Source organism: Micromonospora radicis, assembly GCF_003583405.1.
Lineage (GTDB): Bacteria > Actinomycetota > Actinomycetes > Mycobacteriales > Micromonosporaceae > Micromonospora > Micromonospora radicis.
In genome coordinates this window covers 114492-170788 of record NZ_QXEC01000002.1, presented here as the reverse complement: position 1 = coordinate 170788, position 56297 = coordinate 114492, and the positions used below count along the sequence as shown (strand labels likewise).

Below are 56297 nucleotides of genomic sequence, written 5' to 3'. Positions count from 1 at the left end.
TCGCCCTGGTCACCATGGCTACGCCAGCCACCGCAGCCGACCGGCTGCCCGTCCAGCCGGGCGATCAGGAACGCACCCTCGGGCGGGGTGAACTCGCTGGCGTCGACCGGCGTCTCGTCGCCGCTGCCGCCGTACCGGGCACCCAGGTCGGCCAGCGCGGCGGTGATCAGCCGCTGCGCCGCCGGGGAGTCGAACGGCACCAGGTGGATCTCGATCTCCTGCACCCGTAAAGGGTACGACCACAATGACTCCTTACCTCGCCGGGTGCCGGTCAGCGGAAGTGGTCCCAACCGGCCGGTCCGTCGAACGGTCGCCCGTCCACCGTCACCCCGGAGCCCTCGGCGACCCGGCCGATCACCCGCCAACCCTCGGGCAGCACCGTCGCCGGACCGAAGGTGGCGGCCAGCGCGTGGTCGTCGCCGCCGGCCAGCAACCAGGCGTACGGGTCGACACCGAGGGCCTGGGCCGCGTCCCGCATCTGCGGTGCCACCTCGAAGGCGTCCCGGTCGATGTCGACGGCGACACCGCTGGCCCTCGCCACGTGCCCGAGGTCGGCGAGCAACCCGTCCGAGACGTCGATCATGGCGGTGGCGCCGAGCCGGGCGGCCAGCGGGCCGGCCGGGTACGGCACCTCCGGCCGCCGGTACGCCTCCACCAGCACCCGCGGGGTGCGGAAACCACGGGAGAGCACGGTGAACCCGGCCGCCGCGTAGCCGGTGCGGCCGGCCAGGGCGACCAGGTCGCCGGGGCGGGCACCGGCCCGGGTGACCGGGGCCCGACCGGCCAGGTCACCCAGCGCGGTCACCGCGATGGTCAGGGTGGGGCTGGCCGACATGTCCCCGCCGACCACGCTGGCACCGACGGCGGCGGCCTCGGCGCCGAGCCCGTCGGCGAGTTCCTCCACCCAGCCGGTCTCGACGTCGGCCGGTATGCAGAGCGCCACCAGCAGCGCGGTCGGGTCGGCGCCCATAGCCACCACGTCGGCCAGGTTGGCCGCCGCGGCACGCCGGCCGATGTCGTGCGCCCCGGACCAGTCCCGGCGGAAGTGCCGCCCGTCCACCAGCACGTCGGTCGAGGCGACCACCCGGGCGTCCGGGGCGGCAACCACGGCCGCGTCGTCGCCGGGGCCGAGCAGCACGGTGGATCCGTACGACAGCCGGGCGGTCACCCGGTCGATCAGGCCGAACTCCCCGACACCCGCGACGCTCACGCCGGCTCTCCGTCCCGCTCGCTTCGCTCGCTCACCGCTTCTCCTTGACCACCGATAGGGATCACACCTGGTCCGTAAGGTACTTTCTCCCTTCGGGCCGCCTGGCAGGCGGCGACGGAGGGAGGTCGAGTCGTGGTACAGGCGTACATCCTCATCCAGACAGAGGTCGGCCGGGCGCGTGACGTGGCCGGTCTCATCGCGGACCTCGCCGGAGTGGTCCGGGTCGACGCGGTGACCGGGCCGTACGACGTGGTCGTGCTCACCGAGGCGAACACCGTCGACGAGCTGGGAAAGCTCATCGTCAGCAAGGTACAGATGGTGCCGGGGATCACCCGCACCCTGACGTGTTCGGTGGTGCGGCTGTAAGTGGACCAGGCCTCCGAAACCCCGGTCGTCGAGACCGAGCGCACCGGGCCCGCACCGGCACCCGACCGGACGAGTCGCTCCGCGGCGCTGATCGCCACGGCGGTGGCGCTGCCGGTGACCCTGCTGGTGGGCGTCCTGGCGTTCGCCAACCTCGCACCGGACGACTCGGCGGCCCCGCCGGCCCCCTCGCCGTCCTCGCCGCAGCCGCAGTCCACCGTGCCGGTCGAGATGGCCGCGCCCGCGTTGGCCGAGCGGCCGGCGACCGTCTGCCGCGCCCTGCTGTCCCAACTGCCCGCCTCGATCCGGGGGCTGTCGCAGCGACCGGTCAGCGCGGGCCCGGAGCAGAACGCCGCGTACGGCGACCCCGCGGTGACGGTGGCGTGCGGTGGCACCGAACCCGAGGTAGCACCCACCGACCACCTGAACATGGTCAACTCGGTCTGCTGGTACGCCACCGAGCAGGCCGACGCGACGGAGCTGACCACGCTCGACCGGGAGGTGGCGGTGACCGTACGGGTGCCGCACTTCTACGGCGAGGGTCTGCAGTGGGTCGCCCCGATCGCCACCACGATCGTCGCCTCGATCCGCTCGGCCGACCCGATGCCCTCCGGTTGCTCCTCCTGACCACCGACGCGAGTTGAGGCCCGCCACCCCCTGCGGGTGGCGGGCCTCGCTGCTACCGGTCGCGCAGATCAGGCCACAGGCCCTCAGTACGGGCCGGGTCCCCGGGTCAGGGTGGTGCGGATGAGCCGGTCGACCAGCTTCGGGTACTCCAGCCCGGCGGCCGCCCACATCCGGGGGAACATCGACGTCGGGGTGAAGCCCGGCATCGTGTTGATCTCGTTGAGGTAGACCTCCAGCTCCGGGGTGACGAAGAAGTCGACCCGGGCCAGTCCGGCGCAGTCCAGTGCGGTGAAGGCCCGGGTGGCGTAGTCGCGGACCTGCCGGGTGACCCGCTCCGGCAGATCGGCCGGGATGTCGTACTCGCAGGCGGCCTCGGCGTCGATGTACTTGGCCTCGAAGTCGTAGAAGTCGTAGTCGCCGACCACCCGCACCTCGGCGAGGACCGACGCCTCCGGCGCGCCGCCGGCCTCGCCCTCCAGCACCCCGCATTCGATCTCCCGGCCGACGATCGCGGCCTCGACCAACACCTTGCTGTCGATCTCACGGGCGGTGGCGATCGCCGCGTCCAACTCGGCCCAGTCGCTCACCTTGGTGATGCCGAAGGAGGAACCGGCCCGCGAGGGCTTGACGAAGACCGGCAGGCCGAGCCGCTGCTTGTCCGCCTCGCTGAGCGACGTCCCGCTGCGCAGCACCGCGTACGGTCCGACCGGGATGCCCTCGGCGGCGCAGAGCTTCTTGGTGAACTCCTTGTCCATGGCGGCGGCCGAGGCGAAGACCTTCGCGCCCACGTACGGAATGCCGGCCATCTCCAGCATGCCCTGGATGGTGCCGTCCTCGCCGTACGCCCCGTGCAGCACCGGGAACACCACGTCCACATCGGCCAGCGCCCGGGGACCCTCGGCCGGGTCGAGGACCAGCAGGCCGTTGCCGGTCGGATCGGCGCGCAACACGATGTCCGTGCCCGACTCGGCGGTGATCTCCGGCAACCGACGGGCGTGGATCGCCAGTTGCTGCGGGTCGCCGCTGGTCAGCACCCACTGACCGGCCCGGGTGATGCCCACCGGCACCACCTCGAACTCGTCGGGGTCGAGGGCGCCGAGGACGCTGCCGGCGCTGACACAGGAGATGCCGTGTTCCGGGCTACGGCCGCCGAAGACGATCGCCACGCGGGTCTTGCCTGGGGTGGTCACTGCGGTCACCTTTCCGGGACGCACTGCTGGCGCTCTCCCGGATGACCTTACTGTGCGTGGCGAGAACGGGTAGCCGATACCCTGCGAGAAGGCGACACGGCCGCATTCGGTCAACCAGCGATATACGGTGCGTAACCACCCGATGTCGAGTCAGCTCGCCAGCTCACGCTCGCCGAAGGCGTGCCGCCGCCCGATGGCGATCACCTTCACCCGCTGCCGGCCGGCCCGCACCATGCCCAGCGCCATGAACGCCCCGGCGATGCGTTCGGCCGCCTCCCGACTGCTCGCGCCCACCACCTGCCGACGCCGCTCGGGCGCGGTCCGCTCGTTGCGCCCGTCCGCCTCGTAGGGGCGCACGTCGGTCAGCACCACCAGGAATCGGGTCATCGCCGGCCACCCCATCCCTCGGACACCCGGTGGCCGGTGGCGGTACGGGATGCCTGCCGAGGAACGCGAGCGAGACGACACCCGAGCGGCGAGCCGGCGCCGCCGGCCGCCGACCGGGTTCGCCACGGCCGTCCGGTCTCCCGACACTCTGCAAGCACGTCGATCCCCTTCCGGTGCTCGACAAACTGGCGTGGCACGCGGCGGCCGGGTACGGGGGAATAACCCGACCGCCGCGCGCCCCATCCCCTCCGGTCGCTCACCACCACCGTCGCCACGACAACCGGTGGTGAGGACGCGCTAACAGAGTGACAGCTTCATGGGTGTGAATGCAACTCTCACCGACGTTTTCTCATGTACATAGTCCCAAATACGTGCGACCATCGATGCATGGCTCCGAAGACCGCACGCGCTCGCCGACTGGGCATCGCCCTGCGTCACCACCGGGAGGCCGCCGGCCTCACCCTGGAGGCCGCGGCCGACGAGATCAACAGCACCCGCAGCACGCTGTCCCGCTACGAGAACGCCCAGACCCTGGTCAGCCCCGCCACCGTACGGGCGCTGCTCACCCTCTACGGGGCCCGCTCGGAGGAGGTCGCGGCCGCCGTGGCGTTGGCCAAGGATGCCCGCAAGCCCGGCTGGTGGGTGTCCTACTCGTACCTGCTCGACCGGCGCACCATCGACTTCATCGCGCTGGAGGCCGAGGCGACCGGCATCGCCAACTTCGAGCCGTCGGTGGTGCCCGGTCTGCTGCAGACCGCCGACTACATCCGCGGGGTGATGCGCGGCGGTCCACACACGCTCAGCGACAACGAGGTCGAGGAGCGGGTCCACCTGCGACTGGACCGGCAACACCAGGTCTTCGAGCAGGAGCCGCCGATCTTCGACGCGATCCTCGACGAAGCCGCGCTGCTGCGTCCGGTCGGCGACGAGGCGGCGATGCAGGGGCAGCTCAACCACCTGCTCAAGATGAGCGAGTTGCCGAACATCACGGTGCAGGTGATCCCGCTGGCCGCCGGTTACCACCGGGGCACCCGGGGCTCGCTGCACATTCTCGAGTTCGCCGATCCGGAGGATCCGATGATCGCCTCCGTGGAGACGGTCGCCGGTCAGATGATCCTCGACCGCCCCGGCGACCTGCGTACCTGCACGAAGATCATGGAGCACCTGCGGACCGTCGCGCTCAGCCCGACAGCCAGCCGCGACGCACTCCTCAAGATCCTGAAGGGACGGTAGTTGACATGACACCGACGATCAACGCGGCCGAGGCCGTGGTCGGATGGCGCAAGAGCAGCCACAGCGGCGACGAGGGCGCCTGCGTGGAGGTGGCGGTCGTCCCCGGGACGGTCGCCGTACGCGACTCCAAGGACCCCGCCGGACCGCTGCTGCTCTTCCCGGCGGCCGCCTGGAACACGTTCGCCCAGGCACCGCCGACCCGCTGAGGAATCGCACCCACTGTGCCGCTGACCGGGCCGGTAAGGGCACCGCCGGCCCGGTCAGCCCCTCGGCTCAGTCGCCGACCAGCGGCGGCGGCGCCGGTTGGGCGCGTACCGCCTCCAACGCGGCGAGCGCGACACCACGGGCGCCGGCCATGTCGCGGTCGGGGACCAACGCGAAGGTCGCCAGCGCGGCCTGCTCCGCCCGGAGCATGGTGTGCTCGCGGACGGTCGCCAGGAACCAGTCGCGGAACTCCGGAGCCGTCTCCACCACCCCACCGCCGACGAAGTACGCGTGCGGGTCGGTGAAGTTCGCCGCCACGGTGAACAGCGCCCCGAGTGCCCTCGCCTGCTGGGCGAAGATCTCCCGGGCCAACTCGTCACCGCGTTCGCCGTAGCCGCGGACCAGCTTCGCGGCCCGTGCCGGCGGCTCACCGGCCAGCGGATGCTCCGGGAACCGGGTGAGCCAATACGGCAGCAGGTTGCGCTCGATCGCGGTCAGCGACGCGACGCTCTCCGCGTCCCCGGCGAACCCGCAGGCGCAGGACGGTACGGGCTGCCCCGCCTCCAGCACCGCCGACAGCGGGATGTGCACGTGCCCCAACTCGCCGGCCATCCCGGCCGCGCCGGCGATCACCCGGCCGTTCTCGACCAGGCCACCGCCCAATCCGGTACCCACGATCGCGGCCACCGACGAGCGGTTCATCGCGTCGGCGCCGAAGTACCCGTGGTGGGCGTAGAGCGCCGCCGCGTTGCCGTCGTTGTGGTACACCACCGGCAGCCCGAGCCGGTGCTCCAGCGCGCCGCGGATGTCGTAGCCGCGCCAGGCCGGCTGGGAGAAGTTCGTGGACCCCTTGGAGGAGATCACTCCGGTGGCGCTCGCCGGCCCCGGCGTGTCCAGCCCGACCGCGCGGACCTGCCCGCGGGCCAGCCCGGTCAGCGCCAGCACCCCGTCGAACGAGCGGGCCATCGCCTCGACCGCCGCCGCCGGCCCGGACCGGACCTCACTGGGCGTCTCCACCAGCCGGTCGACCAGGAACCGGCCGTCGAGCGTCAGCACGGTGGCGTTGTTGCTCGTACCACCGTTGTCGATCCCGACCACCACCGGCACTGTTGTGCTCTCCACCCGAACCCGCCTCCCGCCGCACCGACCTGACGTGAGGCTAGTTCTCGTCCCGCCGGGCCGCCACGGCGTCGGGCCGTCGGGCCGTCATCGCGGTGCCGTCGAGGTCGTCGTCGCGGACCATGGTCGGCACCAACCCGACCCCGGTCAACACCGCCGCGAGCGCGTCGACCTGCGCGGCGCCGACCTCCACCACCAGATGCCCGCCCGGCGCGAGCCATTCCGGCGCGTCGACGGCGAGTCGACGCAGCAGCGCCAGGCCGTCCGGTCCGCCGTCGAGCGCCATCGGTGCCTCGTAGCGGCGGGACTCCGACGGCAGCAGCGGCAACGCCGCCGTCGGCACGTACGGGGCGTTCGCCACCACCAGGTCCAACCGGCCGCGCCAGGCCACCGGCAGCGGGGCGAACAGGTCCCCGGCGAAGACCGGCACCGCCAGGTCGGCCAGGTTACGCCGGGCGCAGGCCACCGCCGCCGGATCCAGGTCCACCGCGGCCAGCAGCCGCGGCGCGTCGAGCCGACGCGCCAGCACGCGGGTGAGCGCACCCGAACCGCAGCACAGCTCCACCACCGCCGCCCCCGGCCCGGTCACCGCGGCGGCCGCCTCGACCAGCAAGGCGGTACGCGCCCGGGGCACGAACACCCCGGGCTCGACGGCGATCCGCTCGCCACCGAACTCCGCCCAGCCGAGCAGGTACTCCAACGGTTCCCCGGCGGCCCGCCGCGCCACCAGTTCGGCGAGCGTCCGCGAGTCGGTGGCCGCCGCGACGAGCAGTCGGGCCTCGTCCTCGGCCCAGACACAGCCGGCCCGCCGTAACCGGTCGACCATGGCGGCTCGGGCCGCCGCCGAGACGGCCGGCATCAAGCCGTGGCGTCCAGCGCGGCCGACACGTCGGCGATCAGGTCGACGGTGTCCTCCACCCCGCAGGAGAGCCGGACGAAGCCGGGCGGGGTGTCGTCGCCCCACTGCGCCCGCCGGTCCGCGGTGGTGTGCAGGCCACCGAAGGAGGTGGCCGCCGCGACCAGCCGGGACGCGCCGAGGAACCGGGCGACCCGTTCGGCGCCACCCAGGTCGAACGAGAGCACCCCCGGCATCCGCCGCAGCTGGCGCGTGGCCACCGGGTACGCCGGATCGCCCGGCAGGCCCGGCCAGCGCAGCCCGGACACGTCGGCCCGGGACGCCAGCAGCCGGGCCAACGCCTCGGCGTTGGCGCTCTGCCGGGCCAGCCGCAGGTCGAGGGTGGCCAGCGAGCGGTGCGCCAGCCAGGCGTCGAACGCGCCGGGCACCGCCCCGGTGGCCGTACGCCAGGCGGTGAGCCGGTCCAACAGCTCCGCCGACCGGGTGGCCAGGTAGCCCAGCAGCAGGTCCGAGTGGCCGGTCAGGGCCTTGGTGCCGGAGGCGACCACCAGGTCCGCCCCGAGGTCGAGCGGACGCTGCCCGAGCGGCGTGGCGGTGGTGTTGTCCACCGCCAGCAGCGCACCGGCGGCGTGCACCCGTTCGGCGAGCGCGGGCAGGTCGACCACGTCCAGCCCCGGGTTGGCCGGCGTCTCCACCAGCACCAGCCGGACCCCCTCGAACGACGGGTACGGCCCGGCGGTCGGCGCCAACAACACCCGCACGCCGTTGCCGGCCAGCGTGTCGTCGGCGAACGCGCGGACCGGGAAGTATCCGTCGGCCGGCAGCACCACGGTGTCGCCGGCCCGCGAGACGGCCAGCAGCAGCCCGGTGATGGCCGCCTGCCCGCTGGCGAAGACCCGGCACTCACCGCCCTCCAGCTCACCGATGGCCGACTCCAGCAGCCGGCGGGTCGGGTTGTCCGGCCGCCCGTACCCGTTCGGCGCCGCCGCCGGGCCCTGCTCCGGGTCGAGGTGGTACGGCGCGGCGAAGACCGGCCCCGGCAGGAACGGCGCGCCCGGTGCCGGGGCGGGCAGGCCGGCGCGTACGCACCGGGTGCCGTCACCACCGGCCGGGAAGCGGTGCTCGTACTGCTCCGGGGAGCGGAACTCGTACTCGCTCATCCCACCCTCATTCCGGCTTGGTGGTACGGCTCATCAGCGCCCGTACCGCGACCCGCGGATCGACCCCCTCGTGGCAGACCAGCTCGACCTGCTCGGTGATCGGCATCTCCACCCCGTGTGCCCGGGCCAGATCCCGGATGGCCAGCGCGCTCTTGACGCCCTCGGCGGTCTGCCGGGTGGCCACCCGCGCCTCCTCCAGGGTGGCGCCGCGACCCAGGTGCTCACCGAAGGTGCGGTTGCGCGCCGACGGCGACGAGCAGGACGCCACCAGGTCGCCCATGCCGGCCAGCCCGGCGAAGGTGAGCGGATCCGCGCCCAGGGCGACGCCGAGCCGGGCGGTCTCGGCCAGCCCCCGGGTCACCAGCGTCGCCCGGGTGTTGTGGCCGAAGCCCATCGCGGTGGCGATGCCGTACGCCAGGGCGATCACGTTCTTCACCGCCCCGCCCAGCTCACAACCGATCACGTCGTCGTTGGTGTACGGGCGGAAGTACGGCGTCGTGATCGACCGCTGGACCAGCGTGGCCCGGTCGGCGTCGGTGCAGGCGACCACCGTGGCGGCCGGCTGACCGGCGGCGATCTCCGGCGCCAGGTTCGGGCCGGAAACCACCACCACACGGTCCGCCGCCACCTGCGCGGTCTCGACGATCACCTCGCTCATCCGCTTGGTGGTGCCCAGCTCGATGCCCTTCATCAGCGACACCAGGGTGGCCTCGGAGTGCAGGTGACCGACCCACTCGGCGAGGTTGCCGCGCAGCGTCTGCGACGGCACCGCCAGCACCACCATCTCGGCACCCTTGATCGCCTCGGCGGCGTCGCCGGTACCGGTGACCCGCTCCGGCAACACCACCCCGGGCAGGTACTCCGGGTTGCGCCGCTCGGTACGGATGACGTCGGCGATCGGCTTGCGCCGGGCCCAGATGGTCACGTCCCGCCCGGCGTCGGCCAGGATCTTCGCGAACGCCGTACCCCAGGAGCCGCCCCCCAGGACCGCCACATGCCCACCAGCGCTCATGCCAGCACTCCACTCCGCGCCGCGCCGCCACGAGGCACAGGCGCGCCGACCCGACGGTTCACTCGCTCACGCTCGCTCATGCCGGCGTTCCCGGACGGTCGCCCTCGGCCCGGGCCCGGCCGGCGCGCTGCCACAACGGCGGCGGTGTACCGCCACGGATCTCGGCGAGGATGTCCCGTACCCGCAGCATGATCACGTCGGTGATCTCCTCGAGTACCTGCCGGCTCGGGGTGGCACCGGCCCAGCGGCTCAGGTCGATCGGCGGCCCGGCCACCACGGTCACCGGGATGCGGGGCCGCGGGTTCAACCGGGCCCGACGCGGGTCGAAGAGCTGCTCCGGCCCCCACATCGCCACCGGGACGACCGGAGCGCCGGTGGCCAGCGCCAGCCGGGCCGCACCGGTCTTGCCCTTCATCGGCCACAGGTCCGGTTCACGGCTGGTCGTACCCTCCGGATAGATGATCACCGCATCGCCCGCGTCGAGCGCCTTGACCAGGGCATCCAGCGACTTCGCCGCGTCCACCGAACCCCGCTCGACGGGGATCTGCCGGCACCGACGCAGGATCCAGCCGACCACCGGCACCTTGAACACGCTCGCCTTGCCGAGGAACTGCGGCCACCGCCCGGCGTCGTAGATGAAGTGCGCCGAGACCAGCGGGTCGGCGTGCGAGATGTGGTTCGCCACGATGATCACGGGACCGTCCTGGGGCAGGTGTTCCATGCCCCGCCAGGTACGCCGGGTCCAGACCGTCATCAACGGCTTGACCAGCACCACGGCGAACCATTGCCAGAACCCCAGCCTGCGCTGACCCACCGTGCCTCCTCATGCCCGCCCCGACCCGTCCACCGGAGGAAGTCCTCCTGACGCCCGCAGCCGAAATCATGCCTGCTCGCCCCTGGTACGGCCAGTGAGCGTACCGGTGCCCGACTGGCAGGATGGCAGGTGTGAGTCAGCCATGGACCGTGGTGGTGCCGGTCAAGCGCCTGACCGCCGCGAAGACCCGGCTGCGCGGCGGGGTGCCCGGCGTACCGCACGAGCAGCTGGCGCTGGCCCTGGCCGGCGACACCCTGACCGCGGTGCGCGCCTGCGCCGTGGTCGCCGAGGTGCGGGTGGTCACCGACGATCCCCGGGTGGCCACCACGGCCCGGCTGACGGGGGCCCGGGTGCTGCCGGACGTCGCCGGTGGTCTCAACGCCGCGTTCCGGCACGGCGCAGCCGGCACCGACGGGTGGGTGGCCGCGCTCACCGCCGATCTGCCCGCGCTGCGCCCGGCCGAACTGGCGGCCGCGCTGGCCGCGGCGCAGGCCGGCCCGCCGGACGTACGCCGGTTCGTCGCCGACGCGCCGGGGACGGGCACCGTGCTGCTGGTCGCGCCGCCGCGCGTACCCCTGGATCCCCGGTTCGGGCCCGGCTCCGCCGCGGCGCACGCGGCCAGCGGCGCCCGACCGCTCACCGGCGACTGGCCCAGCCTGCGGCGGGACGTCGACACCGCCGACGACCTCGCGGCGGCGGCCCGGCTCGGGCTCGGCTCGGCCAGCGCCGCGCTGACCGACGGCTGCCGCACCGGTTGACCCGGCACCCGGTGTACGGTGCTGGGCATGCAGGGCACGGTGGCGACCTTCGACGCGGCGACGCGCAGCGGGCTGCTGCTGCTCGACGACGGCACCGAGCTGGCCTTTCCGGCGCGCGCCTTCGACGCCTCCGGGCTGCGCCTGCTCCGGCTCGGCCAGCGGGTCCGCGTCGAGACCGACGCCGCGGGCGACGTCGTACGCGTCACACTGCCGACGATGTCGTGACAACGACGATGTCCTGACCACCCAGCCGAAGTTCATTTTGCGTTAACCCGGATCGGGTGATTATGAGCGGGTGAGCACCCCTCGCGAACGCCCCGACAGTCCCGCCGGCACCGATGACACCACCAGCCGCAACGGTGACCGCCCGCGCGGCACCGACGGTCGGTTCCGGTCCGGCCGACCGACCCCGGACGACGTGGCCGGCACCGACCCCGCCGCCGCCTCCGCCGGGCTGGACGAAGTGCTGGACCCGACGGCCGCACCGGGCCCACCGGCGGAGCCCGAAGAGCCCGCCCCGAGCCGGCCACTGCCCGAGGACCGGTTCCTCAACCGGGAGCTGTCCTGGCTCGACTTCAACGCCCGGGTGTTGGCCCTGGCCGAGGACCCCGGCACCCCGCTGCTGGAGCGGGCCAAGTTCCTGGCCATCTTCGCCAGCAACCTGGACGAGTTCTACATGGTGCGGGTGGCCGGGCTCAAGCGCCGGCTCTCCGCCGGCCTGCCGGTACGCGGTGGCGACGGCATGCCGCTGCGGACCCAGCTGGACCTGATCGCGGAGAAGGCCGCCACCCTGGTCACCCGGCACGCCAGCTGCTTCGTCGACGACGTGCTGCCGGGGCTGGCCGCCGAGGGCATCCGGCTACTGCGCTGGTCCGACCTCGGCGACGTCGAGCGGGAGCGGCTGCGTACCTACTTCCGCGAGCAGATCTTCCCGGTGCTCACCCCGCTCGCCGTCGACCCGGCCCACCCCTTCCCGTACATCTCGGGGCGTTCGCTCAACCTGGCCGTCTCGGTACGCGACCCGGACGGTGGGCCGGAGCTGTTCGCCCGGGTCAAGGTGCCGAACAACGTGCCCCGGTTCGTCCGGGTCGACCGGGACCAGCCCGGGGTCCGGATGCTGCCGGTGGAGGACCTCATCTCCGTCCACCTCGGTCAGCTCTTCTCCGGCATGCAGGTGGTCGAGTGCCACCTGTTCCGGGTCACCCGCAACGCCGAGGTGGAGGTCGACGAGGACCGCGACGAGGACCTGCTCCAGGCCCTCGAACGGGAGTTGGCCCGCCGCCGGTTCGGGCCACCGGTCCGGCTGGAGGTGGCCGCCTCCATCTCCGATCACATGCTGGAACTGCTGATCCGCGAGCTGGACATGGACACCCAGGACGTACTGCGGGTCCGTGGTCTGCTCGACCTGTCCGCGCTGTGGCAGCTGTACGGCGAGGCCGACCGACCCGACCTGAAGGATCCGCCCTTCGTCCCGGCGACCCATCCCCGGCTCACCGAGGGCGAGGTGCCGCGCAGCGTCTTCGCCACCCTGCGCGACGGGGACGTGCTGGTACATCACCCGTACCACTCGTTCGCCACCAGCGTGCAGCGTTTCGTCGAGCAGGCCGCGGCCGACCCGAACGTGCTGGCCATCAAGCAGACCCTCTACCGCACCAGCGGCGACTCGCCGATCGTGGACGCGCTGGTCGACGCGGCCGCCGCCGGCAAGCAGGTGGTGGTGCTGGTCGAGCTGAAGGCACGCTTCGACGAGGTGGCGAACATCGGCTGGGCGCGCACCCTGGAGCGGGCCGGCTGTCACGTGGTGTACGGCCTGGTCGGCCTCAAGACCCACTGCAAGACCGCCCTGGTGGTACGCCAGGAGGGCAACCAGATCCGGCGCTACTGCCACATCGGTACCGGCAACTACCACCCCAAGACGGCCCGGCTGTACGAGGACTTCGGCATGCTCACCGCCGACCCGGAGATCGGGGCCGACCTGACCGACCTGTTCAACGTGCTCACCGGCTACAGCCGGCAGACCGCGTTCCGCCGGCTGCTGGTGGCACCGCAGGGCATCCGCAGCGGCCTGATCGACCGGATCGAGCGGGAGATCGCACACGTCCGCCTCGGCATGCCGGGACTGGTCCAGTTCAAGGTGAACGCGCTGGTAGACGAGGAGATCACCGACGCGCTGTACCGGGCCTCCCAGGCCGGCGTACACGTCGACCTGATCATCCGGGGGATGTGCACGCTGCGCCCCGGGGTATCCGGGCTGTCGGAGAACATCCGGGTCCGCTCGATCCTCGGCCGGTTCCTGGAACACTCCCGGATCTTCCGGTTCGGCAACAACGGCGACGCCGAGTTCTGGATCGGCTCGGCCGACCTGATGCACCGCAACCTGGACCGGCGGGTCGAGGCACTGGTGCAGGTCGGCGACCCGGTGGCCCGCGCCGAACTGGACGAGGTACTGGCGGCGGCGATGAGCCCCGACGTCGACGCGTTCGAGCTGGGCCCGGACGGCAACTGGACCCGGCGTACCGGCACCCCCGGGACCACCCAGGCCCACCTGCAGGAGCTGTTGCTGCGTCGGGTCGGCAGCACCGCCGGGTCGGCGGCCCGGGCATAGGCTGGGCGGATGGTCGAGGCGATCCGGGCGGCCGGCGGTGTGGTCTGGCGACCGGCACCGCACGGCGGTCCACAGGTGTGTCTGGTGCACCGCCCGCGATACGGGGACTGGACGCTGCCGAAGGGCAAGCTGGAGCCGGGCGAGCACGCGATGCTGGCCGCCGTACGGGAGGTCGCCGAGGAGAGCGACGCGCAGGCGGCACCCGAGGTCCGGCTGCCCAGCGTCCGCTACCGCAGCGAGGGTCTACCGAAGGTGGTCGACTACTGGTCGATGCGGGCGGTGGGCACCGGCGGCTTCCAGCCGGGCACCGAGGTCGACGAGGTGCGCTGGCTGGAAGTGGACGAGGCAGTGGCGTTGGTCAGCTACCCGCACGACGTGGAGGTGTTGGCCGCGTTCGCCGCGCTGCCCCCGGTCACCGCCACGATGCTGCTGGTCCGGCACGGCCACGCCGGCAGCCGGTTGTCCTGGTCCGGCCCGGACGCGGGCCGCCCGCTGGATCCGCGGGGCTGGTCCGAGGCGCACGCGCTGGCCCCGCTGATCGCGCTGATCCGGCCGACCCGACTGCTCTCCGCCTCGCCGCGCCGGTGCCTACAGACCCTCGACCCGGCCGCCGCGCTGCTGGACCTGCCGATCGAGGTGAGCGGCGACCTGGACGAGCCGCTGGCCGGTCAGCAGGCCGACGAGTGCGTACTGGCCGCCGCAGGACGGTTGAGCGCCCTGGCCGCGGCCGGTGAACCGGTGGCGGTGTGCAGCCAGGGCAAGGTGATCCCGGGTGCCCTGGGGCAGCTGAGCGGGACGAACGGCGACTACACGACCGGCAAGGGCGGGGGTTGGCTGCTCGCCTTCAGCGGCGACCGGCTACTCGCCGCCGACCGCCTCTGAGCAACCCCGACCACACTGTCAAGCGAGGCGAGCAAGGGCGAGGCAGCCTTAAGGCAGGGCCGGCAGCGGCGGGCGGACCCGGGGGTCACTGCCCCGCAGCGGTGGGCAGGGTGAGGGTGACGGCGACCGGAAGGTGGTCGCTGGCGATGCTGCGTACCGCGACGGGATCGCTGGTGGCCAGGTCCGGCGAGACGAAGATGTGGTCGATCTGCTCGTCCGGTTCGTCGGCGGGACTGGTGACCAGCGGCCGCACCGCCGCGAACGCGTCGACCAGGCCGGCACCGGTGAACGCGGCGAACGCCGGGTTGCCCGGTTCGGTGTTGAAGTCACCGGCGACCACCAGCGGCACGCCGTCGGCGTACGCGATCGCGAACTCGGCGACCGCGCGGGCCTGGACCACCGGATCCGTGCCGGGCGGCGGCTGTAGGTGGGTGCTGACCACCGCCAGCCGTACGCCCTCGCTGAAGTCGACGGTGACGCCGAGGGCCTGCGCACCGGTGGGCGCGCCGACGGCGGGCAGCGGACGGGTCTGCGCCCGCTGTACCGGCCAACGGCTCAACACCGCGTCTCCCCAGAGCGCGCCCGCGGCGGGCGCGAAGACGTAGGGCATCTCCAACCGGGCGGCGAGCAGGTGCAGCGTGTCGTGGCCGCCGTTGAGCAGCCAGCCCCGGTCGACCTCGCTGAGCACCACCACGTCGGCGCGGCCGACCGCGCGTTCCAGCCCGGCCAGGTCGAGCCGACCGTCCAGGCCGAAGCCCATCCGGATGTTGTACGCGACCAGCCGCACCTGCTCCGGTGGCCCGTCGCGGTTGGTCGCCACCAGCCACGGCCCGTGCAGCAACGCGGCCACGAAGGCGAGCAGGGCGGCCAACCCGGCCGCCGGCCAGGCCGGGACGGGATCCGCGACCGCTGCCGGTACCGCCGGCCGGTGCCGGCGGAGGCCACCCAGCGCGACGACGCCGACCAGGGCGGCCACCAGGACCGGCAGCCATCCGTTGGGATAGCCGATGTCGTAGGCGGCGTAGTGGAGCACCGCCCCGACCGCGAAGACGAGCATGCCGCCGAGGGCGGCGTACCCCCGCCGGGTGGCGGTCGCTGCCTCGCCGGAGCCGGCCGTCAGGGCCAGGCACCCGCCCAGGCCCGCCGCGGTCAGCAGCATCGCGACGCCGAGCACCACCGGCGGCCCGTACCCGAAGAGCACCGCTCCCGCCAGCAGCAGTACCGGTGACAGCGGACGCCACCGCTGTCGGGGTGGCGTCAGCGCGCCGAGCACGAACAGCGCCACCGCGACCCCCAGCGGGGCCAACGCGAACAGCGGCGGTACGGCGGTGCCGGCGTCGCCGAACCAGAACGACATGGCGGTGCTGGCGACCGCCGGTGACAACGCGACCATGCCGCCCAACAGCAGGGCCGGCCCGGTGAGCAGCCAGCCTCGGCCCCCCGGCACCGCCTGGTCGCCGGTCGGCCGTTGCCCGACCGGCCGTTGCCCGACCGGCCATTGCCCGACCGCGTCGCCGGTGTCCGGGCGGCGGACGAGCGCCGTCTCACCGACAAGCAGGAGCGCCACCAGTACGACGCTGAGCGCCCACGCCTCCCAGCTCCCCCACCAGACCAGGTCGTGCGTGCCGACCAGCCCATGGCCGAGCGCACCCGCGGTGAGCCCCAACGTCAACCCGGGTACCGGTTGCGCGATCCGGGCCGCGATGGCGGCCAACCACACCAGCCCGGCCAGCAGGCCGGTGGTGGCCAGCCAGAGCTGCGTCCGACCGCCCGGCGCGGCGGTGAGGGCGAGCCGGGCGGCGCACAGCACGACCGCCGCAGCGACACCGACGGGGCGGGCGCCGACACGTCCGACGAGCGCCGGTGCGGCGAGCGCGAGTACGAACCAACCGAGCGCGAACCCACCGAGCAGCTCGGCCGGGGTCGACGCGGCCTGCCCGAAGATGGTGATGACCGACGGCAGGAAGACCCGGAGCACGTCGGTCAGCACGACGAGGCCCACTGCCAGGGTGATGGTGGCGAGGTGGCGGTGACGCAGCACGGTTCCTCTTTCGCCGAGGGGTGGTGCGGCGATTCTGGGTGCGCCGTCGTGTCCCGGTCAACGGGGCGAGGGTCCGGCGGTCCGGCCGGGAACACGGCGAGGGCGCCCACCGTGCTGGTGGGCGCCCTCGTCGTACGGCCGGCTCAGCGCCGGGTCGCTGCCTTCCTGGCCGGCGCCTTCTTCGCCGGAGCCTTCTTGGCGGTCGCGGTCTTGCGGGCCGCAGTGGTCTTGGACGCCGCGGCGGTCTTCTTCGCCGGAGCGGCCTTCTTCGTGGCGGTCTTCTTGGCCGCGGGGCTCTTGGCCGTGGCGGTCGTCTTGGCCGTGGCGGTCTTCTTCGCCGTGGCCGTCTTCGCCGCCGTGGTCTTCTTCGCCGCGGTGGTCTTGGTCGCCGCCGTGGTCTTGGACGCCGCGGCGGTCTTCTTCGCCGGAGCCGCCTTCGTCGCGGTCGTCTTCGTCGCGGTCGTCTTCTTCGCGGTGGTCGCCTTGGCACCGGTGGTCTTGGCGGTGGCCGCGGCGACCTTCTTTGCCGCCGCCGTGGCCTTCGGCACCTTGCCGCTGGCCACCATCTCCTTGAATCCGGCGCCCGGACGGAAGGTCGGCACGGAGGTCTTCTTGACCTTCACCGCCTCGCCGGTACGCGGATTGCGCGCTGTTCGGGCCCCCCGTACACGCTTCTCGAACGCCCCGAAACCGGTGATCGCCACTTTCTCGCCCTTGGTGACCGCTGCCTGGACCTCAGCGAGGACCGCGTCGAGCGCGGCCGTCGCCGTCTTCCGGTCCCCCAGGCGAACGGCGAGCGCCTCGATGAGCTCGGCCTTGTTCACGACTTCCTCCTGATTGTGCAACTGACTCGACGCGAGCCATTCTGCGCGCACGGTATGCCCTGTGCTGCCGGGACACAAACATTCGGTGGAAAAAAGCCCTTGTGTCGTAACGGATTCGCCCCCGCCGGTGGCACCGGCGGGGGCGAAATCGGCTGCGGACAGCGGCGAACGGCTAGCCGACCCGGGGCAGGAAGGCCGACCGGGTGGCCTCGAAGGCGCCGATCTGCGCCTCGTGGCGGAGGGTGAGTCCAATGTCGTCCAAGCCCTCCATCAACCGCCACCGGCTGAAGTCGTCCAGCGGGAACGACCAGTTCGAGGCACCCACCCGGACCTGTCGGGCAGTCAGGTCGACGGTCAGCTCGGCAGCCGGGTCGGACTCGACCAGATCCCAGATTTCTTCGACCGCTTTCAATTCCAGCTCGACTGGCAGGAGACCTTCCTTGAGTGCGTTGCCACGGAAGATGTCACCGAAGCGAGGAGAGATCACGACTCGGAAGCCGTAGTCGCGCAGCGCCCACACCGCGTGCTCCCGCGACGACCCGGTGCCGAACTCCGGACCGGCCACCAGAATCGACGCACCAGAATATGATTCATCGTTGAATACGAATCCCGGATCCTCGCGCCACGCACTGAACAGCCCGTCGGCGAAACCCGTGCGGGTCACCCGCTTGAGGTACACGGCCGGGATGATCTGGTCGGTGTCCACGTCGGACCGACGCAGCGGGACGGCGGTGCCGCGGTGCACGGTGAACTTGTCCATCTGTCGCAGCCCTTCTACAGATCGGCGGGGGCGGCCAGCCGGCCGGCCACGGCGGTCGCGGCGGCGACCGGCGGGCTCACCAGGTGGGTACGGCCACCCCGGCCCTGGCGGCCCTCGAAGTTGCGGTTGGAGGTGGAGGCGGAGCGCTGCCCCGGCGAGAGCGTGTCCGGGTTCATCCCCAGGCACATGGAGCAGCCGGCGAAGCGCCACTCGGCGCCGGCGTCGGTGAAGACCTTGTCCAGCCCCTCGGCCTCGGCCGCCTCCCGGACGGCGGCGGAGCCGGGCACCACCAGCATGCGTACGCCGTCGGCGACCTGCTGACCGCGCAGCACGTCGGCCGCGGCCCGCAGGTCCTCCAGCCGACCGTTGGTGCAGGAGCCGACGAAGACCACGTCCACCGAGAGATCCCGCAGCGGCGTACCGGGCCGCAGGTCCATGTACTCCAGGGCGCGGCGGGCGGCGGCCCGCTCGGGCTCGGTGCCGAAGTCGTCCGGGTCCGGCACCGCGGCGCCCAGCGGCGCGCCCTGACCCGGGTTGGTGCCCCAGGTGACGAACGGCGTGATCTCGGCGGCGTCGAGGGTCACTTCGGCGTCGAACGTCGCGCCCTCGTCGGTGGGCAGCGTCCGCCAGTACGCGACCGCGGCGTCCCAGTCGGCGCCGGCAGGCGCGTTCGGCCGCCCCTTCAGGTACGCGAAGGTGGTCTCGTCCGGCGCGATCATGCCGGCCTTGGCACCCCACTCGATGGACATGTTGGCGATGGTCATCCGGCCTTCCATGGACAGCGCGCGGATCGCCTCGCCGCGATACTCCACGATGTGCCCGCGTCCGCCGCCGGTGCCCACCTTGGCGATCAGCGCGAGCACCAGGTCCTTCGCGGTGACACCGGGGCCGAGCCGGCCGTCGACGGTGACCGCCATCGTCTTGGGGCGGGCCTGCGGCAGCGTCTGGGTGGCCAGTACGTGCTCGACCTCGCTGGTGCCGATGCCGAACGCCAGCGCACCGAACGCGCCGTGGGTGGCGGTGTGCGAGTCGCCACAGACGATCGTCATGCCGGGCTGGGTCAGCCCGAGCTGCGGGCCGATGACGTGCACGATGCCCTGGTTCTCGTCGCCCAGCGGGTGCAGCTTCACGCCGAACTCGGCGCAGTTGCGGCGCAACGTCTCGATCTGCGTACGGGAGGTGGGGTCGGCGATGGTGAGCAGGTCGCCACGGCGCTGCTGGAACGAGGGATCCGCGTACCCGGTCGGGGTGTTGTGATCCTCCGTCGCGAGCGTGAGGTCGGTACGGCGCACCGGGCGCCCGGCCAGGCGCAGCCCGTCGAAGGCCTGCGGGCTGGTCACCTCGTGCAGCAGGTGCAGGTCGATGAAGAGCAGATCGGGCTCACCATCGGCGGACCGGACGACGTGCGCGTCCCAGACCTTCTCGGCCAGGGTCCTCGGCTCAGGAGTGACTCCCACCATCTGGACATCCTAAATTCTGGGAGGTAAATTTCGGCTTGTGGGACACAGTATGAGCGGTGTCGGCGTTCTCGACAAGGCGGTGGTCATCCTGGCCGCCTGTGTCGACGGCGCCAGCCTGGCCGAACTCGTTGAACGCACCAAGCTGCCCCGGGCCACCGCGCACCGGCTGGCACAGGCGCTGGAGATCCATCGGATGCTGGTCCGGGACACCCAGGGCCGCTGGCGTCCCGGCCCCCGGCTGGGCGAGCTGGCCAACGCGGCGCCGGACGTTCTGCTCACCGCGGCCGAGCCACTGCTGGCCGCGCTCCGCGACGCCACCGGCGAAAGCGCCCAGCTCTACCTACGCCGGGCCGACGAACGAATCTGCGTGGCCGCCGCCGAGCGGGCCAGCGGCCTGCGGGACACCGTCCCGGTGGGCTCGGTACTGCCGATGATCGCCGGCTCGGCGGCGCAGATCCTGCTCGCCTGGGAGCCGCCCGAGGCGGTGATGCCACTCCTGCCCCGCTCGAAGTTCACCGGCCGCACCCTCGCCGAGGTACGCCGTCGCGGCTGGGCGCAGAGCGTCGCCGAACGCGAGGCCGGCGTGGCCAGCGTCTCCGCCCCCATCCGCGACCGCACCGGCCGGGTCATCGCCGCCATCTCCATCTCCGGCCCCATCGAACGCCTGGGCCGCCGCCCCGGCGAACGCCACGCCATGGCCGTGGTGCGAGCCGGCCAACGCCTCTCCGGCCTCTGACCACCCTCTCCACCCCCCCGCCCTCCCCGCCCTCCCCGCCCTCCCCGTTGATCATGATGTGATTACCACGACACGCCGGACATGAGGGCAATAACTTCATGATCAACGGGCCAAGGAACGGGGCCAAGGAACGGGGAGGGGCGGGAGGGGAAGGGGAGAGCCCGTCTCGCGGGGCGAGACGGGCTCTGGTGTGGTAGCCCCGACCGGATTCGAACCGGCGCTACCGCCTTGAGAGGGCGGCGTCCTGGGCCGCTAGACGACGGGGCCAGGGACTTTCCTGTTCACCAGCCCTCACGGGCGGTGCGGGAGTAGTCTAGCGACGCCCGCGTGCCGGGCCACAGCGGGGGTCGGCGAGCGGAGGCGGCCGGTGGGCAGGTGGGATAAACGAAAAACGGCCCGCCCCACGTGGTGGGACGGGCCGGATCTGTAGCCCCGACCGGATTCGAACCGGCGCTACCGCCTTGAGAGGGCGGCGTCCTGGGCCGCTAGACGACGGGGCCAGAACACAAGTGCGACACCACCTGACGGTGGTGCCGCCGAACTCTACCAGACCTCACGACCGAAGCCCGCTGTGGAGCATCGGTGCTGAACTCCACCAGAATCCAGCGACCTCGATTCTTTGGAATCTCGGCTGCGCTGGGGTACCAGGACTCGAACCTAGACTAACTGAACCAGAATCAGTCGGGCTGCCAATTACCCCATACCCCATCGGCCCCTTGCGGCGCCGGGATCAAACTCTACCCTCCCGGCACCGACAGGCCAAATCGACTTCCCCAAAACGCCCTTGAGCTGCGAAAACAGTGATCAGGTCGCAGACACGACAGGGTTGGTCAGTTCGCCGATCCCGTCGATCCGGACCGAGACCGTATCCCCCTCCGTGAGCGGGCTAACCCCCGCTGGCGTACCGGTCAACACGATGTCGCCCGGCAGCAGGGTCATCACGTGCGAGACGTACGACACCAGGGCCGGTACGTCGAAGACCATGTCCCGAGTACGGCCCAGCTGGCGGACCTCCATCTCCTCCGGATCGCGACCCACCTCACACCGGATCTCCAGGTCGGTGACGTCGAGGCCGGTGGTGATCCAGGGCCCGATCGGGCAGAACGAGTCGAACCCCTTCGCCCGGGTCCACTGACTGTCGGAGCGCTGCAGATCCCGAGCCGTGACGTCGTTGGCGCAGGTGTAGCCGAAGATGGCCCGCTCCGCGGCGGCCCGATCCGCCCGGCGTGCCCCCGGCGCGCCGATCACCACCGCCAGTTCGGCCTCGTGCTCGACCTGCTTGCTGAACTCGGGCAACCGGATCGCGTCCCGGGGGCCGATGACGGAGGTGGAGGGCTTGAGGAACAGCAGCGGCTCCTTCGGCACCTCGTTGCCGTGTTCGGCGGCGTGTTCGGCGTAGTTGCGGCCGACACAGACCACCTTGCTGGGCAGGATCGGCGAGAGCAGCCGGACGTCGGAGAGCGCCCACCGGACGCCGCTGAAGTTGATCTGACCGAACGGGTGGCCCGAGATCTCGGCGATGGTGAGCCCCGCGGGGCCCGCCTCCGGCTCCCCCTCGACGACTCCGAACGACATTCCCTTGGCATGAGCGAAACGAGCGATACGCACCCGGCCAATCTAGTCCGGCCCCTGAGCAGGTGCGGCACCTTACCCGCGACGATCTCCCCGGGGGCGGGATTCGCCGCTTCGTACCCGCCCGACGTGCGACCGCACCTAGCGTCGGCTGCGGAGGTTCGTTCGTATGCCTGCATCGACACGACACCACAGGGCCCTCGCGGCCATCGTGCACTGCGTCGGGTTCCTCACCGCCGCCCTACCGGTGCTGCCGACGGCCGCCACCGGCGAGGCCACGAAACGACCGCCGCCGGCCGCCAGCACCGGCGACGCCGCGGCACGACCGCTACCGGCGGCCAGCAACGGCCCGGCAGCGGCCGGACGACCGGTCGCGGCGGCCGCCAACGGCCCGGCAGCGGTGGGACGACCGCTACCGGCGGCGACGCCCGAACCGACGATGCCGTCGGCTCCGCCGGCAGTGCCCACGCCGACCAGACTCGCCTCACCGGCTCCCGCGCCGAAGGTCAGCGTGGCGGTCGCGGCGGCGGGCGGCGCCGAGCCGGGCTACCGCATCGAGGTCCGTAACGCCGGCAGTGCCGCGGTGGACACCACGGTGCGCCAGGAGCTTCCGCAGGGCGTCTCGGCGACGGCGATCAGCGACGGCGGCCGGGAGGTACGCCCGGGCGGGTCTTCGGCGACCGAGGTGACCTGGCGGCTGAAGTTGCCGCCCGGCAGCACCACCACGCTTGACACCACGCTGACCAGCGCCGTGGCCCGGCAGCCGGTGACCGCACCGGCGTGCGCCTTCGCCAGCGACGGCCGGCAGCCGTACGACTGCGCGAGCGCGACCTGGACGGCGCCGGGTGCCACGGCGGCCGAGCCACAGGGTACGTCGGGGTGGCGCCGTCAGGCTCCGGCGCTGCTGGCCGGAGCGGTCGCGCTGCTGGTGCTCGGCGGGGTGGCCTTCGTCACCTGGCGCCGGAGCCGCCGGCCGGTCGCCGCAGCGCTGGCCTCGGACGGCCCGGGTACGGTCTACCCCCGCCCGGCGGCGCCCCGCCCACCGAACCGCCGTCGTACCCCGCCGATCTGGCTGATCGTGCCGGTGGCCGCGACGGTGCTGGCCGGCACGTTGGGCGCGGCTGCGTGGACCGCCACCCGGCAGGTCACCGCGATCGACACGGACAGCCAGCCGACCAACGGCGCATGGAAGGGCACCGGGGTCAGTGGTGGGCTGGGGGTGCCGCTGCGCGAGGACGCGTTCGAGTTCACCGTCTTCCGGATGATCTGCGACCCGGGGCAGGGTGCCCGGCAGTGCCAGGCGACGGTCGGCGTCCGCAACCTGACCCCGGAGCACCAGAGCTGGCACGGCAAGTTGCAGCGGGCGTACCTGGCCGACGGGAACTGGGTGACCACCGACGAGCAGGCCACCCGGCGGGCCAACCAGGGACGGGACGTCTTCGCCGAGCCGATGGCGGCGGGCAGCCGGATGGTGTTGCCGCTGGTCTTCACGGTCAACGGCCGGGAGGCGCCGCAGCGACTGGAGCTCCGCAGTGGGGTCTTCTCCGCCGGGGTGCGGGTGGACGTGCCCTGACCTGCGGGCACGGCCCCGAGGGTGGCGGTGGTACCCTTGGGGCCGTGACCGCCGCACTCGCCCCCGCCGTGCTCGACGCGGCGGCCTGGCGTGCCCGCCGCCGCGCCCACGAGCAGCGGGTGGAGGGCTGGCTGATCCCGCATCTGGCCCGCCGTCGCCGGGGTGAGAAACATCCGGTGGAGGACTTCCTCTTCACCTACTACTCGTACCGGCCGGCGCAGTTGCGTCGCTGGCACCCGGGCGCGGGGGTGGTGTTGCGCGACGCGGACCCCGCCGACTTCGGCCCGGACTACCGCCTGGTCGCCGCCGGGGTCGCCCTGGACGCCGCGGCGGTCCGCGCCCGGCGGGCCGACTCGGCGCGGTGGACCGCCGCCCTGTTGGCCGCGACCGCGCGGCGGCCGGCACAGCTGGGTTGTTTCGGGATGCACGAGTGGGCGATGGTCTACCGGCTAAGCCCGCAGGAGGTACGGCACGAGGCGTGGCCGTTGCGGCTGAGCCCGCAGCGCACCGCCGAGGTCGTCGAGGAGCGCGGCGTACGGTGCAGCCACTTCGACGCGTACCGCTTCTTCACCGCGCCGGCCCGGCCGCTGAACGTGCTGCGACCCACCCGCGAGACCCAGCACGACCATGAGCAGCCGGGCTGCCTGCACGCCAACATGGACCTCTACAAGTGGGCGTACAAGCTCTCGCCGCTGGTGCCGTCGGAACTGGTGGCCGACTGCTTCGCGCTGGCCCGGGAGATTCGGGAGCTGGACATGCGGGCGTCCCCGTACGACCTATCGGAGCTGGGCTATCCGCCGGTTCGGGTCGAGACCGTCGAGGGCCGGCACGAGTACGTGCTGGCGCAGCGGGCCTTCGCCGAGCGGGCCGGGACGCTGCGGGCCCGGCTGCTCGCCGCGCTCGCCGACGTCACCTGACCCCGGCTATCCGAAACATCTACACATAGTGATGGCGGCTCCGGCCCGGTCTCTCCGTCGCCCGGCCGGGCGAATGAGAGACGCTCGACTACTCGCCGTCAACCCGCCGGTCTCGCTTGCGCTGGGCGCGGCGCTTCTTCTCGGCCAGCCGTCGTTCCTTGGCCGCCCGCGACGGTCGGGTCGGACGGCGGGGCGGGGGTGGCGGGGCGACCGCCTCGCGCAGCAGCGCGGCCAGCCGTTCCCGGGCCGCCTCCCGGTTGGCCAGCTGGGCCCGGTGCTCGCTGGCGGCGATGGTCAGCACACCGTCGACCAGCCGTCCGGCGAGCCGGTCGAGCGCCCGGGCGCGCAGCGCCGGCGGGATGCTGGGCGAGCCGGCCAGGTCGAAGCTCAGCTCCACCCGGGAGTCGGCGGTGTTGACGCCCTGCCCGCCGGGACCCGACGACCGGGAGAAACGCTCCCGCAGCTCCGCGCCGGGAACGACCCAGCGATCGGTGACCCGCACTCCCTCGTCCACGCCCTGAGGCTAGCGCCCCGGAGGCCGATCCGGAGTACTGCTCGGGTCCGGCGCCACGGGTTCCGGATCGCTCCCACCGGCGGCGGCGTACGCCACCGCACCGATCAGGAGCAACACGATCACGCCGATCTTCGTGGTGACTACTTTGATCATCAGCCAGGCGGCACGACGCGCGCCGGGCACGGTCTTGCGGGCGGTCTGGTAGTCCTTCCAGCCCCGCCGCGCCCGGGCGTACGACGCCCCGACGCCACTTCCGACGATGAGCCCCACCAGCAGGAGGGCCGCGAAGAGAGGACGCTCCACCCACGCCAGTATCCATACTCAGCGTAATATTTCCATTTTCCGATCATCAGCGGCCGGTAATCCGACAGTTCGCCCATCTCTCCGTAATTGGACAGTCACTCTGAGTGAGTCAGCCGCCCTTTCCGATGATGGTGTCGGCGGTCTGCTGCACCTGTTCGATGGGGATGGCGAAGCCGATGCCGATCGAACCGTTGCCGTCGATGGTGGCGATGGCGGTGTTCACGCCGACCACCTCGCCTCGGGCGTTGACCAGCGGTCCACCGGAGTTGCCCGGGTTGATCGGGGCGTCGGTCTGCACCGCCCGGTGCCGGTTGTCACCGAGGCGCACCTGGCGGTCGAGCGCGCTGACGATGCCCGCGGTGACCGTACCCGACAGGCCCAGCGGCGACCCGACCGCCAGCACCGGCTCACCGACCCGGGTCGCGCCCGGTTTCGCCAGTGGCAACGAGGCCAGTCCCGCCGACGGGGGCAGCTTCAGCACGGCGAGGTCACTGCCGGGCTCGCGGCCGACCACCTCGGCGGCGAACCGCCGTCCGTCCGGCAATTCCACCGTCACCGGGCCGCCCCGCCCCTTGGCCAGGATGTGGTCGTTGGTGATGATGTGCTGCTCGGCGTCGACGGCGAAGCCGGAGCCGCTCGCCGACGCTCCGCCGGCCCCACCCACCAGCACCGACACCACGCCGGGCACGGTCTTCTCCGCGGCGGTCACCAGTTCGGCCGGCACCGGGGCGGCCGACGCGGCGGCCGGACCCGGAACAGCACCGCGGCCGGCCACCCAACCGCCGGCCAACGCGCCCGATCCGGTGGACATCGCCACCACCGCTAGCCCCGCCGTCAACCGGCGACGCCAGTTCCACGCCGTGCCGTCACGCCCGCCCCCGGCCGGGTTCCGGCCGCCTCGCCCGTCCGGGTCGAGCTCCGGGGAGACGAACCAGGGCCCGCGCGGCTCGCCGAGTCCGGTCTGCACTGCCATCGGTACGCTCCTCACGTGTGCGGCCGGCGCCGGCCGCTCCTGCAGGTCGTCGAGCCGGATCGAGGGTCAGGGCAGCCGGGAGAACCAGCGCATCGAGCCGAACGCCGCACCCATGGCGAACACCAGCCCGAGCCCGATGAACCGGGCCGAGATGTCCTGCCGCACGTTGCGCCAGCCCACCGAGCTGCCGATGTCGTCGTAGACCGCGCGCAGCTCGTCGCTCGTGCCGGCCTCGTGGTAGCCGCCACCGGTCTCCTCGGCGACGGCCTGCAACGTCTCCCCGTCGACCGGCACCTGGATCGGGCGGCCGCCCCGGTCGACGAAGCCGCTGGGCGTGCCGAACGAGATGGTGTGCACCGGCACCTCGACGGCGACCGCGTCGGCGGCGGCCTCCATCGGATCCATCCCCGAGGTGTTCGCGCCGTCGGAGAGCACGATGATCCGGGCCGGTGGCGGCGCGGTGGCGGCCTCGGCGTCCAGCGCCTTCACCGCGCCGAGCGAAGTGCTGATCGCCTCGCCGATCGCGGTGCCCTGCACGCCGGTGATCCCCTCGGCGAGCCGTTCGATCCCGTCGTGCAGCGCCTCCCGGTCGGTGCTCGGCGGCACCAGCACCGCGGCGCTGCCGGCGAAGGCCACCAGTCCGACGTTGAACTCCCCCGGCAGGCCGTCGGCGAACCGCCGGGCCGCGCTCTTGGCGGCCGCGAGCCGGTCCGGCTCCACGTCGGTGGCGAGCATCGAGGTGGAGACGTCCACGGCCACCATCACGGTGGCGCGTTCCCGGGGCACCCGGACCTCGGCGGTGGGCCGGGCGAAGCCGACGACCAGCAACGCCAGCATGGCCAGGAAGAGACCGGCCGGCAGGTGCCGCCGCCAGGTGGGTCGCCGGGGCGCCACCCGGTCGAGCAGCCGCAGGTTGGTGAAGCGGACGGCGTACCGGCTGCGGCGCCGCTGCGCCACCAGGTAGGCGATGGCCAGCGCGGCCACGCCGAGCAGCAACCAGAGCCGGACGGGCGACTGCCAGATCACGCGGTACCTCCCCGGTGCGGCCCGGCCGGGGCCAGGGCCAGTCGACGCTGGGCGTGCACGTGCCGCACGATGTCCGCCGCCCAGTCCCGGTCGGTACGCAACGCCAGGTGGCCGGCGCCGGCCCGGCGGAGCGCCCGGCGGAGCTGGTCACGCTGGGCGGCGGCGGCCGCCGCGTACCGTTCGCGCAGATCCCGGTCGCCGGTCCAGACCTCGCGGCAGTCGCCGGTCTCCGGGTCGGCGAGCGTGATCAGCCCGACGTCGGGCAGCTCCAGCTCACGCGGGTCGACGACCTCCACCGCGAGCACCTGGTGCCGCACCGACAGCCGGCGCAGCGGCCGTTCCCAGGCCGCCGGCAGCCGCGGATCGTCGGGCAGCCCGTCGAGGAAGTCCGACACCACCACGACCAGGCCGCGCCGGTTGGCCACCCGGTGCACCGCCGCCAGCGCCTCGGCCAGCCCGGCGCTGTCGGTGGTACGCCCGGTTTCCGGGTCGGGTCCGCCGAAGCGCGGTGCGGCCAGCAGCGCCCGCAGCAGCCGGATCAGGTGGGTACGTCCGCTGCGGGCGGGTACCCGGTGCAGGCCGTACGGCGTGAGCACCTGGGCGCCGAGGCGGCTGCCGGGGCCGGCGGTGAGGAAGCCGATGGTGGCCACCGCGGCCACGGCCAGTTCCCGCTTGTCCAGTTCGGCGGTGCCGTACTCCATGCTGGGGCTGGCGTCGACCAGCAGCCAGGTGGTCAGCTCGCGGTCGGCGTCCACCTCCCGCACGTGCGGCACGGTGGTGCGGGCGGTCACCGACCAGTCCATCCGGCGTACCTCGTCCTCGCCGGGCCGGTACTCACGGCTGCCGGCCGGTTCGCTGCCCGGCCCGGGCAGCAGGCCGCGCCGCTCGCCGTGCAGCAGCCCGTCGAGTCGCCGGGTGACGGTGAGTTCGAGCCGGCGCAGCCGTTGCTCCGGGGTGAGGTCGCCGAGCGTCGGATCCGCCGGTACGGCGACGGGGGTGCGGCGTCGCATCACGCGGCGGCCAGGTCGGCCGCGTACTCGGGCCGCTCGGTGGCCACCCGGGGTGGTGGAACGACCTCGATCAGCCGGTGCACCACCCACTCGGCGGTCACTCCGTCGGCGACCGCGTCGAAGGAGAGCACCAGCCGGTGGGCCAGCACGTCCACGGCAAGTTCCCGTACGTCGTCGGGCAGCACGTACTCCCGGCCGCGCAGCAGGGCCTGGGCGCGGGCGGCGGCGACCAGGCCGAGGGTGGCCCGGGGGCTGGCACCGTAGGCGAGCAGCGGGGCGATCTCCGGCAGCCCGAACCGGCCGGGGTCGCGGGTGGCGAGGATGAGGCGGACCACGTACTCGGCGATGGCGTGGTGCACGAAGACCTGGGTGGCCTGGAGTTGGAAGGCTCGCAACCGGTCCGCGTCGAGCACCTGGTGCGCCCGGGGACGGTCGGCGCTCATCCGGTAGAGGATGGCCAGTTCGTCGGCGCCGTCGGGATAGTCCACGACGATCTTCATGAGGAAGCGGTCCCGCTGCGCCTCGGGCAGCTGGTAGACGCCCTCGGACTCGATCGGGTTCTGGGTGGCCAGCACGAGGAAGGGGGCCGGTACCGGGTAGCTGCGCCCGCCGATCGAGACCTGGCGCTCGGCCATCGCCTCCAGCAGCGCCGACTGCACCTTGGCGGGGGCGCGGTTGATCTCGTCGGCGAGCACCAGGTTGGCCATGATCGGGCCCAGCTCGACGTCGAAGCTCTCCTTGGACGCCCGGTAGATGCGGGTGCCGACGATGTCGGAGGGGACGAGGTCGGGGGTGAACTGGATCCGGGAGAAGGTGCCGCCGACCACCGTCGCGAGGGTCTGCGCGGCCAGGGTCTTGGCCACGCCGGGCACCCCCTCCAGCAGGCAGTGCCCGTTCGCCAGCAGGGCGGTGAGGAGGCGTTCGACGAGCCGATCCTGCCCGACGATCACCCGCTTGACCTCGCCGAGGGTCTGTTCCAGCTCGGCCGCGGTCACGCCGAGATCGGCCGGGGTGGGCAGGCTGGCCATGGTGTCCGAGATGTCCGTCACGGTGCTTGCTTCCCGAGGCGGCCGTCGGACAAACGTCGGAATCTACGGCGGTCGGTGGCCCAGACGGCGCGCCGACGCCGGTACCTCGCGGACCGCACCGGGGCGGGCAAAGGGCACCAGGTGGGGTGTGGGCGGCACGGCCGGCCGGGTCCGGACGAACCGGCCGCAGACCGGTACGACCGTGGACAGCCGCGGGCCCCCGCCATGAGTTTGACGGGGGCCGGCGACGAGGGACGGTCAGCGGTGCACGAGGAGGTGGAACGGCAGGTCGGCGGGGACGCCCACGGAGTTGCGGGTCTGGATGAAGACCCCGTTGGGGGTCTGCAGCCGGGACGCCACGACGGCTTCGCCGCCGGCCGGGATGCAGCAGGCGTCCGGCCGGCCGATGGTGGCCACGTAGACCGCTCTGGTCACGTTGGAGCCGAACTGCACCTCGTACTGCCCGACGCCGTACTTGATGACGACGCCGTCGCCCCGGGCCTTGGTGCCGTTGCCGTTGACCACCGTGGCGTAGAAGCCCACGGCCTGGGTGCCGATCGAGTCACCCTGGGCGAGGGCGGCCTTGGCACTGTTCAGCGAGGCGGTGGTGACCGCCGGTTGCTGGCCGCTGCGCTGGGCGGCTCCGCTCGTCGGCTTCGCAGCGGCGATCCCGCCGCCGGCCAGCGCCAACGCGAGAGCCGCGACCGCCACTGCGGCCGCCTTACGTCGGAAAAAACTGGTCATGACAGGTCTCCCTTGTGACCGTGGAGGCCGGCCCGCCAGACGCGGGACGGTTATTGCCTGTTCCAAGCCGGGTGACAATGCGCCGAACCTGGGCATGCAGCAATTACGAACCGCACCTACGCGCGATTGCGCTCGGCGATCCACATGCGCTCTGAGCTGGGCTTTTATCTCTCGGGATGGACCACCCGACCAGCAGGAACGTAACACCCAAAAAAGCTTTGGGTCAATAGCTGATCACCCCCGCGGCTACTCTGATTCAGAATCGACAGAATGCCGAAAGGTGAATTGGGAGAACCGTTCGTGAATCAGCGCGGTGCATTGTCCGCGCGTCCGCGTGACACCGGTGCACTAGCCTGCCGCTGTGCAGACCACCATCGCCGCCCGGGTCGGACCGCGGCTCGGGCGTACGACGTTGTGCTGGCTCGCCGTCGCACCGGGCGTCGGTTGGGCGGTCGCCCGCCTGGTCGGGCTGGACCGGGGGCCACTGGTGCAGCTGCTGGCCTTCACGCCGTACGCGGCGGTCGGGAGCCTGGCTCCGCTGCTGCTGGCGCTCGCGCTGCGGCGCCGCCGGCCGGCCGTGGTCGCGGCGCTCACCACCGCCGTGCTGCTCGCGGTCGTGGTGCCCCGCGCGCTGCCCGCCGCGCAACCGTCGGTCAGCGGGCCGGTGGTACGGCTGCTCACCGCCAACCTGTTGGCCGGCGCCGCCGACGCGACGACGGTGGTGGACCTGGTCCGCGCCGAACGCGTCGACGTGCTCGTCGTGCAGGAGTTCACCCCGTCCGCCCAGGCCGAACTGGACCGGCTCGGGCTCGACCGGCTGATGCCGTACCGGCAGCTCAACCCGGTCGTCGGCACGCCCGGCTCGGGGCTGTACGCCCGGCACCCGATCGCCCGGGGCGGGATACGGCAGCTGCGCGGCGGCTGGGGTTTCACCCAGGCGTACGCGACGGTCCGGGTGCCGGGCGCGCCCGAGGTACGCGTCGAGTCGGCGCACCCGGCGGCCCCGTACGCGCTGGACCAGACCGGTTACTGGCGCACCGACCTGGCCGCCCAGCCGCCGGCCACCCCGGACGGGCCACTGAGCGTCCTCGCCGGGGACTTCAACGCCACCCTCGACCACGCACCACTGCGCGCCCTGCTCGACACCGGCTACGTCGACGCCGCCGCCGCGGTCGGCGCCGGGCTGGCCGGCACCTGGGGCCCGTACGACGGTGACCTCATCCCGCCCGTCACCATCGACCACGTGCTGGTCGACCGTCGCATCGCGGTGCGCGCGCTGACCGTCCACGGCCTACCCGGCAGCGACCACCGGATGCTCCTGGCCGAGTTGCGGCTGCCGGCGGCCGACAGCTAGCTCACCCGCCTCAACGCCGGTCCAGGCCGTAGGTGAGGGCGTCGACCAGCGCGTGCCAGCTCGCCTCGACCACGTTGGGGTGCACCCCGACCGTGGTCCAGCCGCCACCTCGGCCGGCGGCCGTCTCGACCAGCACCCGGGTCACCGCACCGGTGCCGTGACTGCCCTCCAGGATGCGTACCTTGTAGTCGGCCAGCTCGAAGTCGAGCAGCTCCGGGTAGTGCCGGCCCAGGCCGACCCGCAACGCCTCGTCGAGGGCGTTGACCGGGCCGTTGCCCTCCGCCGTGGCGATCACCCGCTCGCCGCGTACCCGGATCTTCACCGTCGCCTCGGAGACCACCGCGCCGTCCTCCCGGTGCTCGACCAGCACCCGGTACGACTCCAGCTCGAACGGCCGGGCCGGCGCGGCGTCCGGAAGTTCGGCGCGGACCAGCAGCTCGAACGAGGCGTCGGCGGCCTCGAACGACCAGCCGCCGGCCTCCAGTTCCTTGACCCGCTTGGTGACCCGGGACAGCGTCTCCGGATGGCCGGCCAGATCCAGACCCAGCTCACGGCTCTTGAGCTCGATGCTGGCCCGGCCGGCCATCTCGGTGACCAGGATCCGCATGTCGTTGCCGACCACTTCGGGCTCCACGTGGTTGTAGAGCAGCGGATCCACCTTGATCGCGCTCGCGTGCAGCCCGGCCTTGTGGGCGAAGGCGGCGGCCCCGGCGTACGCCTGGTGGGTGTCGGGGGCGATGTTCGCGATCTCGGCGATGGCGTGGGAGACCCGCACCATCTGCGCCAGGCAGCCCTCCGGTAGGACCGGCAGCCCGAGCTTGAGTTGAAGGTTCGCCACCACGGCGAAGATGTCCGCGTTGCCGGGCCGTTCGCCGTACCCGTTGGCGGTGCCCTGCACGTGCCGGACCCCCGCCTCGACGGCGGCGATGGTGTTGGCCACCGCGCAGGCGGTGTCGTTCTGGGCGTGCATGCCCAGCAACTCGGGCGCGACGCCGATCCGGTCGGTGAGGTCGGCGATGGTCGCGGTCACCTGGGAGGGCAGCATCCCGCCGTTGGTGTCGCAGAGCACGAACCGCTCGGCGCCCGCGGCGAGCGCGGTCTCCACCACCGACGCGGTGTACGCCGGGTCGTGGCGGTAGCCGTCGAAGGTGTGCTCGCCGTCGACGAAGACCCGCCGCCCCTCGGCGACCAGGTGGGTGACGGTGTCGTGGATCATCGCCAGGTTCTCCTTGGCGGTGGTCCGCAACGCCCGCTCGACGTGCCGCAGATCCGCCTTGGCGACCAGGGCGATCGCCGGGGTCTGCGCGTCCAGCAGGCCGCGCACCTGCGGGTCGTCTGCGGCGACCGCGCCCGCCCGGCGGGTCGCGCCGAAGGCGACCAGCACCGCGTGCCGCAGGTCGAGTTCGGTGGCCGCCCGGCGGAAGAACTCGGTGTCCTTGGGCACCGCGCCGGGCCAACCGCCCTCGATGAACCCGACGCCGAACTCGTCGAGCAGCCGGGCCACCGCGAGCTTGTCGACCACCGAGTAGCTGAGCCCCTCACGCTGCGCACCGTCGCGCAGCGTCGTGTCGTAGACCTGGAACGTCATGGAGATCCCTTCATCGGGCACCGGCCGACGCAACAAAAAGACCCCCCGCGAATGCGGGAGGTCTGCGCGCTCGGCAGAGGGGAGGCCGGCGCGCTAGTTGCCAATAATGCGGGCGGTGCTGGTCACGCACTGCACTCTGCCACTCGCCGACCCGGTTTGGGAGGCGCAATCCACATGTCGGGACGATCGCCGGGGCCGGGTGAACCCGCCGGTGTAGGGCGCGACGCAGGGGGTAGGAACTTTCGGGACAAGGAAACACGTTCCTCCGAGACGACTCACCGTAGTCGAGGCAGGAGAGTTCCCATGGACAGGATCGACCAGAACACCACGCATGCCACGCCGGACCCGGCCCTGCGCGCCGTCGACCGGGACGACGTCGTGATGGGCGGCGGCACCCCCGCCGCCTTCGACCCGTGGAGCTACCGGGACGAGGCCGGCGTCGCCGGCAGCACCCTGATCGGCTACAAGGTCGAGGCCACCGACGGCTCGATCGGCAAGATCGACAGCGACAGCAGCGAGGTCAACGCCAGCTACCTGGTGGTCGACACCGGGCCGTGGATCTTCGGCAAGAAGGTCATGCTGCCGGCCGGTACGGTCAACCACGTCGACCACGAGGAACAGCGGGTCTACGTCGACCGGAGCAAGGACCAGATCAAGGCCGCGCCGGAGTACGACGAGACGGCCACCGACCCGGCGTACCGGGACAAGCTCGGCGGCTACTACAACGACACGTACGCCGCCACCCCGCCCGGCGGGCTCCGGTAGGCAGACCCGGCAGGACGTGACGGTCGGTGGGACTCGCTTCCACCGGCCGTTACCGTGTTCGGATGGACGCCAGTGAGCAGACTCGCCGAATCCCCTTCACCGCGATGTTCAACTTCCGGGACGTGGGCGGCTACCGCGGCCTGGACGGACGTACGGTCCGCACCGGACGGCTCTACCGCTCCGACTCCCTACACCGGATGGACCAGGCCGACCGCGACGCGTTCGCCGCGCTCGGCGTCCGGACCGTGATCGACCTACGCCGACCGCAGGAGGTCGACCGCTACGGTCGGGTCCCCGACTTCGACGGTCTCACCTACCGACACATCCACCCGGAGCACGCGCCCTGGGAGGAGCAGCCATACCAGTCCGACACCGACCTCGCCCGCTACCTCGCCGACCGGTACGCCGACCTGGCCCGCACCGGCACCGCCGGGCTTGCCGAGGCGATCGGACTCATCGCCGACAGCGCCAACGCGCCGGCCGTGGTGCACTGCGTCGCGGGCAAGGACCGCACCGGCATCGTCTGCGGCCTGACCCTCTCGGTGCTCGGCGTCGACGATGCCGAGATCGCGGCGGACTACGCGCTGAGCACCGAGGCGTCGCAACGGTTCGCCGCCTGGGTGGCCACCGCCCATCCCGACGTACCCGAGCTACCCGTGCCCTACCTGTCCTCGCCGGCCGAGGCGATGCTGCTCTTCCTGGCCGAGATCCGGGCGGGGCACGGCTCGGTGGACGACTACCTGCGGCACGCCGGGGTCACCGACGAACAGCTCGCCGCCCTGCGCACGCACCTGCTCGACTGACCGGCCGGTGTCCCGGCCGCGCGTCGTCCGCTGCGGGCGTACCCCCGAATGCGGTGCTGTCGGGCCACGGCGATGCCGCCGCGGCCCGACGCCGTCCGCCGCGGCTCAGAACACCCGGTGCACCCAGTTGTCCGGGTCGGCGGCCTTGCCGCGCTGGATGTCGACCAACTGCTGACGCAGCGCCATGGTCACGGTGCCGGGCTCACCACCGCCGACGGCGAACTCCCCGTCGGGGAAGCGCACCCGCCCGATCGGGGTGACCACCGCGGCGGTCCCGCAGGCGAAGACCTCACGCAGCCGACCGCTGGCGGCGTCGGCCTGCCACTCGGCGAAGGTCACCGGCCGCTCCTCCACCCGGTGCCCGGCCGCCTCGGCCAGCGCGATCACCGACTCCCGGGTGATGCCGGGCAGGATGGTGCCGGTCAACGGCGGAGTGGCGACCGTGCCGTCGTCGTAGACGAAGAACACGTTCATCCCGCCCAACTCGTCGACGTACTTGCGCTCCACCGCGTCGAGGAAGACCACCTGGTCGCAGCCGTTCTCGATGGCCTGGGCCTGGGCGGCCAGCGAGGCCGCGTAGTTGCCGCCGCACTTCGCCGCGCCGGTACCGCCGGGACCGGCCCGGGTGTAGTCGGGCGAGACCCAGACCGTCACCGGCTTGACGCCACCCGCGAAGTACGCACCCGCCGGTGAGGCGATCACCAGGTAGAGGTACTCGTTGGCCGGTCGGACACCGAGGAAGACCTCGCTGGCGAACATGAACGGCCGCAGGTAGAGGCTGGCGTCCTCGTTCTCCGGAATCCACTCCCGGTCGATCTCGATCAGCCGGTGCAGCGAGTCGACGAAGGTCTCCTCCGGCAACGCCGGCATGGCCATCCGCGCCGCGGAGGTGTTGAACCGGGCCGCGTTGGCGTACGGCCGGAACATGGTCACCCCACCATCGTCGGCGCGGTACGCCTTCATCCCCTCGAAGATCTCCTGCGCGTAGTGCAGCACCGCGCTGGCCGGATCCATCGGGATCGGCGCCCGCGCCTCGACCCGGGCGTCGTACCAGCCCTTGCCGTCGGCGTAGCGGATGGTGACCATGTGATCGGTGAAGACCCGGCCGAACCCGGGATTGGCCAGCAGCGCGGCCCGGTCGGCGGCGGATACCGGCGCGGGATTCGGACGGATCTCGAAGTCGAGCTTGTCACCACCGCTCATCGCGCTGACCTCCCTGGGGAACGACGGCATGCGCCGACCGCACGCCGGAAACATTTATGTGCCAGAAACTTACCCCGAACGACCGTTCAGCGGGTAGGTCGGCCGGTGGGCCGCCGAGTGACGATCACTGTCGGGCCCGCTGGTCGAGCGGGTCGCCGGGACCGGAGTCGAGGCCGGTCGGCCGCATCGTCGGCGGTCGACCGTGGTTGCCGGCGATCGCCGGCAGACTCAACAGGTTACGGCAGCCTCAGGCGGATACCTGGGCGGCGATCCGGTCGCCCACCTCGGCGGTGCGTACGGCTACGCCGGGCGCCCGGCTGGCCAGTTCCGCGCCGACCGCGGCGGTGATCCGGGCGGCGGCGTCGGCGTGCCCGAGCTGGTCGAGCAGCAGCGCGCCGGAGAGCACGGCGGCGACCGGGTCGGCCAGACCGCGCCCGGCGATGTCCGGCGCGGAGCCGTGCACCGGCTCGAACATCGACGGGTACGTGCCGTCGGGGTTGATGCTGCCGCTGGCGGCGAGCCCGATACCGCCGGTGACGGCGGCGGCGATGTCGGTGAGGATGTCACCGAACAGGTTGTCGGTGACCAGTACGTCGTACCGCTGCGGCTGGGTGACCAGGAACATCGCGGCGGCGTCGACGTGCTGGTACTCGGTGCTCACGTCGGGGTGCTCGGCGGCGACCGCGTCGAAGGTGCGGGCCCACAGCGAGCCGGCGTGGGTGAGCACGTTGGTCTTGTGCACCAGGGTCACCTTGCGCCGCTCGCGTCGGCGGGCCCGGGCGAAGGCGTCCCGGACGACCCGCTCCACTCCGTGCCGGGTGTTCAGGCTCTCCTCGGTGGCCACCTCGGCCGGGGTGTCGCGGTGCAACGCGCCGCCGGCGCCGGCGTACAGCCCTTCGGTGCCCTCGCGGACGACCACCAGGTCGACCTCGCCGGGCTTGACCGTGGCCAACGGACTGGTCACCCCGGGCCAGAGCCGCGACGGGCGCAGGTTGACGTACTGGTCGAAGGAGAACCGCAGCTTGAGCAGCAGGCCCCGCTCCAGCACGCCGGGCGGGACGGTGGGGTCGCCGACGGCGCCGAGCAGGATGGCGTCGTGCCCGGCCAGCTCGGTGAGCACCGAGTCGGGCAGCACCTCGCCGGTGCGGTGGTAACGTGCGGCGCCGAGGTCGTACTCGGTCGCCTCGACTCCGGGCAGCGCCACGTCGATGACCTTGCGGGCCTCCGCGACCACCTCGGGCCCGATCCCGTCCCCGGCCACCACCGCGATCCGTGCCACGTCCGTCAGCTCCTTCGCTCGTGTCCAGACGACGGTACGCCGCCGTCCCGCCTCCCGGTACGGATGTTCCAACTATCGGGAAAGCGGACGCACAGCAGCTTCTCAGTCTCCGCTCATGCTGCGGTCATCTGCACTGCCTAGCGTGATCGTCAACGGGCCGGTCGGCCCGACGACCACCACGACGACGTGGGACGTCGACGGAAGGACGGACGCGATGTGGACCGACGAGCAGCCCCGGACCCGCTGGGTCGACCCGGCGGCCTTCCGGTACCGCCGTCCCGACCTGCGACTGGGCCCCCGCGCGCCGCGTCCGGACCGGACCGCCCTGGTGGCCGGCGACCGGATCGCCGCCCGGCACACGGTACGCACCTCGACCGCCGAGTACACCCTGCTGCTCAACGCGCCCGAGTGGCTCGGCCGACGCGGCGTCGGCGAAGCCCTGCGCGACGCCGTGGCCGAACTGCGCGCGATCGACCTCACCTACGGCCCGAACCGACCGGAGAGTCTGGTGTCCCGGTTGCGCCGCGGCGAGATCGGCCCGGAGTCGTACCCGCCGCTGGCCGATCTGGTGGACCGGTGTGCCGCGATGCGGGCGGCCACCGACGGCTGGTTCGACGCCTGGGCGGTGCCGGGCGGCTTCGACCCGGGCGGCCTGCTCGGCGGCTGGGCGGTGGAACGCGCCGCGGCCCGGTTGCGCGCCGCCGGCATCCACGACTACGCCGTACTCACCGGAGCCGACCTGGTGGTACGCGGACACGCCGGACACGGTGGACCGTGGCGCGTCGCGGTACACCATCCGACCGACCGGCGCCGCGCACCGTTGGTGTTGGAGATGACGGCGGGTGCCGTCGGCACCTCCGGGGTGACCGGTCGGCGCGGGCACGTGGTGGACCCGCACACCGGCGAGCCGAGCGAAGAGATGGTGGCGGCGACCGTGATGGGGCCCGACCTCGCGGTCGCCGACGCCTACGCCACCGCGTTGTACGCCGCCGGCCCGACCGGGCTGGCCTGGTTCCGCTCCGGATCGGACTACCGGGCGCTGGTCGCCGCCGCCCGCTGAACCCGGGTCGTCGGGAACACCGGTCGCCGTCAGGGGATCGTCCGTTGTGGAGGATGCCGGTGGTGGGGGCAGCGATCGGCCTCCACGGTCGCGGCAACGACCGTGGAGGCCGCTCGGCGACGAGTGCGCGTGGCTTGCGCATTCGAGGGGTGCGGGCCGGTCGGTCGGACGTCGACCTCGCCACCCGAAGGCGGGCCGGTGCCACAGGCTCGGCCAGCGACCGCCCTCGTACGCTATCGAATCGACGCGTTTCGCGGCAAGGGTTCCACAGGGGACCATCCGGGACGCCGTCCGGCCCGTTCGCGGTTGGCCTGCGGAGGGTCGTTTTCGACAAGGTGAACCGCGGATGGCACGCTGTCCGCCGTGAGTTTCGATCTGAGCGTGTGGGCCCTGGCGAACGGGGCGACGCCCGAGGACGTGCGAGCGGCGGTGCAGCGGTGCCGGCAGGGCCAGCACGGTCGGCACCAACCTGACCCCCGGGTGGTGGCCTTCTACCGGGCGATCACCGGCAGCTACCCCGACCGGCCGGCTGTCCCGGGCACGCCCTGGGCGGTCGTACCGCTGCACACCGCGGCCGACCACATCGAGATGAACCTGGACCCGGCCTGCCCCGACCAGGTGCTGCTGGACATCGAACGGCTGGCCGGCGAACACCGGCTGATGCTCTTCGACGCCCAGGACGGCTCGGTCTACCCGCCGCCGGCAGCCCGACTGCCCGGCTGAACGACCCCACGTCGACGACGCTCCCCGCCGACGCGGCGGAGCCGGCGTCCGCACTTCGCGGACGGGACGGAACGACGAGGGGCCCGACCTTCGGCCGGGCCCCTCGCAGTCGTGCCTGGATCACTCGTCGCGCAGGTCCGCGGCGCTGGCCGCGGTCGCACCGATCGAGTCGGCGGCAGAGGTGAGCAGGTCGGCGCCGAGCGCCTGGTCCACGGTGAGGGTCATCAACGTCTCGCCGCCGGCCTCCCGGCGGGCCACCTGCATCGCCGCGATGTTGACGCCGGCCTCGCCGAGCAGCGTGCCGACGGTGCCCACCACACCCGGACGGTCGGCGTAGCGCAGGAACAGCAGGATGCCCTCCGCCCCGATCTCCACGTCGAAGCCGTCCACCTCGGTCAGCTTGAGGATGTCCCGGGTACCCGAGTGCGTCACCGTGCCGGAGACGCTGACCGTACGGCCGTCGGGCAGCGCGCCGCGTACGGTCACCAGAACCGGGTGCTCGGCGGTCTCGGTCTGGGTGTCGAGGGCGACCTCCACACCGCGCTGCGCGGCCAGGTGCGGCGCGTTCACGTAGGTGACCTGCTCCTCGACCACCGAGCTGAACAGGCCCTTGGTGGCGGCGAGCTTGAGCACCGACACGTCATGGTTGACGATCTCGCCGCGTACCTCGACGGTGACGCTGGCGGCCACGCCGCCGGCGACCGCGGTGAAGGCCCGGCCGAGCTTCTCGGCCAGCGGCAGCAACGGCCGCACGTCCTCGGCGACCACGCCGCCGGCCTGCACGTTGACCGCGTCCGGCACGAACTCACCCTGCAACGCCAGCTTCACGCTCTTGGCCACGGCCAGGCCGGCCTTGTCCTGCGCCTCGGCGGTCGAGGCGCCCAGGTGCGGGGTGGCCACCACGTTGTCGAAGGCGAACAGCGGCGAGGAGGTGCACGGCTCCTTGGCGTACACGTCCACCCCGGCGCCGCCGACCCGGCCCTCGGCCAGCGCGTCGGCCAGCGCCTGCTCGTCGATCAGCCCACCGCGGGCGGCGTTGACGATCCGCACCCCCGGCTTGACGATGGACAGCTCCTTCTCACCGATCAGCCCCACGGTCTCCGGCGTCTTCGGCAGGTGGATCGAGATGAAGTCGCTCTCCCGCAGCAACTCCTCCAGGCCGACCAGGCGTACGCCGAGCTGCGCGGCGCGGGCCGGCTGGATGTACGGGTCGTACGCGATCAGCCGGGTGCCGAAGGCGGCGATGCGGGACGCGAAGAGCACCCCGATGCGACCGAGGCCGACCACGCCGACGGTCTTGCCCTGGATCTCCACACCGGTGTACTTCGACCGCTTCCACTCCCCCGCCTTGAGCGCGGCGCTGGCGCTGGCGGTGTTGCGGGCGACCGCGAGCAGCAACGCGACGGCCTGCTCGGCCGCGGAGACGATGTTGGAGGTAGGTGCGTTGACGACCATGACGCCCCGCGCGGTGGCGGCCGGCACCTCGACGTTGTCCAGCCCCACGCCCGCCCGGGCCACCACCTTGAGCCGGGGCGCGGCGGCGATCGCCTCGGCGTCGATCTGGGTGGCACTGCGGACGATGACGGCATCGGCCTCGGAGAGCGCAGCGAGCAGGGCCGAACGGTCGGTGCCGTCCACGTGCCGGACGTCGAAGTCGTGCGCGAGCACCTCGATGGCGGCGGGAGCGAGTTCTTCGGCGATCAGTACGACAGGAGTCATTGGTCCTCGTATATGTCGTCAGAGCGGTCGGCCGGTGCGGTGGACGCTGCGCTGCGCCCGGCGCGTGCGGGGCCATGGCCGTCAGGTGCCGCCTGGAGCACCTACCCGCGATCGTAGGGGCCCGGCCCGGCGGCATGCTCCGGAGTACGGGGTGAGTGCCCTCACAAACCGGACGTGACGTGCGTGTTAACGACCGGTAAGCCGGCCGTGGACAGTGCGGCACCCGGACCCGACGTCGGGGAGAACGTCGGATCCGGGTGCCGTGGTGAGAGTGCTCTCAGGTGGCCGAGATCTCAGGCCGTCTCGGTGATCGGCCGGTCCACCCAGCTCATCATGCCGCGCAGCTTGGCGCCGGTCTCCTCGATCGGGTGCGCCGCGCCCTCGGCCTGCCACTTGCTGAAGTTGGGGCGACCGGCCTCGTCCTCGGCGACCCACTCGCGGGCGAACTCGCCGTTCTGGATCTCACCGAGGATCTTGCGCATCTCCTCCTTGACCCGGCCGTCGATGACCCGCGGGCCCCGGGACAGGTCGCCGTACTCGGCGGTGTCGGAGACGCTGTACCGCATCCGGGCGATACCGCCCTCGTACATCAGATCCACGATCAGCTTCAGCTCGTGCAGGCACTCGAAGTAGGCCACCTCGGGGGCGTAACCGGCCTCGGTGAGCACCTCGAAACCGGTCTGCACCAGCGCCGCGGCGCCGCCGCAGAGCACCGCCTGCTCGCCGAAGAGGTCGGTCTCGGTCTCCTCGGTGAAGGTGGTCTTGATGGCGCCCGCCCGGGTGCCACCGATGCCCTTGGCGTACGACAGGGCCAGCGCGAGCGCGCCGCCGCTGGCGTCCTGCTCCACGGCGACCAGACAGGGCACGCCCTTGCCGTCGACGTACTGCCGGCGGACCAGGTGACCGGGGCCCTTCGGGGCGACCATCGCCACGTCCACGTCGGCCGGCGGCTTGATCAGCCCGTACCGGATGTTGAAGCCGTGCCCGAAGAACAGCGCCTTGCCCGCGCCGAGGTTCGGCGCGATCGACTCGGCGTAGATGTGGCGCTGCGCGGTGTCCGGGGCGAGGATCATGATCACGTCGGCCTCGGCCGCCGCCTCCGCCGGGGTGAGTACCCGCAGCCCCTGCTCCTCGGCCTTCGGCCGGCTCTTCGAGCCCTCCGGCAGACCGATCACCACGTCCACGCCGGAATCCCGCAGCGACAACGCGTGCGCGTGCCCCTGGCTGCCGTAACCGATCACGGCGACCTTCTTCGCCTGGATCAGGCCCAGGTCGGCGTCGTCGTCGTAGTACACCTCAACGCTCATGACTTCCCTTTCGTACGGCGGCCGTTGCGGCCCGTCGTGGCTGTGGTCCCGCCCGGCCCGCGGCCGAGGAGGCGGTGTGGGTCAGGCGGCCCGCAGGGCCGGGCCGGCGGTGATGGCGCGCGGTCCGCGGCCGATCGCCACCAGGCCCGACTGGACCATTTCCTTGATGCCGAACGGCTCGAGGTCGCGCAGCAGCGCGTCGAGCTTGTCGGGGGTGCCGGTGGCCTCGATGGTGAGGGTGTCGGCGGCCACGTCGACCACCCGGGCCCGGAACAGGCTGACCGTCTCCAGTACCTGGCCCCGGGCGTTGCGGTCGGCCCGCACCTTCACCAGGAGCAGTTCCCGGGCGACCGAGGTCGACGGGTCCAGCTCGACGATCTTGAGCACGTTGACCAGCTTGTTCAGCTGCTTGGTGACCTGTTCCAGCGGAGAGGACTCGGCGTTGACCACGATCGTGATCCGCGAGACGTCCGGATTCTCGGTCTCACCGACGGCGAGACTGTCGATGTTGAAGCCGCGCCGGGAGAAGAGCCCGGAGACCCGGGCCAGCACGCCCGGCTTGTTCTCCACCAACACCGAGAGGGTGTGCATCGTCATCGCTGTGCCTTCCTCATGTCCTCTTGGCCCTCGCTGCGCTCGGTGCAATCGGCCATGACCCAAGCCTTCCTCGTCATGCCCTCTTGGCCCTCGCTGCGCTCGGTGCAATCGGCCATGACTAGATGTCGTCCTCGTCGAAGACCGGGCGGACGCCACGGGCGAACATGATCTCGTCGTTGCTGGTGCCGGCGGCGACCATCGGCCAGACCATGGCGTCCTTGCCGACCACGAAGTCGATGACCACCGGCGCGTCGTTGATGGACATCGCCGCCTCGATGGTCTTGTCCACGTCCTCGGCGTTCTCGCAGCGCAGCCCGACGCAGCCCAGTGCCTCGGCGAGCTTGACGAAGTCCGGAATCCGGTGCTTGTGGGTGCCGAGGTCGGTGTTGGAGTACCGCTCGCCGTAGAACAGGGTCTGCCACTGGCGGACCATGCCCAGGTTGCCGTTGTTGATCACCGCGATCTTGACCGGGATGCCCTCCAGCGCGCAGGTGGCCAGTTCCTGGTTGGTCATCTGGAAGCAGCCGTCGCCGTCGATCCCCCAGACCACCACGTCGGGCTTGCCGACCTTCGCACCCATCGCCGCCGGCACCGCGTAACCCATGGTGCCGAGACCACCGGAGTTGAGCCAGCTCTGCGGCTTCTCGTACGAGATGAACTGGGAGGCCCACATCTGGTGCTGGCCGACACCGGCGACGTAGATCGCGTCCGGCCCGGCAATCTCACCCAGCCGCTTGATCACGTACTGCGGGGAGAGGGTGCCGTCGGACGGCTCCTCGTAGCCCAGCGGGTACCGCTCCCGCAGGTCGTCGAGCTGCGTCCACCAGTCGGCGAGGTCGGCGACGCGCCCGGCCGCCCGCTCGGCGGTGACCGCCGCGAGCAGTTCGTCGATGACGTGCCGGGCGTCGCCGACGATCGGCACGTCCGCGTGCCGGTTCTTACCGATCTCGGCCGGGTCGATGTCGGCGTGCACCACGGTGGCGTCCGGGGCGAACGAGTCCAGCTTGCCGGTGACCCGGTCGTCGAAGCGGGCGCCGAGTGCCACGATCAGGTCGGCCTTCTGCAGCCCGTAGACCGCCGCGACGGTGCCGTGCATGCCGGGCATGCCCAGGTGCTGTTGGTGCGAGTCGGGGAAGGCGCCCAGCGCCATCAGGGTGGTGACCACCGGGATGCCGGTCAGCTCGGCCAGCTTGCGCAGGCCCTCGGTGGCGCCGGCCTTGAGCACGCCGCCACCGACGTAGAGCACCGGGCGGCGGGCGTTGGTCATCAGCCGCGCCGCCTCGCGGATCTGCTTGCCGTGCGGGTGCATGGTGGGCCGGTAGCCGGGCAGGTCCAGGGTCGGCGGCCAGGCGAAGGTGGTCTGCGCCTGCAGGACGTCCTTGGGAATGTCCACCAGGACCGGGCCGGGCCGACCGGTCGAGGCCAGGTGGAACGCCTCGGCCAGCACCCGCGGAATCTCACCGGCGTGCTGCACCAGGAAGTTGTGCTTGGTCACCGGCAGCGTGATCCCCTGGATGTCCGCCTCCTGGAAGGCGTCGGTGCCGATCGAGGGCCGGGCCACCTGGCCGGTGATCGCCACCAGCGGCACCGAGTCCATGTAGGCGTCGGCGATCGGGGTGACCAGGTTGGTCGCGCCCGGGCCGGAGGTGGCGATGCAGACCCCGACCCGGCCGGTGGCCTGCGCGTAGCCGGTGGCCGCGTGACCGGCACCCTGCTCGTGCCGGACCAGGATGTGCCGGACGGTGGAGTCGTAGAGCGGGTCGTACGCCGGCAGGATCGCACCGCCCGGGATACCGAAGACCACGTCGACGCCGAGCGCCTCCAGGGAGCGCACCAGCGAGCCGGCGCCCGAGACCTGGGCGGAGCGGGCCACCGAAGCGGGCGTGGCGGTGGCGCGGGTGTGGTCGGCGGTGACCGGGGCCTCGGCGTTACGGGCCCGCCGGGCGGAGTTGGCGAGCGTCTCTGGCGTGGGTCTCGTCATGGCGGTTGGCCTTCGGCTGGAGTGGGTTGGCTGCTCACAGTGGGAAACGCGGCGGGGGCCACGTCCGATGGGTTCGACGGCAAGAAAAAAGCCCTCGTGCCAGATGCACGGGGCCAGCGCACTCTCGAACGAGGAGAGTGCGCTCAGGTAAGTACTCGCAGCGACCGGTACGACGACATGGGCTCAAGCCTGACGCATCTCACGCGATGAGTCAACTGATCCCACATTTTGGTTAACGATTGTCGGCGTGCCGCCGCCCGGCGCATCGCCGGCACCCGGCCTGACGTGCTCGGAGGCGCCTTCCGGTGGGCGCGGCGCGGGCGGCCGGGAGGCGTGCCCGGACGGCGGTTCCGCCGCTGCCGGACGGGCCGGTCGGGCCCCCGGCGAGGTGGCCGCCTCCAGCATCGCCTCCAGGTGTTCGGCCGGTACGCCCCAGCCGAACAACGCGCCCTGACCGAACCGGCAGCCGGCGGCCACCACCGCGGCCATCTCGGTGGGACTGGTGACCCCCTCGGCGATGACCTCCAACCCGAACTGGTGGCCGAGCCGCATGACGATGTCGACCATCGGCGCGAACGCCGGGCCGTCCCGCCCGACCGGTCGGACCGGCTCGTGTTCCGCCACCAACCCATGATCGATCTTGAGGATGTCGATCGGCAGCCGCCGCAACTGCCCCAACGAGGAGTACCCGGCGCCGAAGTCGTCCAGGGCGATCCGGACGCCGGTCAGCCGCAGCGCGGCCAGCCGCCGGATCAGCTCGTCCAGGTCGGTGGCGACCGCGTGCTCGGTGACCTCCAGCACCAGCCGCTGCGGCGGTACGTGGTGGGCGCGCAGCGCCTCGGTGACCTGGACCACGTACTCGGGGGCGTGCAGCTCACGCGGGGACACGTTCACCGACACCCAGACGTCGTGCCCCTCGGCCAGCCACCGGGACAACTGACGGCAGGCCTGGTGCAGGACCCAGGCACCGAGGCTGGCGATCATGCCGCACTCCTCGGCCAACGGGATGAACTCGTCCGGCCGAACGTTGCCCAGTTCCGGATGGCGCCAGCGCAACAGCGCCTCGGCACCGACCGGACGCACCGAGGGCAGGGCAGCCACCGGCTGGAAAACCAGCCGCAGCTCGTCGCGTTCGATCGCGCCGCGCAACTCGTGTTCCAGGGTGGTGCGCCGACGCAGCAGCCGGTCGTACGCCCCGTCGTACCGCTCGATCCGGTTCTTGCCGCGCTGCTTGGCGTAGCGCAGCGCGAGATCCGCGTGCCGCAGCAGCAACTCCACGTCCGGGGTCTCGGCCCAGGTCGCCAGGCCGATGCTGACCGAGAGGAAGACCGGCCCCTCGGGCTGCTGGTAGGCGCCACCGAGCACGCCGAGCAGCCGCTCGGCGACCACCGCCGCCTCGGCCGGGCCGCCGGGCATCAGCACCGCGAACTCGTCGCCGCCGAGCCGGGCGGCGAGATCGCCGGGGCGCAGGTTGCCGCGTAACCGCTGGCCGACGTCGGTCAACACGGCGTCTCCGACGTCGTGCCCGCGCATGTCGTTGACGTTCTTGAAGCCGTCCAGGTCGAGGCTGATCAGGACGCACGGGCCGCCCACCTCGGCGCACCGGTGCAGCGCCTGCAACAGGCCGCGCCGGTTGGCCAGGCCGGTGAGCGGGTCGGTGTGCGCGAGCTGGCGGAAGTGCGCCTCCCGCTCAGCGAGCCGCCGGGCGTAGCCGCGGACCTCGTGCAGGGTGAGGTACTGCCGGGCCACCAGAGCGAAGCCCTCCACGCTGCCCGCCACGATGCCCAGCGCGTCGAACCGGCCGTCCTGCAGCAGGTGGTAGATCGCCGAGCCGGCGATCGCCGCCATCGGGACGATCGCGTACTCGCCGTCGTGCCGGATCACGTCGATGGCGACCTGTCCGGGCGGGTCGATCCGGCGGACCGCCACCGCGACGGTCAGCAGGCCCAGGGCGAGCACGACGGCGCTGACCGAGGTCGTGCCGGGGCCGGCCTGGCAGAGCCCCGCCGCCAGGCCGAGCCCGCCCCAGGTCGCCACGGAGACACCGGCGCCCAGTACGGCCAGGCCACGCCGCGACGGCGGGGCCCGGAACACCAGGATGACGGCCAGACCGGAACTGAGCGCCGCGCTGACCGAGGCGACCAGGATCGCTGGACAGGCCTGCGGGGTGGCCGCGCCCAGCAGACGGGTCGGTTCGGAGAACAGCACCCAGCCGACGAACCACAGCGCGGTGCCGACGATCACGCCGTCCAGGGCGAGCCGGGTGGCCGAACCGACCGGGCCGGCCACCGGCATCCGGAGCAGACCGAGACAGAAGAGCAGGCCGCTGACGGCGGTGCCGTACGCGACCAGACTCGCCCACCCGGTGCGTTCGGCCGCCTCGTGCGCCCAGTGCCCGCCCGCGTTCAGCGCCCCGGTCAGCGCGATCAGCAGGGTGACCAGGGCAACCGCTCCGGCGGCGGTGAGCAGCACGTACGCCGGGCGGTGGGGGGCGGCACGGCGCCGGGCGGCGGCGGCCAGCAGCACACCGGCCACCAGTGCGACCAGCGCGCTCAGCACCGCGGCACCGATCATGCCCGGGGGTGTGTGCACGGCCTCAACTCTGCCGGATCGGCGCTCGCCGTGGGGATCGGGTGTGCATCTGTTGGGACACGGCCCGCTCGGCTGTCCGCCGCCCGGTCGACGGTGCCAGACTGGTACGCATGCCTGAGCTGCGGTCGAAGACCTCCACGCACGGTCGGACGATGGCCGGCGCCCGGGCCCTGTGGCGGGCCACCGGGATGACCGACGACGACTTCGGCAAGCCGATCGTCGCCATCGCCAACAGTTTCACCCAGTTCGTGCCGGGTCACGTACACCTCAAGGACATGGGCGGCCTGGTCGCCGACGCGGTGGCCGAGGCCGGCGGGGTGGGCCGGGAGTTCAACACGATCGCGGTCGACGACGGCATCGCCATGGGGCACGGCGGCATGCTCTACTCCCTGCCCAGCCGGGAGCTGATCGCCGACGCGGTGGAGTACATGGTCAACGCGCACTGCGCGGACGTGCTGGTCTGCATCTCCAACTGCGACAAGATCACCCCTGGGATGCTGCTGGCCGCGCTGCGGCTGAACATCCCCACCGTCTTCGTCTCCGGCGGTCCGATGGAGGCCGGCAAGACGGTGGCGATCGAGGGGGTGGTCCACTCCAAGATCGACCTGATCGACGCCATGATCGCCTCTTCGAACGAGGCGGTCACCGACGACCAGCTCGGCGAGATCGAACGCTCCGCCTGCCCCACCTGCGGCTCCTGCTCGGGCATGTTCACCGCGAACTCGATGAACTGCCTCACCGAGGCGATCGGGCTGGCCCTGCCGGGCAACGGTTCGACGCTGGCCACCCACGCGGCTCGGCGGTCGCTCTTCGTCGAGGCCGGGCGCACCGCCGTGCAGATCGCCAAGCGGTGGTACGACCACGACGACGCCTCGGTGCTGCCCCGGGTGGTGGCCTCCCGGGCCGCCTTCGAGAACGCCGTCGCCCTGGACGTGGCGATGGGTGGCTCGACCAACACGATCCTGCACCTGCTGGCCGCCGCCCGCGAGGCCGAGCTGGACTTCGGCGTGGCCGACATCGACGAGATCTCCCGCCGGGTGCCCTGCCTGGCCAAGGTCGCGCCGAACTCACCGCAGTACCACATGGAGGACGTGCATCGGGCCGGCGGCATCCCGGCCATCCTCGGTGAACTGGACCGCGCCGGGCTGCTGCACCGCGACGTGCACGCGGTGCACTCCCCGTCGCTCGCGCAGTGGCTGGCCGACTGGGACGTGCGTGGCGGATCGGCGCTCCCGGAGGCGATCGAACTGTTCCACGCGGCACCGGGCGGAGTGCGGACCACCGAGCCGTTCTCCACCACCAACCGCTGGTCGAGCCTGGACACCGACGCCGCCGGTGGCTGCATCCGCGACCGTGAGCACGCGTACAGCGTCGACGGTGGGCTGGCCATCCTGCACGGCAACCTCGCGCCGGACGGCTGCGTGGTGAAGACCGCCGGTGTCCCCGAGGAGTGTCTGACCTTCCGCGGCCCGGCGAAGGTCTACGAGTCGCAGGACGACGCGGTCACCGCCATCCTGGCCAAGGAGATCGTCGCCGGGGACGTGGTGGTGATCCGCTACGAGGGCCCGCGGGGCGGCCCCGGCATGCAGGAGATGCTCTACCCCACCTCGTTCCTCAAGGGTCGCGGGCTGGGCCGGGCCTGCGCGCTGCTGACCGACGGACGGTTCTCCGGCGGCACCTCCGGGCTCTCGATCGGGCACGTCTCCCCCGAGGCCGCCTCGGGCGGGTTGATCGCGCTGGTGGAGCCGGGCGACGAGATCGTCATCGACATCCCGGGGCGCTCGATCGAACTGAACGTGCCGGCCGACGTGCTGGACGCCCGCCGCGTCGCCCAGGAGAAGCGGGACCGCCCGTACACCCCGCTGGACCGGCAACGGCCGGTCTCCGCCGCACTGCGCGCGTACGCCTCGATGGCCACCTCCGCCAGCGACGGCGCCTACCGCCGCGTACCCGAGTGAAAGGAAGGGCACCTTGTTAACGCCTCGTGCATAGCAAGGGCCCCCTACTAACACCCGTCCCGAAACGGGCGTGTCGAGGCCCTCGGTCGAGCCGAGGGCCTCGACACAGGTCCTAGAAGCGGGCGCCGACGGTGGCACCGCTGGCCGGACGCAGGAAGTCCGAGGACGGGATCGAGCCGTCCGCCCGACGCGTACCGGTGATCACGCTCGGGTTGGTGCTGGCCAGCGGCCAACTGCCACCGATGTCCCAGGAATTGCCGCTGCCGCTGGAACTCGTACCCAGCGACACGTTCGTACCGTTGGCGACGGCGAGGTTCCCGGCCAGGCTGCTGGCCGAGCGGTTGACGATGAACCCGGTGCCCGGGTTGCGCCAGGCGGTGCTCCGCTCGATCCGGTGCGCTCCGGGGTTGTTGTTGTCGATGAACCCGCCGACCGCGTTGTCCCAGCTCATGCTGTTGCGCACGGTGTGGTTGGCGGACACCCCGTTGCCACCCAGCTTGAATCCGTTGCCGTCACCGGTGTAGTCCGGCAGGTTCCAGCGGTTGAACCCGTTGCCCCAGGCCAGGCTGCTCTCGGTGAGGATGGGCGAGCTGAACATCCAGTAGTCCAGCCCGTCGTCGGAGTTGTTCCACAGCCGGGCGCCGCGTACCACGTTGCCGCTGCCGGACCCCTCCTTGATGGCCAGGCCGTCGGCGCTCTCGCCGTTCTTGCGCGGGTCCCGGTTGCCGTACGCGTCCAGGTTGATGATCTGGTTGTTGCTCGACGAGCCTTGGAGGTGGAAGCCCGACTCGTAGTTGTCCCTGGTCACCAGGCGCTCGAAGACACCATTGTTCACGTCCAGCCCGAACACCCCGTACGGCCCGTTGATGATCTCCAGGCCGATCAGCCGCCACCAGTCACCCTCGATGTGGATGGCGCCCCGCTCGGCGCGGGGAATGCTGCCGCCAACCGGGGCCGGCGTGTGCGGCATGTTCTCCCCGTCGATGACGACCCGTTCGTTGGCGTAGTTGCGCATCGTGATGGGCCGGCTCGCCGTACCGTCCTTCAACAGCTGGATGTTGCTGCTGGGCGCGTACGTCCCGGCGCGGAGGAAAATGGTGTGCCCCGGCTGGGCGAGGTCGACGGCCCGCTGGATGCTCGCCAACGGGGCGTTCAGCGTGCCCGGGTTACCGTCGTTACCGTTGGTGGCGACGTAGAGCACGTCCGACGCGTCTCCACCCGCCTCGACCTCGGCGTAGTCCACGTTGGGCAGGCCACCGACGGTGGTCGGGGCGAGTCGGATGGTGTTGCTGCCGGACCGCAGGCTCACCGACAGCGGCTTGGTCACCCAGCTGTCCCAGGTGCCGGTGCTCTCGAACGGCACGTTCCGCACGGTCGCGCCGTTGACGATCAGATCCGCCGGTCGGGCGCCGGCCGCGCCGTTGGCGAACCGGACCAGCAGCTCGGCCGGTGCGGCGCCCGCGGCGGTCACGGTGAACTCGGCGTACGCACCGACGGCGTTGTTGCCGTTGCAGAACCCGGTGCCGGAGTACCCGGGCCAGTTCGCATCGATGGTGCCGGTGCACCGCGCCGGGCTGTTCTCGGCCTCGTAGCGGATCGGGGCGGCCGAGGCCGGTCCGGTCGACACGGTGACGGCACCGGCCACGAGCAATATCGCGGCGGCGAGCGATTTCCCGTTCATGAAGCGTCTCCAAGGGGTGCGCTGAGGATCGTCGTTTGCGGCCGTCCGTACGGCCGACGCCGGGTGCCCGAACCCGCCCAACCGCGCCATCTCCGACCAGGCCCCTGCCCAGGGGGTTCGGGCGTGATCTCCGCCCGACGCTCAGGAAAGCGCTTTCCAGCCCATCCGCACGATAGCAGCGAAGTAGATGTTGGTCAATAGATTCAATACCGGGCAGGGCAGCCTGAACTCACCCGTTGATATTGACGAAACGGACAGGTTCCGAGTCGCTCAGCTGCGTCCGCGGCCAGAACTCGGTCCGACCGTGTAGGACCGTGAACTCGGGTGGACCGGTGAAGACGGCGGTCAGCTCGGTGAAGTGCCGCCGACCGAACCGGCGATCCGCCTCCAGGCCGACGAACAGCAGCCCACCGTCACTGTCGAGATAGCCCTGCTCGCCGAGGTGACGGACGATCGGCTGAGCGCTCACATCGAATGGCGCCAGCCCGACGATCACGCGGTCCCGCACCTCGGCGAACACCTGCTCCGCTCGGCGCGCTCCCCCAGCGAGAGCCCGACACGCTATCCATAGACACAGATCAAATGGGAGTCAGATTCAGGACAGTTCGATTCTCATCGCTCGATGTCGTGTAGGTCGAGGGCTTCGGCGAGGAGGTGCATGCCCTCGTCATGGTGGAGGTACAGGGTGCAGCCGGCGCGAGTGAAACGCACCGTCAGGACCTGCCCGGCATGCCGGGCGGCCAGCCGCAGCAGCACCGGCACCGGGTCGGCGGGCAGGTCGCTCGGCGCGGCGGCGGGCACCGGGATCGGCACGGCAGCGTCGACCGGCACCACTCCGGCGACGGTGTCGGGTAGGAACTCGACGCACCAGGCCAGCGCCGCTTCCAGGGTCTGGCGATACGGCCACTGGTCGGGCCGGACCGGGGCGTCGCGCGGTCGCAGCTCGACCGACCAGCGCAGCCCGCCGATGCGCAGCGGATCGTCAGCATTGTGCCGCAGGTCGCAGAGGCTGACCTCCAGCGCCAGGTCCAGGCCGAGCGCAAGCCGGATCAGCTCGGTCAGCGGCGGCGCGTCGGGGCGTACCGCCGCCACGATCAGCCGGGCCGCGGGCTGGCCCCGACCGGCGACGCGGACGTGTTCGGCCACCGGGTCGGCGCCGGCCCAGGGCAGCGTGACGTAACCGCCGCGCAGGTCCGACTCGATCTCGTGCCCGCCGTCGGCCTCGGCAAGATCCTCCGGTCGTACGCCGAGAATGGGTGCCCAGGTGGCGAGCCGGTAGCGGTCGGGGAGCTGGACCACCGGCTTGCCGCCCGGCTGGGTGGCAGCGAGCGTGACCTCCTCGGGTGTGCCGGCGTGCCAGGTCAGGTGCACAATCCGGTGCCGCAGGTCGGTGAGCGTCAGCATCACCGCCTCGTGCAGCCGGTGGGTGCCGTCGCAGGTGAAGCAGGCCAGCGCGGAGGTGCGCAGGCCGGCACCGTGGCAGTGCGGGCAGCCGGGGTCCATCCCACGGCCGCGGAGCCGACAGTCGCAGCTGCGCAGACGGCTGCCGGGCACACAGTCCGGGCAGGGCCGCCAACCGATCTCCGCGCCCAGCCATGATGGCTCGGGCGGCGTGAAGCCGCGCCGCAACGGCACCCGCACCCGGCGCACGACCTGACCGGTGAGCTGCTCCACAAGCGTCTCGACCGGTGCGCCGTCGCGCAGGCTGGTGTGCCACCAACGCCCGTTCCGCCAGATCGCCTGCGCGCCGGGCAACTCGGACCCGTCGGCCGGGTCGACACAGTCGGCGAGGATCCGCCGTTCGAGCTGGTCCACGTCGACGGCCGGCACGGCGGGTGGGCGCGGCCGGTCGGGCTGCATCAGCCGGGCGGCGACGCCCCGACCTCGTTCGGCGAGCCCGGCGAGCGCGCCGGCCACATCGGTGTGGGCCAGCGCTTCGGGCAGGTCCAGCCGCCCGGTCCGGAACATCGGCACCGGCGAACCGGGCACCTCGTACCTGACGTCCCAGCCGAGCCCCTCCCGCCGTACCTCGATCACCAGGTCCAGCAGGAGCAGATCGGCAAGCACGCAGAGCCGGGCCAGCCGTTCGGCCGGATCGACTGGCGGCGCTGGGTGGTTTCGCCCGAGGAACAGCCGCCAGGGCATGTTGTCGAAGCCTGCGACGGCCTCGGCTTCCAGCTCGTAGCGTTGCACGGCCGGCGCGTCGGGCCGCCACTGCGGCGGCAACCACAGCGTCAGCGCCTCGTGGGTGACACTCGCGCCGACGCTGACGGCCAGCTCGCGTACCCGGTTGTGGAGCTTGACCACCCAGCCGGATTGCGTCCGCTCCGGATCGAGGCCACCGGGCACGACGTTGTGCGAGGCGACCGCCCCGGTGTCCAGGTTGGCCACGCTGAGCACCAGCTGCGCCCGCCGCCGCCCGCGCCGCCGACAGCGATGACACGGGTCCGCGACACTGCCCGCGCCCCGACACTGCTCACAATCGCGGTACGCCTGCCGGCTCACGGCTGTCTCGCCTGGGCTTGCCTCCTCCGCCAGGAACCGGTCCCCGAAGCTGGTGCACCGGCACGGCCGAAGCTGAAAGGTCATCCCGTCACAGTCCGGGCAGGTTATGACGGTCACCGCTCACCCGCCGTGGCTTCGCTGAGGCGTGCCTCCGGTTGAATGAATGCGCGCACGGGCCTACACCGCCCTTTCCACAAGGGACTGATCGGTTCAGAATTGACGTCTCGGTCATCGCTGTTGTCCGGCTCATCTTGTAGGGTCGGAAACACCATCACAATGAATGTCGCGTCATACTGATCAACTGCTTGTGTGCACCAATTCCGAGTTCGACAACCACCGTCAGGATGTTGCAAAAACACACAGGAAGGAGGGCGCGATGGCCGAAGACATGGGGTCGACAGTGCCCCGACGCCAGCTCGGCAGGACCCTGCGTGACCTGCGCACCGAAGCCGGGATCACCCTCGACGCCGCCGCCGAGGCGCTGGAGTGCAGCCGCCAGAAGGTGTGGCGGATCGAGAGCGGCCTCGGCTCCGTACGCGGCGTCGACGTCCGCGCCATGTGCGACCTGTACGTCGCCCGCAGCGACCTGACCCGCGCGCTGACCGCACTAGCCGCCGAGACAAAAGCAAAAGGCTGGTGGCACGCGTACGGCGACGCCATCCCCGACTGGTTCGAGCTATACGTCGGCCTCGAATCCGCCGCCTGCCGACTCCGCTTCTTCAACGAGGCGATGCTGCCAGGTTTGCTGCAACAACGGGACTACGCGCTCGGCGTCTACCAGCACCGCACGGAGGTGAGCAACGAGGAGCGGGAACGGCTCGTGCAGGTCCGACTCCAGCGCCAATCCCTGCTCACCCGCCGGATGCCCGCGCCCCCAACGCTGGATGTGATCATCTCCGAATCAGCCCTGCTGCGCACGGTGGGCAGCGCCGAGACCATGACAAGTCAGCTGCACCACCTGCTGACAATCTCCGAGACGCCGACCACCTCGATCCGCATTCTGCCGCTCACGGCTGGGTTGCATCGTGGCGTGGAGGCAGGCTCCTTCGTGATGCTCAACTTCCCGCTCAAGAACCGCGCGACTCCTGAACCGCCCGTGATCTACAGCGAGTCCTGGACAGGCGCTCTGTACCTCGATCGCCCCGAAGAGTTTGCTGCCTACGAAAAGGTATGGGCGAGCCTGGAACAGCTCGCCCTTGATGAAGCACAATCAAGGCACCTGATCAACAAGATCATCGGGGAGGTCCACCATGGTTGATCTGACCGGCGCCCGCTGGCGCAAGAGCACCCGCAGCGGCAGCAACGGCGGTGAGTGCGTCGAGGTCGCCGACAACCTGCCCGGCGTCATCGCCGTACGCGACAGCAAAGACCCCCACGGCCCCGCCCTCACCTTCACCCCCACCGCCTGGACCACCTTCCTCACCACCACCCGCACCACCAACTGACCCACAGACCTGGCAGAGCCTGAAGATCTTGGACACTTTCCGTTCGGCTCGAACGAAAAGTGTCCAAGATTGACAGTCATCGCCCGCAGCTTCGCCGAACGCTGAGCGTTTTGTGGGGGTTCCCGGTCGGCCGTCAGCCTCGGCAGCCTCCCGCTGATCACTTTTGGGGGGCGCGCGAGTTACCACCTCGTGGACGTACGGACGAAATTCAGCGACCTGATCCACGCGATGGCGCGTCGTGATTGGGGCACGGTTGATCGGCTCCTGGACGACCTGGAGACCACCGGCTGGCACGGTGGCCTCCAGGTGATCGCTGCGGCCTTCGCCATCGCGCTCAACGAGCGCTTCGCCGCCGGCCACTCCCGCACCGACGTAGCTCGCTTCGTCGCCGAGACGCGATCGCGGTTCCCGGCCGCGCAGTCACTACCCATCCGGGAGATGGAAGCACTCGTCCAGGCCGCGCTCGGCAAGGTTGATCTGATCGACAATCTCAGCCCCGAGACCGCCCTCCAGATGCAGATCGTCTTCCTCGGCACGCTGCTCCAGGATGGCCACCACACCGAACCCGAGCTTGAGGCGTTCCTTGCAGACGCAGAAAGCATCGCCGCTGACTACCTGTAGCCCACCGGGCAGCGAATCGCATTCATCTCCGATAGTGTCCGTCCGACTACTCAGACGTGATCCACGTTGCGGACGGCCGACGGAGGGACAGCATGGCCAGCATCGAACAGGTCAAAGCGGCACTGATACAGGCAGCCGAGCAGGGCAACGCCACGATCAACCAGATCCGGGCCGCCGCCGAGAACACCGAGCAGATGCTGACCCGGCTGCGTGCCGTCGCCGCTGGCACCGGCCACCCGACGATCGCCGAGGCAATCGCCCGAGGCGAGCAGAGCAAGCAACGCTTGGCCGAGGCCATGACGCTCGTGCAGGGCAGCTCGGAGGCTGCCCGCCGCTACGTCGGCATCCTCGGCTGAGCCCCGACGGTCGCCATGAGCGTTGGCGAGGTAAAGGCGGCCCTCCGCGCCGCCATCGAAGCCGCCCGCCAGGGACAACGGGTGTTCGACAAGGCTGTCTCCGAGGCCGAAGCAGCAACCGGAGCAGCGAACGCCGTCCTGCGCGGCAGCCACCACGAGCACGTGACCAACACTCAGCAGGCACTTGCCGCCGCCAAGGCAGAGGTCGAACCGACTCGCCGCCGCTTCAACGGCACCGCTGAACACGCAGGCGACTACCTCACCCGACTCGGATGAGCGGCGGCATCGCCGAGCTGGTCGCGCAGCTCCTTGCCGTACGCGGAAAACTTGATGCCGCAGCCGTCACCGCGCTGCGCGCCCGGGCGGACGCCGAAGTGGCCCTGGCGCGACTGACCGAGGTACAGCGCGGAAGCAGCGACCATCGGTTACGCGCCGCCGTCACCGACGCCGAAGTGGCCCGGGACAAAGCCGGCCGCTACGCCCGCCTGTTGTCTGACGCAGCCGGCCACATCACCGCGTACGTCAACACGATCGCCCCCGGCGCCGCGCCCGCCGGAACTGATAATGCGGCTTCGCCGTCTGGGGACCACCTGGTCGAGGAGACAGAGGAACGCAGCCGCAAGGGCGAGGCGTTCCTCCGCCGGCACGTCAAGAAGTCAGACGACACCGAGGACACCCTCAAGCAGGCCGAACAGGCAATCACCACCGGCTTTCGCGAGCTACAGAAGGGCTTGAAGGGCTCGGGATCCAGTGGTAGCACGACGTCCACGGCCGCCGACCCCGGCACGCCGATCGACCGCCCTCAGTTGGAGCACCCGGTCGCATCGGTCATCATGGCTGCTGGCGCAGTCGTCGTGGG

At 71.8% G+C, this 56297-nt stretch carries 55 protein-coding genes and 3 tRNA genes (2 of these 58 cut by a window edge); 23 read left to right on the top strand and 35 right to left on the bottom strand.

Annotated elements, in window-relative coordinates; all coding sequences use genetic code 11:
- Both D2L64_RS03445 and D2L64_RS03440 read right to left on the bottom strand, forming a co-directional pair.
- On the bottom strand, window positions 1–224 hold the start of the coding sequence (locus D2L64_RS03445; RefSeq protein WP_119573061.1) for a GNAT family N-acetyltransferase. It extends 244 nt beyond the left edge of the window; only the first 224 of its 468 coding nucleotides appear in the window; the start codon lies at window positions 222–224; its stop codon lies beyond the left edge, outside the window.
- A gap of 47 nt (window positions 225–271) precedes the next feature.
- Window positions 272–1210 (bottom strand): thiamine-phosphate kinase, encoded by a 939-nt coding sequence (locus tag D2L64_RS03440; protein WP_119573059.1) that lies wholly within the window; start codon window positions 1208–1210, stop codon window positions 272–274.
- 132 nt (window positions 1211–1342) lie between these two features.
- On the opposite strand from D2L64_RS03440, the gene D2L64_RS03435 reads away from it, so the two are divergent.
- Entirely contained in the window at window positions 1343–1576 is a 234-nt protein-coding gene (locus D2L64_RS03435) for an Lrp/AsnC ligand binding domain-containing protein (protein ID WP_013284547.1), read from the top strand.
- Window positions 1577–2200: a DUF3515 family protein gene (locus tag D2L64_RS03430; protein WP_119573057.1), complete on the top strand. Its 624-nt coding sequence runs from the start codon at window positions 1577–1579 to the stop codon at window positions 2198–2200.
- Between the two features lie 83 nt (window positions 2201–2283).
- Here the strand turns inward: D2L64_RS03430 and D2L64_RS03425 are convergent, their stop codons facing one another.
- Window positions 2284–3390 (bottom strand): D-alanine--D-alanine ligase family protein, encoded by a 1107-nt coding sequence (locus D2L64_RS03425; protein ID WP_119573055.1) that lies wholly within the window; start codon window positions 3388–3390, stop codon window positions 2284–2286.
- A 150-nt stretch (window positions 3391–3540) separates the two neighbouring features.
- Window positions 3541–3777, bottom strand: coding sequence for a hypothetical protein (locus tag D2L64_RS03420; RefSeq protein WP_119573444.1), 237 nt, complete (start codon window positions 3775–3777; stop codon window positions 3541–3543).
- A gap of 387 nt (window positions 3778–4164) precedes the next feature.
- On the opposite strand from D2L64_RS03420, the gene D2L64_RS03415 reads away from it, so the two are divergent.
- Window positions 4165–5010, top strand: coding sequence for a helix-turn-helix domain-containing protein (locus D2L64_RS03415; protein ID WP_119573054.1), 846 nt, complete (start codon window positions 4165–4167; stop codon window positions 5008–5010).
- Window positions 5011–5015: 5 nt separating this feature from the next.
- The gene (locus D2L64_RS03410; protein ID WP_119573052.1) at window positions 5016–5216 is read left to right on the top strand and encodes a DUF397 domain-containing protein; all 201 of its coding nucleotides are present in this window, start codon (window positions 5016–5018) and stop codon (window positions 5214–5216) included.
- Window positions 5217–5283: 67 nt separating this feature from the next.
- On the opposite strand, the gene D2L64_RS03405 is transcribed toward D2L64_RS03410, so the two are convergent.
- From D2L64_RS03405 to D2L64_RS03385, 5 genes are all read right to left on the bottom strand, one after another.
- Window positions 5284–6336: an ROK family protein gene (locus D2L64_RS03405; protein WP_119573050.1), complete on the bottom strand. Its 1053-nt coding sequence runs from the start codon at window positions 6334–6336 to the stop codon at window positions 5284–5286.
- Between the two features lie 37 nt (window positions 6337–6373).
- Complete coding sequence (locus D2L64_RS03400) at window positions 6374–7192, bottom strand: putative protein N(5)-glutamine methyltransferase (protein ID WP_119573048.1); 819 nt, start codon at window positions 7190–7192, stop codon at window positions 6374–6376.
- Window positions 7192–8349 (bottom strand): cystathionine gamma-lyase, encoded by a 1158-nt coding sequence (locus tag D2L64_RS03395; protein WP_119573046.1) that lies wholly within the window; start codon window positions 8347–8349, stop codon window positions 7192–7194. The genes D2L64_RS03400 and D2L64_RS03395 overlap by 1 nt, the downstream gene beginning before the upstream one ends.
- A 7-nt stretch (window positions 8350–8356) precedes the next feature.
- Window positions 8357–9361 (bottom strand): NAD(P)H-dependent glycerol-3-phosphate dehydrogenase, encoded by a 1005-nt coding sequence (locus tag D2L64_RS03390; RefSeq protein ID WP_119573044.1) that lies wholly within the window; start codon window positions 9359–9361, stop codon window positions 8357–8359.
- A 76-nt stretch (window positions 9362–9437) separates the two neighbouring features.
- Window positions 9438–10175, bottom strand: a complete 738-nt coding sequence (locus tag D2L64_RS03385) for a lysophospholipid acyltransferase family protein (RefSeq protein ID WP_119573042.1) — start codon at window positions 10173–10175, stop codon at window positions 9438–9440.
- Between the two features lie 131 nt (window positions 10176–10306).
- Between D2L64_RS03385 and cofC the strand changes: the two genes are divergently transcribed.
- The 4 genes from cofC to D2L64_RS03365 all read left to right on the top strand — a co-directional run bounded on the left by cofC (window position 10307) and on the right by D2L64_RS03365 (window position 14420).
- Entirely contained in the window at window positions 10307–10933 is a 627-nt protein-coding gene (cofC, locus tag D2L64_RS03380; protein ID WP_119573040.1) for a 2-phospho-L-lactate guanylyltransferase, read from the top strand.
- A 27-nt stretch (window positions 10934–10960) separates the two neighbouring features.
- Window positions 10961–11158 (top strand): cold-shock protein, encoded by a 198-nt coding sequence (locus tag D2L64_RS03375; protein WP_199714388.1) that lies wholly within the window; start codon window positions 10961–10963, stop codon window positions 11156–11158.
- Window positions 11159–11228: 70 nt separating this feature from the next.
- Window positions 11229–13538 (top strand): RNA degradosome polyphosphate kinase, encoded by a 2310-nt coding sequence (locus D2L64_RS03370; RefSeq protein ID WP_119573036.1) that lies wholly within the window; start codon window positions 11229–11231, stop codon window positions 13536–13538.
- 9 nt (window positions 13539–13547) lie between these two features.
- The gene (locus D2L64_RS03365; RefSeq protein ID WP_119573034.1) at window positions 13548–14420 is read left to right on the top strand and encodes an NUDIX hydrolase; all 873 of its coding nucleotides are present in this window, start codon (window positions 13548–13550) and stop codon (window positions 14418–14420) included.
- A gap of 85 nt (window positions 14421–14505) precedes the next feature.
- Here D2L64_RS03365 and D2L64_RS03360 read toward each other — a convergent pair whose 3' ends face one another.
- From D2L64_RS03360 to leuC, 4 genes are all read right to left on the bottom strand, one after another.
- Window positions 14506–16458, bottom strand: coding sequence for an endonuclease/exonuclease/phosphatase family protein (locus tag D2L64_RS03360; RefSeq protein WP_119573443.1), 1953 nt, complete (start codon window positions 16456–16458; stop codon window positions 14506–14508).
- A gap of 146 nt (window positions 16459–16604) precedes the next feature.
- Window positions 16605–17285 carry an HU family DNA-binding protein gene (locus D2L64_RS03355; protein WP_199714400.1) on the bottom strand — a complete coding sequence of 227 codons (681 nt, stop codon included), beginning with the start codon at window positions 17283–17285 and terminating at the stop codon, window positions 16605–16607.
- 172 nt (window positions 17286–17457) lie between these two features.
- Complete coding sequence (gene leuD, locus D2L64_RS03350) at window positions 17458–18045, bottom strand: 3-isopropylmalate dehydratase small subunit (RefSeq protein WP_119573030.1); 588 nt, start codon at window positions 18043–18045, stop codon at window positions 17458–17460.
- A 14-nt stretch (window positions 18046–18059) separates the two neighbouring features.
- Window positions 18060–19505, bottom strand: a complete 1446-nt coding sequence (gene leuC / locus D2L64_RS03345; protein WP_119573028.1) for a 3-isopropylmalate dehydratase large subunit — start codon at window positions 19503–19505, stop codon at window positions 18060–18062.
- A 49-nt stretch (window positions 19506–19554) separates the two neighbouring features.
- On the opposite strand from leuC, the gene D2L64_RS03340 reads away from it, so the two are divergent.
- Complete coding sequence (locus D2L64_RS03340) at window positions 19555–20241, top strand: IclR family transcriptional regulator (RefSeq protein ID WP_092373513.1); 687 nt, start codon at window positions 19555–19557, stop codon at window positions 20239–20241.
- A 191-nt stretch (window positions 20242–20432) separates the two neighbouring features.
- Here D2L64_RS03340 and D2L64_RS03335 read toward each other — a convergent pair.
- From D2L64_RS03335 to D2L64_RS03320, 4 genes are all read right to left on the bottom strand, one after another.
- Window positions 20433–20508, bottom strand: a tRNA-Glu gene (locus D2L64_RS03335).
- 160 nt (window positions 20509–20668) lie between these two features.
- Window positions 20669–20741: transfer RNA gene (locus tag D2L64_RS03330), tRNA-Glu, on the bottom strand.
- A 136-nt stretch (window positions 20742–20877) separates the two neighbouring features.
- Window positions 20878–20949, bottom strand: a tRNA-Gln gene (locus tag D2L64_RS03325).
- 96 nt (window positions 20950–21045) lie between these two features.
- Window positions 21046–21849, bottom strand: a complete 804-nt coding sequence (locus D2L64_RS03320; protein WP_119573026.1) for a fumarylacetoacetate hydrolase family protein — start codon at window positions 21847–21849, stop codon at window positions 21046–21048.
- Window positions 21850–21982: 133 nt separating this feature from the next.
- Between D2L64_RS03320 and D2L64_RS03315 the strand changes: the two genes are divergently transcribed.
- Both D2L64_RS03315 and D2L64_RS03310 read left to right on the top strand, forming a co-directional pair.
- Window positions 21983–23386: a hypothetical protein gene (locus D2L64_RS03315; protein ID WP_119573024.1), complete on the top strand. Its 1404-nt coding sequence runs from the start codon at window positions 21983–21985 to the stop codon at window positions 23384–23386.
- Window positions 23387–23430: 44 nt separating this feature from the next.
- Complete coding sequence (locus D2L64_RS03310; protein WP_119573022.1) at window positions 23431–24303, top strand: 3-methyladenine DNA glycosylase; 873 nt, start codon at window positions 23431–23433, stop codon at window positions 24301–24303.
- Between the two features lie 88 nt (window positions 24304–24391).
- Here the strand turns inward: D2L64_RS03310 and arfB are convergent, their stop codons facing one another.
- The 7 genes from arfB to D2L64_RS03275 all read right to left on the bottom strand — a co-directional run bounded on the left by arfB (window position 24392) and on the right by D2L64_RS03275 (window position 29901).
- Complete coding sequence (arfB, locus tag D2L64_RS03305; RefSeq protein WP_119573020.1) at window positions 24392–24817, bottom strand: alternative ribosome rescue aminoacyl-tRNA hydrolase ArfB; 426 nt, start codon at window positions 24815–24817, stop codon at window positions 24392–24394.
- A gap of 9 nt (window positions 24818–24826) precedes the next feature.
- Window positions 24827–25120, bottom strand: a complete 294-nt coding sequence (locus tag D2L64_RS03300) for a hypothetical protein (protein ID WP_119573018.1) — start codon at window positions 25118–25120, stop codon at window positions 24827–24829.
- A gap of 109 nt (window positions 25121–25229) precedes the next feature.
- On the bottom strand, window positions 25230–26093 hold the full coding sequence (locus tag D2L64_RS03295; RefSeq protein WP_119573016.1) for a S1C family serine protease: 864 nt from the start codon (window positions 26091–26093) through the stop codon (window positions 25230–25232).
- A 66-nt stretch (window positions 26094–26159) separates the two neighbouring features.
- Window positions 26160–27119: a VWA domain-containing protein gene (locus D2L64_RS03290; RefSeq protein WP_119573015.1), complete on the bottom strand. Its 960-nt coding sequence runs from the start codon at window positions 27117–27119 to the stop codon at window positions 26160–26162.
- A complete protein-coding gene (locus D2L64_RS03285) occupies window positions 27116–28129 on the bottom strand; it encodes a DUF58 domain-containing protein (protein WP_119573013.1) in 1014 nt (337 codons plus the stop codon). Before D2L64_RS03285 ends, D2L64_RS03290 begins: the two co-directional genes overlap by 4 nt.
- Window positions 28129–29178 carry an AAA family ATPase gene (locus D2L64_RS03280; protein WP_119573011.1) on the bottom strand — a complete coding sequence of 350 codons (1050 nt, stop codon included), beginning with the start codon at window positions 29176–29178 and terminating at the stop codon, window positions 28129–28131. The genes D2L64_RS03285 and D2L64_RS03280 overlap by 1 nt, the downstream gene beginning before the upstream one ends.
- Window positions 29179–29415: 237 nt before the next feature.
- Entirely contained in the window at window positions 29416–29901 is a 486-nt protein-coding gene (locus tag D2L64_RS03275) for a hypothetical protein (RefSeq protein ID WP_119573009.1), read from the bottom strand.
- A gap of 361 nt (window positions 29902–30262) precedes the next feature.
- Here D2L64_RS03275 and D2L64_RS03270 point away from each other — a divergent pair, with 361 nt between their 5' ends.
- Window positions 30263–31255: an endonuclease/exonuclease/phosphatase family protein gene (locus D2L64_RS03270; RefSeq protein WP_233558735.1), complete on the top strand. Its 993-nt coding sequence runs from the start codon at window positions 30263–30265 to the stop codon at window positions 31253–31255.
- Between the two features lie 10 nt (window positions 31256–31265).
- Here the strand turns inward: D2L64_RS03270 and cimA are convergent, their stop codons facing one another.
- Window positions 31266–32843 (bottom strand): citramalate synthase, encoded by a 1578-nt coding sequence (gene cimA / locus D2L64_RS03265; RefSeq protein ID WP_119573007.1) that lies wholly within the window; start codon window positions 32841–32843, stop codon window positions 31266–31268.
- Between the two features lie 303 nt (window positions 32844–33146).
- Here cimA and D2L64_RS03260 point away from each other — a divergent pair, with 303 nt between their 5' ends.
- Both D2L64_RS03260 and D2L64_RS03255 read left to right on the top strand, forming a co-directional pair.
- Window positions 33147–33608 carry a PRC-barrel domain-containing protein gene (locus tag D2L64_RS03260; protein WP_199714387.1) on the top strand — a complete coding sequence of 154 codons (462 nt, stop codon included), beginning with the start codon at window positions 33147–33149 and terminating at the stop codon, window positions 33606–33608.
- A 62-nt stretch (window positions 33609–33670) separates the two neighbouring features.
- Entirely contained in the window at window positions 33671–34411 is a 741-nt protein-coding gene (locus D2L64_RS03255; protein WP_119573005.1) for a tyrosine-protein phosphatase, read from the top strand.
- A 105-nt stretch (window positions 34412–34516) separates the two neighbouring features.
- Here the strand turns inward: D2L64_RS03255 and D2L64_RS03250 are convergent, their stop codons facing one another.
- Both D2L64_RS03250 and D2L64_RS03245 read right to left on the bottom strand, forming a co-directional pair.
- Window positions 34517–35614, bottom strand: a complete 1098-nt coding sequence (locus D2L64_RS03250; protein WP_119573003.1) for a branched-chain amino acid aminotransferase — start codon at window positions 35612–35614, stop codon at window positions 34517–34519.
- Window positions 35615–35861: 247 nt separating this feature from the next.
- Window positions 35862–36893: a 3-isopropylmalate dehydrogenase gene (locus D2L64_RS03245; protein WP_119573440.1), complete on the bottom strand. Its 1032-nt coding sequence runs from the start codon at window positions 36891–36893 to the stop codon at window positions 35862–35864.
- Between the two features lie 214 nt (window positions 36894–37107).
- On the opposite strand from D2L64_RS03245, the gene D2L64_RS03240 reads away from it, so the two are divergent.
- Both D2L64_RS03240 and D2L64_RS03235 read left to right on the top strand, forming a co-directional pair.
- The gene (locus D2L64_RS03240) at window positions 37108–37953 is read left to right on the top strand and encodes an FAD:protein FMN transferase (RefSeq protein WP_119573439.1); all 846 of its coding nucleotides are present in this window, start codon (window positions 37108–37110) and stop codon (window positions 37951–37953) included.
- 363 nt (window positions 37954–38316) lie between these two features.
- Complete coding sequence (locus D2L64_RS03235; protein WP_119573001.1) at window positions 38317–38676, top strand: hypothetical protein; 360 nt, start codon at window positions 38317–38319, stop codon at window positions 38674–38676.
- A gap of 120 nt (window positions 38677–38796) precedes the next feature.
- Here the strand turns inward: D2L64_RS03235 and serA are convergent, their stop codons facing one another.
- From serA to D2L64_RS03210, 5 genes are all read right to left on the bottom strand, one after another.
- Window positions 38797–40395 carry a phosphoglycerate dehydrogenase gene (gene serA, locus D2L64_RS03230; RefSeq protein WP_119572999.1) on the bottom strand — a complete coding sequence of 533 codons (1599 nt, stop codon included), beginning with the start codon at window positions 40393–40395 and terminating at the stop codon, window positions 38797–38799.
- Window positions 40396–40688: 293 nt separating this feature from the next.
- Entirely contained in the window at window positions 40689–41702 is a 1014-nt protein-coding gene (gene ilvC / locus D2L64_RS03225; protein WP_119572997.1) for a ketol-acid reductoisomerase, read from the bottom strand.
- Between the two features lie 81 nt (window positions 41703–41783).
- The gene (ilvN, locus tag D2L64_RS03220) at window positions 41784–42299 is read right to left on the bottom strand and encodes an acetolactate synthase small subunit (RefSeq protein WP_119572995.1); all 516 of its coding nucleotides are present in this window, start codon (window positions 42297–42299) and stop codon (window positions 41784–41786) included.
- Between the two features lie 118 nt (window positions 42300–42417).
- Entirely contained in the window at window positions 42418–44280 is a 1863-nt protein-coding gene (locus tag D2L64_RS03215; RefSeq protein WP_119572993.1) for an acetolactate synthase large subunit, read from the bottom strand.
- Between the two features lie 183 nt (window positions 44281–44463).
- Window positions 44464–46872, bottom strand: coding sequence for a putative bifunctional diguanylate cyclase/phosphodiesterase (locus tag D2L64_RS03210; protein ID WP_119572991.1), 2409 nt, complete (start codon window positions 46870–46872; stop codon window positions 44464–44466).
- Between the two features lie 110 nt (window positions 46873–46982).
- Here D2L64_RS03210 and ilvD point away from each other — a divergent pair, with 110 nt between their 5' ends.
- On the top strand, window positions 46983–48830 hold the full coding sequence (gene ilvD / locus D2L64_RS03205) for a dihydroxy-acid dehydratase (protein ID WP_119572989.1): 1848 nt from the start codon (window positions 46983–46985) through the stop codon (window positions 48828–48830).
- Between the two features lie 112 nt (window positions 48831–48942).
- On the opposite strand, the gene D2L64_RS03200 is transcribed toward ilvD, so the two are convergent.
- The 3 genes from D2L64_RS03200 to D2L64_RS03190 all read right to left on the bottom strand — a co-directional run bounded on the left by D2L64_RS03200 (window position 48943) and on the right by D2L64_RS03190 (window position 52902).
- Window positions 48943–50511 carry a right-handed parallel beta-helix repeat-containing protein gene (locus D2L64_RS03200; protein ID WP_119572987.1) on the bottom strand — a complete coding sequence of 523 codons (1569 nt, stop codon included), beginning with the start codon at window positions 50509–50511 and terminating at the stop codon, window positions 48943–48945.
- Window positions 50512–50740: 229 nt separating this feature from the next.
- Entirely contained in the window at window positions 50741–51019 is a 279-nt protein-coding gene (locus tag D2L64_RS03195; protein WP_233558734.1) for a hypothetical protein, read from the bottom strand.
- A 104-nt stretch (window positions 51020–51123) separates the two neighbouring features.
- Window positions 51124–52902: a hypothetical protein gene (locus D2L64_RS03190; protein ID WP_147376176.1), complete on the bottom strand. Its 1779-nt coding sequence runs from the start codon at window positions 52900–52902 to the stop codon at window positions 51124–51126.
- A 490-nt stretch (window positions 52903–53392) separates the two neighbouring features.
- Between D2L64_RS03190 and D2L64_RS03185 the strand changes: the two genes are divergently transcribed.
- From D2L64_RS03185 to D2L64_RS03165, 6 genes are all read left to right on the top strand, one after another.
- Window positions 53393–54274: a helix-turn-helix domain-containing protein gene (locus D2L64_RS03185; protein ID WP_119572983.1), complete on the top strand. Its 882-nt coding sequence runs from the start codon at window positions 53393–53395 to the stop codon at window positions 54272–54274.
- The gene (locus D2L64_RS03180) at window positions 54267–54461 is read left to right on the top strand and encodes a DUF397 domain-containing protein (protein WP_119572981.1); all 195 of its coding nucleotides are present in this window, start codon (window positions 54267–54269) and stop codon (window positions 54459–54461) included. The genes D2L64_RS03185 and D2L64_RS03180 overlap by 8 nt, the downstream gene beginning before the upstream one ends.
- Window positions 54462–54650: 189 nt before the next feature.
- Window positions 54651–55082, top strand: a complete 432-nt coding sequence (locus D2L64_RS03175; RefSeq protein WP_119572979.1) for a hypothetical protein — start codon at window positions 54651–54653, stop codon at window positions 55080–55082.
- 92 nt (window positions 55083–55174) lie between these two features.
- Window positions 55175–55438, top strand: coding sequence for a hypothetical protein (locus D2L64_RS03170; protein ID WP_119572977.1), 264 nt, complete (start codon window positions 55175–55177; stop codon window positions 55436–55438).
- Between the two features lie 15 nt (window positions 55439–55453).
- Window positions 55454–55714: a hypothetical protein gene (locus D2L64_RS27025; RefSeq protein WP_147376175.1), complete on the top strand. Its 261-nt coding sequence runs from the start codon at window positions 55454–55456 to the stop codon at window positions 55712–55714.
- A protein-coding gene (locus tag D2L64_RS03165) for a hypothetical protein (RefSeq protein WP_119572975.1) crosses the window boundary here: on the top strand, window positions 55711–56297 show its 5' portion. Its footprint extends 67 nt past the window's final position; 587 of the gene's 654 nt are visible here — the first part of the coding sequence; the start codon lies at window positions 55711–55713; the stop codon falls past the right edge of the window. The genes D2L64_RS27025 and D2L64_RS03165 overlap by 4 nt, the downstream gene beginning before the upstream one ends.

Excerpts from the sequence above, each read along its gene's own strand:
- D2L64_RS03420 (WP_119573444.1), bottom strand. The coding sequence starts at position 3,777 with ATGACCCGATTCCTGGTGGTGCTGACCGACGTGCGCCCCTACGAGGCG.
- D2L64_RS03415 (WP_119573054.1), top strand. The coding sequence starts at position 4,165 with ATGGCTCCGAAGACCGCACGCGCTCGCCGACTGGGCATCGCCCTGCGT.
- D2L64_RS03410 (WP_119573052.1), top strand. The coding sequence starts at position 5,016 with ATGACACCGACGATCAACGCGGCCGAGGCCGTGGTCGGATGGCGCAAG.
- D2L64_RS03400 (WP_119573048.1), bottom strand. The coding sequence starts at position 7,192 with ATGCCGGCCGTCTCGGCGGCGGCCCGAGCCGCCATGGTCGACCGGTTA.
- D2L64_RS03395 (WP_119573046.1), bottom strand. The coding sequence starts at position 8,349 with ATGAGCGAGTACGAGTTCCGCTCCCCGGAGCAGTACGAGCACCGCTTC.
- D2L64_RS03390 (WP_119573044.1), bottom strand. The coding sequence starts at position 9,361 with ATGAGCGCTGGTGGGCATGTGGCGGTCCTGGGGGGCGGCTCCTGGGGT.
- D2L64_RS03375 (WP_199714388.1), top strand. The coding sequence starts at position 10,961 with ATGCAGGGCACGGTGGCGACCTTCGACGCGGCGACGCGCAGCGGGCTG.
- D2L64_RS03365 (WP_119573034.1), top strand. The coding sequence starts at position 13,548 with ATGGTCGAGGCGATCCGGGCGGCCGGCGGTGTGGTCTGGCGACCGGCA.
- leuD (WP_119573030.1), bottom strand. The coding sequence starts at position 18,045 with ATGGACAAGTTCACCGTGCACCGCGGCACCGCCGTCCCGCTGCGTCGG.
- leuC (WP_119573028.1), bottom strand. The coding sequence starts at position 19,505 with ATGGTGGGAGTCACTCCTGAGCCGAGGACCCTGGCCGAGAAGGTCTGG.
- D2L64_RS03340 (WP_092373513.1), top strand. The coding sequence starts at position 19,555 with ATGAGCGGTGTCGGCGTTCTCGACAAGGCGGTGGTCATCCTGGCCGCC.
- D2L64_RS03315 (WP_119573024.1), top strand. The coding sequence starts at position 21,983 with ATGCCTGCATCGACACGACACCACAGGGCCCTCGCGGCCATCGTGCAC.
- D2L64_RS03295 (WP_119573016.1), bottom strand. The coding sequence starts at position 26,093 with ATGGCAGTGCAGACCGGACTCGGCGAGCCGCGCGGGCCCTGGTTCGTC.
- D2L64_RS03285 (WP_119573013.1), bottom strand. The coding sequence starts at position 28,129 with ATGCGACGCCGCACCCCCGTCGCCGTACCGGCGGATCCGACGCTCGGC.
- D2L64_RS03275 (WP_119573009.1), bottom strand. The coding sequence starts at position 29,901 with ATGACCAGTTTTTTCCGACGTAAGGCGGCCGCAGTGGCGGTCGCGGCT.
- cimA (WP_119573007.1), bottom strand. The coding sequence starts at position 32,843 with ATGACGTTCCAGGTCTACGACACGACGCTGCGCGACGGTGCGCAGCGT.
- D2L64_RS03260 (WP_199714387.1), top strand. The coding sequence starts at position 33,147 with ATGGACAGGATCGACCAGAACACCACGCATGCCACGCCGGACCCGGCC.
- D2L64_RS03255 (WP_119573005.1), top strand. The coding sequence starts at position 33,671 with ATGGACGCCAGTGAGCAGACTCGCCGAATCCCCTTCACCGCGATGTTC.
- D2L64_RS03250 (WP_119573003.1), bottom strand. The coding sequence starts at position 35,614 with ATGAGCGGTGGTGACAAGCTCGACTTCGAGATCCGTCCGAATCCCGCG.
- D2L64_RS03240 (WP_119573439.1), top strand. The coding sequence starts at position 37,108 with ATGTGGACCGACGAGCAGCCCCGGACCCGCTGGGTCGACCCGGCGGCC.
- serA (WP_119572999.1), bottom strand. The coding sequence starts at position 40,395 with ATGACTCCTGTCGTACTGATCGCCGAAGAACTCGCTCCCGCCGCCATC.
- ilvC (WP_119572997.1), bottom strand. The coding sequence starts at position 41,702 with ATGAGCGTTGAGGTGTACTACGACGACGACGCCGACCTGGGCCTGATC.
- ilvN (WP_119572995.1), bottom strand. The coding sequence starts at position 42,299 with ATGACGATGCACACCCTCTCGGTGTTGGTGGAGAACAAGCCGGGCGTG.
- D2L64_RS03215 (WP_119572993.1), bottom strand. The coding sequence starts at position 44,280 with ATGACGAGACCCACGCCAGAGACGCTCGCCAACTCCGCCCGGCGGGCC.
- ilvD (WP_119572989.1), top strand. The coding sequence starts at position 46,983 with ATGCCTGAGCTGCGGTCGAAGACCTCCACGCACGGTCGGACGATGGCC.
- D2L64_RS03200 (WP_119572987.1), bottom strand. The coding sequence starts at position 50,511 with ATGAACGGGAAATCGCTCGCCGCCGCGATATTGCTCGTGGCCGGTGCC.
- D2L64_RS03185 (WP_119572983.1), top strand. The coding sequence starts at position 53,393 with ATGGCCGAAGACATGGGGTCGACAGTGCCCCGACGCCAGCTCGGCAGG.
- D2L64_RS03180 (WP_119572981.1), top strand. The coding sequence starts at position 54,267 with ATGGTTGATCTGACCGGCGCCCGCTGGCGCAAGAGCACCCGCAGCGGC.
- D2L64_RS03170 (WP_119572977.1), top strand. The coding sequence starts at position 55,175 with ATGGCCAGCATCGAACAGGTCAAAGCGGCACTGATACAGGCAGCCGAG.
- D2L64_RS27025 (WP_147376175.1), top strand. The coding sequence starts at position 55,454 with ATGAGCGTTGGCGAGGTAAAGGCGGCCCTCCGCGCCGCCATCGAAGCC.